61 protein-coding genes and 1 riboswitch (2 of these 62 cut by a window edge) are annotated in these 54,368 nt (G+C 68.2%); of the genes, 19 read left to right on the top strand and 42 right to left on the bottom strand.

Features of this window, described 5'->3' with window-relative positions; genetic code table 11:
• The 3 genes in view from Psi02_RS10105 to Psi02_RS10095 are tightly spaced (at most 12 nt apart) and all read left to right on the top strand, a layout consistent with a single transcriptional unit that may run on beyond the window.
• Positions 1 to 529 carry the 3' portion of an ABC-2 membrane transporter-related protein gene (locus tag Psi02_RS10105; RefSeq protein WP_203973188.1) on the top strand. The gene continues 524 nt to the left of window position 1, outside the view, so only the last 529 of its 1,053 coding nucleotides appear in the window; its start codon lies off the left edge, out of view; its stop codon occupies positions 527 to 529.
• Positions 526 to 1,947, top strand: a complete 1,422-nt coding sequence (locus Psi02_RS10100) for a S41 family peptidase (protein WP_203973187.1) — start codon at positions 526 to 528, stop codon at positions 1,945 to 1,947. The genes Psi02_RS10105 and Psi02_RS10100 overlap by 4 nt, the downstream gene beginning before the upstream one ends.
• A gap of 12 nt (positions 1,948 to 1,959) precedes the next feature.
• Positions 1,960 to 3,114, top strand: a complete 1,155-nt coding sequence (locus tag Psi02_RS10095; RefSeq protein WP_203973186.1) for an alpha/beta hydrolase family protein — start codon at positions 1,960 to 1,962, stop codon at positions 3,112 to 3,114.
• Positions 3,115 to 3,421: 307 nt separating this feature from the next.
• Here Psi02_RS10095 and Psi02_RS10090 read toward each other — a convergent pair whose 3' ends face one another.
• Complete coding sequence (locus tag Psi02_RS10090) at positions 3,422 to 3,850, bottom strand: HEPN domain-containing protein (protein ID WP_203973185.1); 429 nt, start codon at positions 3,848 to 3,850, stop codon at positions 3,422 to 3,424.
• Positions 3,851 to 3,882: 32 nt separating this feature from the next.
• Positions 3,883 to 4,479 carry a helix-turn-helix domain-containing protein gene (locus tag Psi02_RS10085; protein WP_203973184.1) on the bottom strand — a complete coding sequence of 199 codons (597 nt, stop codon included), beginning with the start codon at positions 4,477 to 4,479 and terminating at the stop codon, positions 3,883 to 3,885.
• Positions 4,480 to 4,908: 429 nt separating this feature from the next.
• Positions 4,909 to 5,067: riboswitch (cyclic di-AMP (ydaO/yuaA leader) on the top strand.
• A 251-nt stretch (positions 5,068 to 5,318) separates the two neighbouring features.
• On the opposite strand from Psi02_RS10085, the gene Psi02_RS10080 reads away from it, so the two are divergent.
• A complete protein-coding gene (locus tag Psi02_RS10080; protein ID WP_203973183.1) occupies positions 5,319 to 5,708 on the top strand; it encodes a C40 family peptidase in 390 nt (129 codons plus the stop codon).
• A 70-nt stretch (positions 5,709 to 5,778) separates the two neighbouring features.
• Here the strand turns inward: Psi02_RS10080 and kilB are convergent, their stop codons facing one another.
• The 5 genes from kilB to Psi02_RS10055 all read right to left on the bottom strand — a co-directional run bounded on the left by kilB (position 5,779) and on the right by Psi02_RS10055 (position 8,439).
• Positions 5,779 to 6,210 carry a plasmid transfer protein KilB gene (kilB, locus tag Psi02_RS10075; protein ID WP_505858746.1) on the bottom strand — a complete coding sequence of 144 codons (432 nt, stop codon included), beginning with the start codon at positions 6,208 to 6,210 and terminating at the stop codon, positions 5,779 to 5,781.
• A 221-nt stretch (positions 6,211 to 6,431) separates the two neighbouring features.
• Entirely contained in the window at positions 6,432 to 6,731 is a 300-nt protein-coding gene (locus Psi02_RS10070; protein WP_203973181.1) for a helix-turn-helix domain-containing protein, read from the bottom strand.
• A gap of 371 nt (positions 6,732 to 7,102) precedes the next feature.
• Complete coding sequence (locus Psi02_RS10065; RefSeq protein WP_203973180.1) at positions 7,103 to 7,573, bottom strand: hypothetical protein; 471 nt, start codon at positions 7,571 to 7,573, stop codon at positions 7,103 to 7,105.
• A 247-nt stretch (positions 7,574 to 7,820) separates the two neighbouring features.
• Positions 7,821 to 8,135, bottom strand: a complete 315-nt coding sequence (locus Psi02_RS10060; protein WP_239094764.1) for a type II toxin-antitoxin system VapC family toxin — start codon at positions 8,133 to 8,135, stop codon at positions 7,821 to 7,823.
• 97 nt (positions 8,136 to 8,232) lie between these two features.
• Entirely contained in the window at positions 8,233 to 8,439 is a 207-nt protein-coding gene (locus Psi02_RS10055) for a hypothetical protein (RefSeq protein WP_203973179.1), read from the bottom strand.
• A 278-nt stretch (positions 8,440 to 8,717) separates the two neighbouring features.
• Between Psi02_RS10055 and Psi02_RS10050 the strand changes: the two genes are divergently transcribed.
• Both Psi02_RS10050 and Psi02_RS10045 read left to right on the top strand, forming a co-directional pair.
• Positions 8,718 to 8,894, top strand: coding sequence for a globin family protein (locus tag Psi02_RS10050; protein WP_203973178.1), 177 nt, complete (start codon positions 8,718 to 8,720; stop codon positions 8,892 to 8,894).
• Positions 8,891 to 9,325: a type II toxin-antitoxin system VapC family toxin gene (locus tag Psi02_RS10045; RefSeq protein ID WP_203973177.1), complete on the top strand. Its 435-nt coding sequence runs from the start codon at positions 8,891 to 8,893 to the stop codon at positions 9,323 to 9,325. Before Psi02_RS10050 ends, Psi02_RS10045 begins: the two co-directional genes overlap by 4 nt.
• An 82-nt stretch (positions 9,326 to 9,407) precedes the next feature.
• Here Psi02_RS10045 and msrA read toward each other — a convergent pair whose 3' ends face one another.
• The gene (msrA, locus tag Psi02_RS10040) at positions 9,408 to 10,070 is read right to left on the bottom strand and encodes a peptide-methionine (S)-S-oxide reductase MsrA (protein ID WP_203973176.1); all 663 of its coding nucleotides are present in this window, start codon (positions 10,068 to 10,070) and stop codon (positions 9,408 to 9,410) included.
• Positions 10,071 to 10,202: 132 nt separating this feature from the next.
• On the opposite strand from msrA, the gene rarD reads away from it, so the two are divergent.
• Positions 10,203 to 11,114 (top strand): EamA family transporter RarD, encoded by a 912-nt coding sequence (gene rarD / locus Psi02_RS10035; RefSeq protein ID WP_203973175.1) that lies wholly within the window; start codon positions 10,203 to 10,205, stop codon positions 11,112 to 11,114.
• Positions 11,115 to 11,194: 80 nt separating this feature from the next.
• The gene (locus Psi02_RS10030; RefSeq protein WP_203973174.1) at positions 11,195 to 12,031 is read left to right on the top strand and encodes an LLM class flavin-dependent oxidoreductase; all 837 of its coding nucleotides are present in this window, start codon (positions 11,195 to 11,197) and stop codon (positions 12,029 to 12,031) included.
• An 18-nt stretch (positions 12,032 to 12,049) separates the two neighbouring features.
• On the opposite strand, the gene Psi02_RS10025 is transcribed toward Psi02_RS10030, so the two are convergent.
• From Psi02_RS10025 to Psi02_RS09945, 17 genes are all read right to left on the bottom strand, one after another.
• Positions 12,050 to 13,045, bottom strand: a complete 996-nt coding sequence (locus Psi02_RS10025; RefSeq protein ID WP_203973173.1) for a polyprenyl synthetase family protein — start codon at positions 13,043 to 13,045, stop codon at positions 12,050 to 12,052.
• A gap of 12 nt (positions 13,046 to 13,057) precedes the next feature.
• The gene (nuoN, locus tag Psi02_RS10020) at positions 13,058 to 14,611 is read right to left on the bottom strand and encodes an NADH-quinone oxidoreductase subunit NuoN (RefSeq protein ID WP_203973172.1); all 1,554 of its coding nucleotides are present in this window, start codon (positions 14,609 to 14,611) and stop codon (positions 13,058 to 13,060) included.
• Positions 14,608 to 16,113 (bottom strand): NADH-quinone oxidoreductase subunit M, encoded by a 1,506-nt coding sequence (locus Psi02_RS10015; protein ID WP_203973171.1) that lies wholly within the window; start codon positions 16,111 to 16,113, stop codon positions 14,608 to 14,610. Before Psi02_RS10015 ends, nuoN begins: the two co-directional genes overlap by 4 nt.
• Positions 16,113 to 17,954, bottom strand: a complete 1,842-nt coding sequence (gene nuoL, locus Psi02_RS10010; protein ID WP_203973265.1) for an NADH-quinone oxidoreductase subunit L — start codon at positions 17,952 to 17,954, stop codon at positions 16,113 to 16,115. The genes Psi02_RS10015 and nuoL overlap by 1 nt, the downstream gene beginning before the upstream one ends.
• Positions 17,955 to 18,020: 66 nt before the next feature.
• On the bottom strand, positions 18,021 to 18,317 hold the full coding sequence (gene nuoK / locus Psi02_RS10005; protein ID WP_203954635.1) for an NADH-quinone oxidoreductase subunit NuoK: 297 nt from the start codon (positions 18,315 to 18,317) through the stop codon (positions 18,021 to 18,023).
• On the bottom strand, positions 18,314 to 19,120 hold the full coding sequence (locus tag Psi02_RS10000) for an NADH-quinone oxidoreductase subunit J (protein ID WP_203954636.1): 807 nt from the start codon (positions 19,118 to 19,120) through the stop codon (positions 18,314 to 18,316). The genes nuoK and Psi02_RS10000 overlap by 4 nt, the downstream gene beginning before the upstream one ends.
• Positions 19,113 to 19,628, bottom strand: coding sequence for an NADH-quinone oxidoreductase subunit NuoI (gene nuoI, locus Psi02_RS09995; protein ID WP_203954637.1), 516 nt, complete (start codon positions 19,626 to 19,628; stop codon positions 19,113 to 19,115). Before nuoI ends, Psi02_RS10000 begins: the two co-directional genes overlap by 8 nt.
• Positions 19,615 to 20,973 (bottom strand): NADH-quinone oxidoreductase subunit NuoH, encoded by a 1,359-nt coding sequence (gene nuoH / locus Psi02_RS09990; RefSeq protein ID WP_203973170.1) that lies wholly within the window; start codon positions 20,971 to 20,973, stop codon positions 19,615 to 19,617. The genes nuoI and nuoH overlap by 14 nt, the downstream gene beginning before the upstream one ends.
• Complete coding sequence (locus Psi02_RS09985) at positions 20,970 to 23,390, bottom strand: NADH-quinone oxidoreductase subunit G (protein WP_203973169.1); 2,421 nt, start codon at positions 23,388 to 23,390, stop codon at positions 20,970 to 20,972. Before Psi02_RS09985 ends, nuoH begins: the two co-directional genes overlap by 4 nt.
• Entirely contained in the window at positions 23,387 to 24,673 is a 1,287-nt protein-coding gene (gene nuoF / locus Psi02_RS09980; RefSeq protein WP_203973168.1) for an NADH-quinone oxidoreductase subunit NuoF, read from the bottom strand. Before nuoF ends, Psi02_RS09985 begins: the two co-directional genes overlap by 4 nt.
• Positions 24,670 to 25,350 (bottom strand): NADH-quinone oxidoreductase subunit NuoE, encoded by a 681-nt coding sequence (nuoE, locus tag Psi02_RS09975; RefSeq protein ID WP_203973167.1) that lies wholly within the window; start codon positions 25,348 to 25,350, stop codon positions 24,670 to 24,672. Before nuoE ends, nuoF begins: the two co-directional genes overlap by 4 nt.
• Positions 25,347 to 26,666 carry an NADH-quinone oxidoreductase subunit D gene (locus Psi02_RS09970; protein ID WP_203973166.1) on the bottom strand — a complete coding sequence of 440 codons (1,320 nt, stop codon included), beginning with the start codon at positions 26,664 to 26,666 and terminating at the stop codon, positions 25,347 to 25,349. Before Psi02_RS09970 ends, nuoE begins: the two co-directional genes overlap by 4 nt.
• A 55-nt stretch (positions 26,667 to 26,721) precedes the next feature.
• Positions 26,722 to 27,408, bottom strand: coding sequence for an NADH-quinone oxidoreductase subunit C (locus Psi02_RS09965; protein WP_203973165.1), 687 nt, complete (start codon positions 27,406 to 27,408; stop codon positions 26,722 to 26,724).
• Positions 27,405 to 27,956, bottom strand: coding sequence for a NuoB/complex I 20 kDa subunit family protein (locus tag Psi02_RS09960; RefSeq protein WP_203954644.1), 552 nt, complete (start codon positions 27,954 to 27,956; stop codon positions 27,405 to 27,407). The genes Psi02_RS09965 and Psi02_RS09960 overlap by 4 nt, the downstream gene beginning before the upstream one ends.
• A gap of 2 nt (positions 27,957 to 27,958) precedes the next feature.
• A complete protein-coding gene (locus Psi02_RS09955) occupies positions 27,959 to 28,318 on the bottom strand; it encodes an NADH-quinone oxidoreductase subunit A (RefSeq protein ID WP_111699579.1) in 360 nt (119 codons plus the stop codon).
• A 145-nt stretch (positions 28,319 to 28,463) separates the two neighbouring features.
• The gene (locus tag Psi02_RS09950) at positions 28,464 to 29,735 is read right to left on the bottom strand and encodes a geranylgeranyl reductase family protein (protein ID WP_203973164.1); all 1,272 of its coding nucleotides are present in this window, start codon (positions 29,733 to 29,735) and stop codon (positions 28,464 to 28,466) included.
• 129 nt (positions 29,736 to 29,864) lie between these two features.
• Positions 29,865 to 30,602 carry a demethylmenaquinone methyltransferase gene (locus Psi02_RS09945; RefSeq protein ID WP_203973163.1) on the bottom strand — a complete coding sequence of 246 codons (738 nt, stop codon included), beginning with the start codon at positions 30,600 to 30,602 and terminating at the stop codon, positions 29,865 to 29,867.
• Between the two features lie 101 nt (positions 30,603 to 30,703).
• On the opposite strand from Psi02_RS09945, the gene Psi02_RS09940 reads away from it, so the two are divergent.
• On the top strand, positions 30,704 to 31,936 hold the full coding sequence (locus Psi02_RS09940) for an NHL repeat-containing protein (protein WP_203973162.1): 1,233 nt from the start codon (positions 30,704 to 30,706) through the stop codon (positions 31,934 to 31,936).
• Here Psi02_RS09940 and Psi02_RS09935 read toward each other — a convergent pair.
• The gene (locus Psi02_RS09935; RefSeq protein ID WP_203973161.1) at positions 31,933 to 32,142 is read right to left on the bottom strand and encodes a DUF4229 domain-containing protein; all 210 of its coding nucleotides are present in this window, start codon (positions 32,140 to 32,142) and stop codon (positions 31,933 to 31,935) included. The genes Psi02_RS09940 and Psi02_RS09935 overlap by 4 nt on opposite strands.
• 242 nt (positions 32,143 to 32,384) lie before the next feature.
• Here Psi02_RS09935 and Psi02_RS09930 point away from each other — a divergent pair, with 242 nt between their 5' ends.
• The gene (locus Psi02_RS09930) at positions 32,385 to 32,624 is read left to right on the top strand and encodes a BldC family transcriptional regulator (RefSeq protein ID WP_203881816.1); all 240 of its coding nucleotides are present in this window, start codon (positions 32,385 to 32,387) and stop codon (positions 32,622 to 32,624) included.
• Between the two features lie 95 nt (positions 32,625 to 32,719).
• On the opposite strand, the gene Psi02_RS09925 is transcribed toward Psi02_RS09930, so the two are convergent.
• Both Psi02_RS09925 and Psi02_RS09920 read right to left on the bottom strand, forming a co-directional pair.
• Positions 32,720 to 32,956: a hypothetical protein gene (locus tag Psi02_RS09925; RefSeq protein ID WP_203973160.1), complete on the bottom strand. Its 237-nt coding sequence runs from the start codon at positions 32,954 to 32,956 to the stop codon at positions 32,720 to 32,722.
• Between the two features lie 10 nt (positions 32,957 to 32,966).
• Positions 32,967 to 33,899, bottom strand: a complete 933-nt coding sequence (locus Psi02_RS09920; protein ID WP_203973159.1) for a hypothetical protein — start codon at positions 33,897 to 33,899, stop codon at positions 32,967 to 32,969.
• A 147-nt stretch (positions 33,900 to 34,046) separates the two neighbouring features.
• Here Psi02_RS09920 and Psi02_RS09915 point away from each other — a divergent pair, with 147 nt between their 5' ends.
• Positions 34,047 to 34,376, top strand: coding sequence for a PLDc N-terminal domain-containing protein (locus Psi02_RS09915; protein WP_203973158.1), 330 nt, complete (start codon positions 34,047 to 34,049; stop codon positions 34,374 to 34,376).
• Positions 34,377 to 34,908: 532 nt separating this feature from the next.
• Here Psi02_RS09915 and ccsB read toward each other — a convergent pair.
• The 6 genes from ccsB to Psi02_RS09885 form a co-directional block, all read right to left on the bottom strand.
• Entirely contained in the window at positions 34,909 to 35,859 is a 951-nt protein-coding gene (gene ccsB, locus Psi02_RS09910; protein ID WP_203973157.1) for a c-type cytochrome biogenesis protein CcsB, read from the bottom strand.
• 2 nt (positions 35,860 to 35,861) lie between these two features.
• On the bottom strand, positions 35,862 to 37,526 hold the full coding sequence (gene resB / locus Psi02_RS09905) for a cytochrome c biogenesis protein ResB (protein ID WP_203973156.1): 1,665 nt from the start codon (positions 37,524 to 37,526) through the stop codon (positions 35,862 to 35,864).
• Positions 37,526 to 38,257 (bottom strand): cytochrome c biogenesis CcdA family protein, encoded by a 732-nt coding sequence (locus Psi02_RS09900; protein WP_203973155.1) that lies wholly within the window; start codon positions 38,255 to 38,257, stop codon positions 37,526 to 37,528. The genes resB and Psi02_RS09900 overlap by 1 nt, the downstream gene beginning before the upstream one ends.
• A complete protein-coding gene (locus Psi02_RS09895; protein WP_203973154.1) occupies positions 38,250 to 38,813 on the bottom strand; it encodes a TlpA family protein disulfide reductase in 564 nt (187 codons plus the stop codon). The genes Psi02_RS09900 and Psi02_RS09895 overlap by 8 nt, the downstream gene beginning before the upstream one ends.
• Positions 38,814 to 38,888: 75 nt before the next feature.
• A complete protein-coding gene (locus Psi02_RS09890; RefSeq protein WP_203973153.1) occupies positions 38,889 to 39,527 on the bottom strand; it encodes a histidine phosphatase family protein in 639 nt (212 codons plus the stop codon).
• A 12-nt stretch (positions 39,528 to 39,539) separates the two neighbouring features.
• The gene (locus tag Psi02_RS09885) at positions 39,540 to 40,448 is read right to left on the bottom strand and encodes a LysR family transcriptional regulator (RefSeq protein ID WP_203973152.1); all 909 of its coding nucleotides are present in this window, start codon (positions 40,446 to 40,448) and stop codon (positions 39,540 to 39,542) included.
• A 74-nt stretch (positions 40,449 to 40,522) separates the two neighbouring features.
• On the opposite strand from Psi02_RS09885, the gene Psi02_RS40675 reads away from it, so the two are divergent.
• The 4 genes from Psi02_RS40675 (at position 40,523) to Psi02_RS09870 (ending at position 42,343) form a co-directional block, all read left to right on the top strand.
• Positions 40,523 to 40,648, top strand: coding sequence for a hypothetical protein (locus Psi02_RS40675; protein WP_275415177.1), 126 nt, complete (start codon positions 40,523 to 40,525; stop codon positions 40,646 to 40,648).
• Between the two features lie 24 nt (positions 40,649 to 40,672).
• A complete protein-coding gene (locus Psi02_RS09880; protein WP_203973151.1) occupies positions 40,673 to 41,197 on the top strand; it encodes an EamA family transporter in 525 nt (174 codons plus the stop codon).
• Positions 41,185 to 41,643, top strand: coding sequence for an EamA family transporter (locus Psi02_RS09875; protein ID WP_203973150.1), 459 nt, complete (start codon positions 41,185 to 41,187; stop codon positions 41,641 to 41,643). The genes Psi02_RS09880 and Psi02_RS09875 overlap by 13 nt, the downstream gene beginning before the upstream one ends.
• A gap of 103 nt (positions 41,644 to 41,746) precedes the next feature.
• Complete coding sequence (locus tag Psi02_RS09870; protein ID WP_239094763.1) at positions 41,747 to 42,343, top strand: Uma2 family endonuclease; 597 nt, start codon at positions 41,747 to 41,749, stop codon at positions 42,341 to 42,343.
• 3 nt (positions 42,344 to 42,346) lie between these two features.
• On the opposite strand, the gene hemL is transcribed toward Psi02_RS09870, so the two are convergent.
• The 7 genes from hemL to Psi02_RS09835 all read right to left on the bottom strand — a co-directional run bounded on the left by hemL (position 42,347) and on the right by Psi02_RS09835 (position 50,100).
• Positions 42,347 to 43,633: a glutamate-1-semialdehyde 2,1-aminomutase gene (hemL, locus tag Psi02_RS09865; RefSeq protein WP_203973148.1), complete on the bottom strand. Its 1,287-nt coding sequence runs from the start codon at positions 43,631 to 43,633 to the stop codon at positions 42,347 to 42,349.
• A 43-nt stretch (positions 43,634 to 43,676) separates the two neighbouring features.
• On the bottom strand, positions 43,677 to 44,321 hold the full coding sequence (locus Psi02_RS09860; protein ID WP_203973147.1) for a bifunctional DNA primase/polymerase: 645 nt from the start codon (positions 44,319 to 44,321) through the stop codon (positions 43,677 to 43,679).
• An 83-nt stretch (positions 44,322 to 44,404) separates the two neighbouring features.
• On the bottom strand, positions 44,405 to 45,427 hold the full coding sequence (gene hemB, locus Psi02_RS09855; protein ID WP_239094762.1) for a porphobilinogen synthase: 1,023 nt from the start codon (positions 45,425 to 45,427) through the stop codon (positions 44,405 to 44,407).
• Between the two features lie 95 nt (positions 45,428 to 45,522).
• Positions 45,523 to 47,112: a bifunctional uroporphyrinogen-III C-methyltransferase/uroporphyrinogen-III synthase gene (locus Psi02_RS09850; RefSeq protein WP_203973145.1), complete on the bottom strand. Its 1,590-nt coding sequence runs from the start codon at positions 47,110 to 47,112 to the stop codon at positions 45,523 to 45,525.
• Positions 47,109 to 48,020 carry a hydroxymethylbilane synthase gene (gene hemC / locus Psi02_RS09845; RefSeq protein WP_275415176.1) on the bottom strand — a complete coding sequence of 304 codons (912 nt, stop codon included), beginning with the start codon at positions 48,018 to 48,020 and terminating at the stop codon, positions 47,109 to 47,111. The genes Psi02_RS09850 and hemC overlap by 4 nt, the downstream gene beginning before the upstream one ends.
• Positions 48,017 to 49,375: a glutamyl-tRNA reductase gene (locus Psi02_RS09840; protein WP_203973144.1), complete on the bottom strand. Its 1,359-nt coding sequence runs from the start codon at positions 49,373 to 49,375 to the stop codon at positions 48,017 to 48,019. The genes hemC and Psi02_RS09840 overlap by 4 nt, the downstream gene beginning before the upstream one ends.
• Complete coding sequence (locus tag Psi02_RS09835) at positions 49,372 to 50,100, bottom strand: redox-sensing transcriptional repressor Rex (RefSeq protein ID WP_203954665.1); 729 nt, start codon at positions 50,098 to 50,100, stop codon at positions 49,372 to 49,374. Before Psi02_RS09835 ends, Psi02_RS09840 begins: the two co-directional genes overlap by 4 nt.
• Before the next feature lie 180 nt (positions 50,101 to 50,280).
• On the opposite strand from Psi02_RS09835, the gene Psi02_RS09830 reads away from it, so the two are divergent.
• Positions 50,281 to 50,529 (top strand): glutaredoxin family protein, encoded by a 249-nt coding sequence (locus Psi02_RS09830; protein WP_203973143.1) that lies wholly within the window; start codon positions 50,281 to 50,283, stop codon positions 50,527 to 50,529.
• A gap of 41 nt (positions 50,530 to 50,570) precedes the next feature.
• Here the strand turns inward: Psi02_RS09830 and Psi02_RS09825 are convergent, their stop codons facing one another.
• The gene (locus Psi02_RS09825; RefSeq protein ID WP_203973142.1) at positions 50,571 to 52,067 is read right to left on the bottom strand and encodes a putative quinol monooxygenase; all 1,497 of its coding nucleotides are present in this window, start codon (positions 52,065 to 52,067) and stop codon (positions 50,571 to 50,573) included.
• Positions 52,068 to 52,205: 138 nt separating this feature from the next.
• On the opposite strand from Psi02_RS09825, the gene Psi02_RS09820 reads away from it, so the two are divergent.
• From Psi02_RS09820 to Psi02_RS09810, 3 genes are all read left to right on the top strand, one after another.
• A complete protein-coding gene (locus Psi02_RS09820; RefSeq protein WP_239094761.1) occupies positions 52,206 to 52,901 on the top strand; it encodes a sigma-70 family RNA polymerase sigma factor in 696 nt (231 codons plus the stop codon).
• 84 nt (positions 52,902 to 52,985) lie between these two features.
• Entirely contained in the window at positions 52,986 to 53,669 is a 684-nt protein-coding gene (locus Psi02_RS09815) for a DUF5667 domain-containing protein (protein WP_203973141.1), read from the top strand.
• Positions 53,670 to 53,734: 65 nt separating this feature from the next.
• A protein-coding gene (locus Psi02_RS09810; RefSeq protein WP_203973140.1) for an HAD family hydrolase crosses the window boundary here: on the top strand, positions 53,735 to 54,368 show its 5' portion. The gene runs 233 nt beyond the window's last position; the window shows 634 of its 867 coding nt (coding positions 1-634); its start codon is at positions 53,735 to 53,737; its stop codon lies off the right edge, out of view.

Below are 54,368 nucleotides of genomic sequence, written 5' to 3'. Positions count from 1 at the left end.
CGTCACCGTGGGCATTCTGGTGCGCCGCACGTTGCCCGCCATGGCCATCACCCTGGTCGTCTTCGCCGCGGTCCAGTTCGCCATGCCGCAACTGGTCCGTCCCCACCTGATGCCCCCGGTCACCGCGACCTTCGAGCTCAGCCAGGTGAACATGGGCGGCATCCGCGTAGAAGGACAGGGCGGACCTGTGCGGATTTCCACGAGACTGGCGGTTCCCGGCCACGCGGGCTCCTGGGTCCTGTCCAGCGACCTCCTCGATTCGTCCGGACGTAGGATCGCCGGCGGCGGCGAAGAAGCGCCCGTCCCCGTCTCGGTGACGTCGGGCCCCTGCTCGCCGCAGGAGGCGGGACCACACGGCTTGGACGCGTGCTGGCTCGAGATCAACAGCCTCGGCTACCGCCAGCACGCGACCTACCAGCCCCTTGAGCGCTTCTGGGCCTTCCAGTGGATCGAGACCGGGATCTACGCCCTGCTCACCCTCGGGCTCACATGGTTCTCCTTCTGGTGGCTCCGGAGGCGCCTGTCATGACCATCAACAGGACTGCGGCCGCCGTACTCGCCCTCCTCCTGGCGGCGGCCTGCACGGCGCCGACGCCACCGCGCACCCAGGCGAGCACGGCGGGCGCGACAGCCTGCGCGCACCCCCAGGGACCGCTCGGGGCGGAGACGGGCACCACGATCGACGTCATCGAGCAGGCGTACTTCTGCATCCTCGGCAACTACTACAGCGGCCCGACGCTGGACGCCCGCTCGCTGCTGACCGCCGGATTCCTCGCCCTGACCCAGGAACTCAACCGCGACGGGCGCGACGTGCCCGACGCGACCATGCCGGCGCTGACCGGTGACCGGAAAGCCGACTGGGCCGCCTTCGAGACCGCCTACCGGAAGACCACCGATCAGGTCCCCGACCTGCGCGACAAGCTGGCCGTCGTCACCCTCGAGGCCATCGTGGCCGCCCTCGGCGACAACCACGCCCGCTGGACGCACGATGTCGCACGGCCGCTCGACTACTACGACGGCGACGGCTACGGCCTGGGTCTCCAGGCGAACGTCAGCAGCTCGCAGATGGACGGCAGCACCCCCCGCGTCGCCCTCGCTCCGCTGTTCGTCACCACCGTGCTCGGCGGCGCGGCGCGGGCTGCGGGACTGCGCCCGGGGGACGTCATCGAAGCGGTCAACGGCTCGGCGCCCTTCGTCGACGGCAAGGTCACCCCCGCGATCGCCGCGCTCTATCCGACGTATCCCGAGGCGCGCCCGATCGAGTTGCGGCTCCTGCGGCAGACCACCGGCCGCCGCTGGACGGTCACGCTCAAGCCCGGCCTCTACCAGCGGGACCTGGCCGCCCTGCAAGTGGTGAGGTCGAAGCTGCTGGACGACGACATCGCCTATGTACGGATGACCGGATTCGCGCCCGACTCCGCGAACCGGGTGTTCAAGGCGATCTCCAGGCTGCGCGCCAGCCGCACGCCGGTCGGCGTCGTGCTGGATCTGCGCGGCAACGGCGGCGGCAGCCCTGTCGAGGCGGCCCGCCTGGTGAGCGCGTTCGTCCACGGCAAGGTCACCGCCTACCAGTGCACCGTGGACAACAGATGTGCGACCGCGCGGACCGACGACACCGTCGAACTGCTCAACCTGCCGCTGGTCGTGCTCATCGACCACGGCTGCGCCTCGGCGTGCGAGCACTTCAGCTCGGCGGTCCAGGACCTGCACCTCGGCCAGTTGGTCGGGACCAGAACCGCCGGCGTGATCTCCGGCCCGGCGCAGTCCTACCTGCTCGCCAACAACACCGTCCTGAGCTTCCCCGCCAGGCACCACCTCGGGCCCGATCGCGAGGTCATCGACCGGATCGGCGTGCCGCCCGACCACTACGTGCCCCTCACCCCCGAGAACGCCGCCGCCGGGCGCGACCCCGCGCTGGCCGAGGGCCTGACCCTGCTGCACAAGTGAACGGACCTCTCCATGAGACAGATCCTGGCCGTCGCCCTAGGACTGGTCGTCCTGGCCGCATCCGCCTGCTCCGCCCCCGCGCCGCCCCGGTCCGACGCCCCGCGGGCCACGCCCACCGGCCCGGCCACCCTGCCCGCGCCCACCGGAGGCCATCCGGTCGGCACCACCGCCCTCTACCTCAAGGACACCTCCCGCCCCGATCCCTGGGACCCCGACGTCCAAGCCAGGGAGCTCAAGGTCACCCTGTGGTACCCGACCGAGCAGCGCGACGGGCAACGCTCGCCCTACATGACACCGAAGGAGTCGGAGCTGTTCTTGAAAGGCTCGGGGATCGCGAGCACGCCGTACGACACGCTGAGCAAGACACGAACCAACGCCGTCAAGGACGCCGCCCCCTCCGGCCGGAAGCTTCCGCTGGTGGTGCTCTCACCCGGCTTCACCAAACCGATGAGCACCCTCACATCCCTGGCCGAGGACCTGGCCAGCCGAGGGTACGTCGTGGCCGGCATCGACCACACCTACGAAAGCTACGCCACCACCCTCTCCGACGGCCGAGTCGCCGAATGCCTCGCCTGCGACAGCAGCAGCGACCCGGGCTTCGGCGCAGGACTGGTCCAGGGTCGAGCCGCCGACGTTTCCTTCGTCCTCGACCAGCTGACCTCCAAGTGGAAGCATTCCGACCTGATCGACCGCAAAAGGATCGCGATGGTAGGCCAGTCGATCGGCGGGGCCGGCACCGTGGCGGCCATGGTCAAAGACCCACGCATACGCGCCGGAATCGATATGGACGGCACCACCTACGCTCGGATCCCCCAGAGCGGCCTCTCCCGGCCGTTCATGTTCCTGGGTTCACAAGAGCATGTCCCGGGCGGCGGCGACAATTCGTGGGACCGTGACTGGAAGCTGCTGACCGGGTGGAAGCGCTGGCTCGTGCTGTCGGACGCCGAACACCAGTCCTTCACCGACATCTCGCTGGTGGCGGACGTCCTCGGCCTCCAACCTCTCCCTGGCATGCTGCCCGCGGCCCGTGGCGCAGAGCTCACCCGCACCTACGTGGCAGCCTTCCTCGACCAGCACCTGAAGTCGCTGCGACAGCCCCTCCTGGAAGGGCCGTCATCCCGCTACCCCGAGGTCAAGTTCTGCCCCGCGACCTGCGGTCACTCCTGAGCCCCTGCGCCGCCGAACGCCAACGGTGACGTCCACGGTCACTCCAGCCACCTGCTGTGCCAAATGCGTGCTGAATCTCATCGCAGGAGACCTCCGAGCAGGCCTAACCACCGCCGGGAGATCTCATCAATGCCACGGCTACTCCTCCGGCGAGGGCGACCGCCCTGTCGAGGAGCATGCCGTGAAGGGTCACATGGCTTGACGCTGGTGTCACCGAGGCCGCAGCGTCCCCCAGCATCGGCTCAGCTCAAGCGGCAGGAGCCCGTGGTGTCAGACCCTCCGCTCGCTGCAGTGGCACCCGTGCATCTCAGAAGGGCTGCATCTGGTCGAGAACGTTCGCTGCGATCTCCACGATCGTTTCGACTTTGACCATGTCTGCCCGGACATCATCGGCGCTGAAACGTGGAGATTCCAGACGCGGATACTCCGCTTCGTTCCGTCGTCGCCGCATCCGATCAAAGGGACGCAAGTTCTGGCCAAGCGGTGGATCAAGCTGTGCGCTGACCGCCTCGTATACCGCGATGTGCCCACCGCGACTGCTGGTCCGTAGACCTTGGTTCTCCAGAACGGCGCATAGCGCCTTACGCGATGCGTCATAGAGCAACTGGTAGGCGCCAATCGGATCCGACTCCATCGCAAGTCGAGCCGTCGCCATATGCTTCCGAGCCTGGTCGAGCAGCTCATCAGCCTGGGCACGGCTAGCCGCGACCCTTTCGACCTCACCACGGGCAAGCATGCCCTCAACGATGGCGCGCCCCTGTTCCCACCTCACCGACCATGCCCCCTATCAATCTTGAGCTGCACCAGTGGCCGGGACCTGACCGTGTCCAGGAAGGGATCGCCGGCCGATGCCTCCCAGGCCACACGACTCACCCGCCGCATGTTGACCTCCCGGCCAAGTTGACGCTCCGCGGCTCTAGCCACGTCATAGAGATCATCTTCATCAACGTCGCCGACGACCAGAACGTCTACGTCCCGTGGCACTCGGCCCGGCTCGCCTGAGTAGCGCGCAGCCCAGGAGCCGTAGATGTAGGCCTGCTCGACAGCGGCAACGTCGGACAGTCGCTCGCCGAGAACGGCCGAGGGCCCATACGTCAGAGCGAGCAACTCAGTGAGTGGCCGAGCCACGACCACATCGGTGTCAGCGCTGACCATCCGCAAGTTGCCCACTCTTCGTTCGACGATCAGGCCCGCCGCCGAGAGACGATCGACCTCGCGGGTGACGGTCGAAGCCGAAACGTCGAACCTCTTCGCCAACTCAATCTGGGCGTACTCCTCGCCAGGGTGCAGAAAGAGCCATGCCAGGAGCTCTCCCTGAAAGGGAGAACGCAGCAGGGGCAGCAAGACAGAAGGCGGCTGTTTCATAAACTGAAACATAGCTTGCAGCTTACGCAAGTTGCACGGTCTACGTGCGGGAACTCGCGTTCTTGGGTCGAGCCACTCGCCGATCCCGCGGTATCCGTTGGGGATCTTGAACAGATACTGCTTGGTGGCGGCGGTTCAGTTCAGGCAACAGCAGCCAGGTCTCGAGGCGAGGAAGAAGCCCTTCGAGTATGTGTGACGAGCATCACATTGCCATCCAGTAGGCCCCTGATCTGCGGTTATTCGTGTTTTGATCCTCTTTAGGCATTATTTACCGTTTCATGCCCTTTACGGCTATCTGCACCAATTGGTACGTTCCTTGCCTTACAGCGGCACCCTCAATGGCGCCGCCGTCGCGGACACGGACGGCCGGCCGTGTCCGAAACGAACATCCACTGTCACCGCCGCCATGTCCTCTCCGCCCCCCTGGGCGTCGGTGATCTGCCGAATCCGTGCCGCAAGGAGGTACGGAGCCGGGGAACCAGTCGACCTTCGATGAAGGTCTGGGGTGAATCGGCGCGCCAAGCGCCGTAGGGCAACTTCCCTGCCCGAATCCGTCAGCTAACCCGGTAGGCGCAAGCGGAAGACCCTAGGAGCCCCCCTTGCCTGCCAACCCCACCACTCTGTTCCGCATTGCCTGTGTCACGCTCAGCGGCGCCGCGCTCACTGCCTCAATAGGAGCCTTCAGTGCGGTGCCTGCGGCCGCCGATTCGGGGACATTGACAGTCACACCCCCGGCATCGACGGTCATCCCACCCGAGCCCGCCGCACGACCCGTTGCGGGGGCCGCCCCGTACACCGATGAGATTCTCGTGACGTTAAGGGCGGAAGCCTCCGCGAGCATGAAGGTCACCAAGTCCGCTCTCCAGCAGGCGAAGGCCAAGCGCGCCATTGAGATGGCGACAAATCACCTCGGCGATCCCTACGTGTGGGGCGCCACGGGCCCAGGGGCGTTCGACTGCTCGGGGCTGGTCCAGTTCGCCTGGCGCAAGGCCGGCGTCATGCTCCCGCGCACGACGTGGTCGATGCTCAGCGCCGTCAAGAAGAAGGTCTCCCTGGCGCATCTCAAGCCGGGCGACCTCATCTTCACCGACGGCGGCGGCCACGTGGGCATGTACATAGGACACGACAAGGTGATCGCCGCCCCCCATACCGGCGCGGTGGTCAGGATCGACAGTCTCAACGGTTACTGGAGCAGCAGCTTCGTCTCCGCCGTGCGCCCCGACGTCTGACCCTGGGGCACCAGGCTGGGGCTGGATGTCATGATTGTTCGCCATCACCCGGGCCGACCCGGCAGCGTGTCTACTCTCCGCCCAGGAGACGCTCAGAAGCAGCGGTGACGAACGCGGACACGGCGGACTCGAATTCAGTCTCACGGATCTTGAGTTCATCCGCGCCGGAAGCGTGACGCAGCGCGTCTATATGTGTGAACGCGGTATCGGCGAGCGGCTCCGGCCTGCCCGACAGCAGCCGCAACCGAAACCGTGCCGTCTCGGCGAGAGCACCTACGCGATCAGCGTCAGCGAGAAGTTGCTTGTGTGCGGCCGCATCCGACTGGTTCAGCCATACGGCGACGATGGCGCGCTTGAGTTCGGTCAACGCAGCAGCGAATTCGCTGTAGGCGGCTACGCGCTCCCGGCGTAGCCATTCCTGCCGGGCGCCTGCCTCGGCTCGCCTGGCAGTGCGCTGCTGGAACAGGTACGTGCTGAAGGATCCGAATAGAGTCCCGAGCACGGCGATCAAGCTTCCGAGAACAGCGCTCACCCGAACGAGTGGATCACACCCGCCGCAAGGGGCCAAGAGGCGCCGATCCATGATGGCGAGGAACCGGCGTCATCTCTGACGCCGGTTCCTCCATGGGGTAAGGAGCCCTTACGCCTCGCCGGTGGTCAGGCCGACCGGGCAGACGACGCCCGTCCCAACAAGGCCGCAATGGTCCCCGACATTGGCTCAGCTCAAGCGGCGGAAGCCCGTGGTGTCAGACGGACCTCGACATCCGCGTCCAAAACGCGTGCCAGGCGTTCCAGAACCGGCAACGTGGGGATCGTCCCGCCGACCTCGAACCGCGCCACCGCCGATTGCGTCATGCCGGCCTCGCGTGCCAGAACGTTCTGACTCCAGCCTCGCCCTTCACGCATCGCCCGAACCGTCTTGCCCAGTTCGTAGGCGAGACGCGTCGCCTCATACACCTCAGCCGCACCCGGCTCGGCCAACCGGCGATCCCTGAGCTCTCGCCAGTTCTCCTGTTCGCTCATACAGCTCACGTCTCCGGCTCATGCGTCGGTGTCTTTCGGGTGTCGCGGCGAGGCGTAGACAACCCAGACAGTACGGGCGTCGTCATCTATGACGTAGCGGACTCGCCCGCCGCTGGTTACCTCGAATTCCCATTGCTCCAGGTCATGGCCATTATGGCGATGAGTCGCAAGGTCACCGCGCAGGCGGTGTTGACGCTCGTTATCTGCCCGTGAGCGTGGATCCGCGCGCAGTGCCTCGAAACATCGACGCGTGTTGGCCAAGGCGTGACGGCACAGTTCCTCCCACCCCTTGACCGCGTCACTGGTACCGAACCGGATGTCCCATGCACCATCAGGAGGTGGAACCGTGACCCGGTCTCCACGCTTCGGACTCACGCTGAAACCTCTACCGGTCCAAAGTCGCCGCTCGTAGCCTTGCGAGCCTGGGCGTAGTCCACGGGGTCAGCCTTGATTCGGGCGGTTGCCCGCCAGCCTGCGATCACTTCCTGCGTGGTGACATCGACTTCCAGTTCGGCGGCATCGGAGAGCGCCTCCACCAGTTCGAGAGTGAAGGCACGCAGCTCATCGGAGGTCAGGTGGCGAACCCAAGGAAAGACCTCAGGCATGGCGATGACCAGCGCTCGGGCGGTCGGATCATGCTTGATGAGGGCGAGGAACAGTCGGGATGCCGTAGCGAGCGTCTGCCCGCGCTGATCCTCGCGGTCGGCGGCGGTCAGGTAGAAATCTGGGGCATCACGGTGAGTGACACGTACTCGGCCGAGGCGCGCGGCGCGTTCGGCGACAGCTCGAGGGTTCCTCGACAGGTCCGAGAAAGTGACGGCGTCGGCATTGCTGGTGCTCACAACGCCAGCATAAGTCAGAACACATTCTGATGACCGGGACTCGTAGGAGCTGTTCCTCGGCCATCGCATGCCACTCATGTTGGAGCTGCCATGAACCGGGATCAGCCCGAGTCCAAAGGTCCACACTCCCAGGAGTGATCGCGACGGTAGACACAGATCCTCCTGCCATGAGCGCCGCTAGATGGGTCACATAGCTTGACGTTGGTGCCCATCAGTACGCAATGCCCCCATCGAACGACTCGATCTTTCAGAGCTGTCCAGGAAGCAGGGTGAGCGCGTCGAGGTGGCGGGGGCGAACGACGGTGAAATGGCGGCGATCAAGGGTTGCCACCTCAGACAGGCCGAGACGCTCGGCAATGGAGATCACAGACGCATCGACCGCACCCAACGGAAGGCTGGCGTACATAGCCACGAGATCACCCATGCGGGATAGATCCTCGTCGGTCAGGTCGACCAGTACCAACCCGTTCCCGAACGAATTCAAGAAGGCGGCTTCCGCCTTGCTCCCTTGTCGTTTCTCGACCAGTTGGCAAACCTCGGTGACGACCGTCGCGGGAACCAACAGTGGGCGGGATGGGAGCGAAGCAGGTGGGCGCAGGTGGCGTGGTGGTCATCCCGGACGTTGATCGCTGCTACCAATGGCCCCGAGTCAATGACGATCACGAAGAGTGATTGTCCTCCGAGCGGAGGATCTCCTCTGACCGTTCCGCGAAATCGGGTTCTGCTTCCAGCATGCCGATGAAGGGCAGATCGCGAATCGCCGGCTCCTCGTTGAGCTGATCACGAACGAGGCGCAGGAGAGGAGCGACCTTCTCCTCGGGCAACTGATCCACCAGATGGTGGAGTTCCTCGCGCATCACGCTCATGCATCGAGTCTAGCCAGATGGCCACTGCTGACAGGAGAACCCACGACCCGGGACTTCCAGCGCAATGAGCCACTCAGCTCCTGCGAAAGATCACTCCTTCCGGGCGTCATGCCGAAGGGTCACATAGCTTGACGCTGGTGCCCCCGATCCCGCAATATCCGTTGGGGACCTTGTACAAATACCGCTGGTGGTAGCCGTTCACTCCAGGCCATAATTCCTACTCACCCGAGCTGTTGAAGAGCCGGGCCTCCTGACTGACCGGCCCTTACACTTGGAGCATGGCATTCGACGACGAGACCCCGAGCGAGTCAGAGGCACTTGACGAGGTGCAGCTTCCTCGGCACCTCGCCGCACTGGTCGGCGCGCTCCAAGGGCCGCCGGACCTCGGTGCCCGCCACGACCACTACCTCACCTATCCTCACCACGAGGAGCCCGGCGAAGCGGTCACGGCGTGATCTTGTGCGACACGGGACCCCTCGTTGCGGCATTCAACAGGGCGGATAAAGATCACGGGCGCTGTGTGCGGTTCCTGGCGCGAAACTGGACCCGGCTGGTTGTCCCCTCGCTCGCCGTGACAGAAATATGCCACCTGCTATCTGACCCGGTTCGGCGTGGCAGTTCTGCTCTTGCCGCCGAGTTCTGCGCGGCGATCGCCGACGACGAACTCCGGGTTATCGAAGTAACACCTCACGACTACCGTCGAATCTCCGAGTTACTCGCGGCATATGCGTCTCTGCGGCTCCAAGCCGTGGACGCATGCGTGATCGCTCTGGCCGAGCGCCTCGATCTTCGCGAAGTCGCAACGCTCGATCAGCGGGACTACCTGGTCGTTGCCCCTCGCCACCTACCCAAGGGGCAACGACTCACGATCTTGCCTGCTGACTGATCAGTCATCGCCGAAAACGGCTCTGGCCCTCGATCGGAGACCGGCAGGCCGGGCGATCAAGGGCCAGTGATTTTCGGAGAGGTCACGCCTCGCCGGTGGTCAGGCCGACCGGGCAGGCGACGCCCGTTCCGCCGATCCCGCAGTAGCCGTTAGGGACCTTGTACAGGTACTGCTGGTGGTAGTCCTCGGCGAAGTAGAACTCGCCGGCAGGAGTGATCTCGGTGGTGATCTGGCCGTACCCGGCCTTGGTCAGGACGTCCTGGTACGCGTCCTTGGACGCCTGGGCCACCTTCGCCTGCTGAGGACCGTGGGTGTAGATCGCCGACCGATACTGCGTGCCGATGTCGTTGCCCTGGCGCATCCCCTGGGTCGGGTCGTGCTCCTCCCAGAAGACCTTGAGGAGCTCCTCGTAGGACACCTTGTTCGGATCGAACACCACCCGGACGACCTCGGCGTGCCCGGTCATGCCGGTACAGACCTCCTCGTAGGTCGGATTCGTGGTGTATCCACCCTCGTATCCGACGGACGTGGAGACGACACCCGGCGTCTGCCAGAACTTGCGCTCCGCTCCCCAGAAGCAGCCCAGCCCGAACTCCGCGATCTCCGTGCCGTCCGCGTACGGCGCCGCCAACGGCGTGTCCAGCACCACGTGACGACCGGCCACCGCCATTGCCGCGGAACGACCCGGCAGCGCCTCCGAGGGGTCCACCATCGATGTCTTGTTCCGGCCGAAGAGCCAGCCCATCTCGAACCTCCATCCGCTCTGACTGTCCCAACCAGACGGGGGAGCGGGTTGTTCCTGACGTAAGCGGTCCTTAATATCCGGACATAGCAATACTTATTTGTATTAAATCCTAGAATCAGCAAAAATTTGGACATGCCTGAAACGCGCCGGGGGATCTTGTACGGGATCGCCGCCTACGTCATGTGGGGCCTGTTCCCGCTCTACTGGCCGCTGCTCAAGCCGTCCGGCGCTGTGGAGATTCTCGCCCATCGGATGGTCTGGTCCCTCGTCGCCGTGGTCGCGGTGCTGGCCGTCAGGCGGCACTGGTCGTGGTTCCGCACGCTGACGCGCCGCCAGTTCGTCCTGCTCACCGTGTCCGCCGTCACGATCTCGATCAACTGGGGCACCTACATCTACGCCGTCAACAGCGGCCACGTCGTGGAAGGCGCGCTCGGCTACTTCATCAACCCCCTCGTCAGCGTGCTCTTCGGCGTCGTCGTCTTCCGTGAGCGCCTGCGCCCGTGGCAGTGGGTCGCCGTGGGGCTCGGGGCGACGTCCGTGCTCATCCTCGCCCTCGACTACGGCCGCCTGCCCTGGATCGCCGTCGTCCTCGCGATGAGCTTCGGCACGTACGGCATGGTCAAGAAGTCGGCGCAGGTCGGCAGCGCGGAGAGCCTCACCGTCGAGACGCTCGTGCTGCTCGTCCCCGCGCTCGTCTACCTCACCGTCCTCGAGGTGAACGGCACCGCCACGTTCGGCCATCACGGCCTGGGGCACTCGGCGCTCCTCGTGGGCGCGGGCATCGTCACCGCGGTCCCGCTGCTCGCCTTCACCGCCTCGGCGATCCGCGTGCCGCTCACCGTCATCGGCGTCCTGCAGTACATCGCACCCGTCCTGCAGTTCCTCTGCGGCGTGCTGGTCGTCCACGAGACCATGCCCGCGAGCAGGTGGATCGGATTCACCGTCGTGTGGCTCGCGCTCGCCGTCTTCACGTGGGACGGCTTCCGCTCCGCCCGTGCCACCCGCAGGCAGGCGCGTACGGCTCCCGCGCTCGAAGCCGTCTGACGCGCTACGCCCCGGGGAGTAGGGATTCCGTCTCCCCCGGACCGACGACGGCACGGCCGCATCCCGCGAGGATCGGCGGCATGACCAAGCATTTCCGTTTCGGCGTCGTGGCGGGCTTCGCGCCGGACGCCGGGAGCTGGACGGCTCTCGCACGCCAGGCCGAGGACCGGGGGTATTCGACCCTCCTCGTGCCCGACACACTCGGCACGCTGCCGCCCCTCCTCGCCCTCACCGCGGCGGCGACCGCGACCACGACGCTGCGGCTGAGCACGTTCGTGCTGAGCGTGCCCTACCGCCGCCCGCGACAACTGGCGTGGGAACTCGCCGGGCTCGACTTCCTCTCCGGAGGCAGGCTCGATCTCGGGATCGGCACCGGACGCGCCGACGCCCGGCCTGAGGCCGAGTTCCTCGGCATGCCGTACGGCACGGCAGGCGAACGCGTCTCCCAGGTGGAGGAGCTGATCACCGAGGTCCGCACGGTGTTCGGCGGCTCCGGACGGTTCACCGGGGCCGTGCAGAAGGAGGGACCGCCGATCCTGCTCGCGGCGTCCGGGGAACGCATGCTCACCGTCGCCGCCGAGCAGGCCGACATCGTCACCTTCGCCGTCCATCCGGCGAGCACGCCCCACTCCCTCCACCGGCCGCTCGCCGTCCTCGAGGAGAAGGCGGGGGCCAGATTCGGCCAGATCGAGCTGAGCAGCAACCTCCACCTGATCGGCACCGATCCGCCGCCATGGCTGGAACGGCTGCTCCACGGCGCGGGGCCCGGCTCCCTGTCCGTGCTCGACGGGTCGCCCCGCCAGATGGCGGACACGCTCCTGCGCCGCCGGGACGAGCTGGGAATCTCCTACATCACCGTCAACGGCGTGTTCGCCGAGGCGTTCGCGCCGGTCGTCGAGATCCTCGCCGGCCGCTGACGGCCGGATCCGAGGCGATCAGCCGGAACGCTCGACCACGTAGTCGCAGAGGGCCAGCAGGGCCGCCCGCGCCGGGATGTCAGGCAAGCCGGCCAGGGCGGCCTTGGCGCGATCGGTCCACCGGATGAGCTCCTTGCGGGCCTGCTCCATGGCGGGGTTGGCGCGCAGCAGCGTCAGCGTCTCCTCGACGTCCTCCTCCGGCACCGGGCCGGACAGCAGCGCGCGCAGCCTGGCGTCATCCGGGTCCTCGGAGGCCAGCGCGTAGAGGACGGGAAGCGTGTGAACGCCCTCGCGCAGGTCGGTGCCCGGGGTCTTGCCCGAGTCGGAGGTCGGCGCCGCCACGTCGATGAGGTCGTCCCCGAGCTGCCAGGCCACGCCGATGGCCTCACAGGCGTCGGTGACCCGCTCGACGACCTCCGGCGGGGCGCCGGACAACAGGGCGCCGAACTGGCCGGAGGTGGCGATCAGCGACCCGGTCTTGTCGGTCAGCACCTGGATGTAGTGCGCGACGGCGTCGGCCCCTTCCGCGGGGCCCATGGTCTCCCTGATCTGCCCGCGGACCAGCCGCGAGAAGGTGCGGGCCTGGATCCGGATGAGCTCGGTTCCCAGGTCGGCGAGGATCTCCGACGCCTGGGCGAAGAGATAGTCGCCGGTCAAGATCGCGATGGTGTTGTCCCACCGGGCGTTGGCCGAGGGTGTGCCACGCCGTACGGGCGCCTCGTCCATCACGTCATCGTGGTACAGAGTCGCCAAGTGGGTCAGCTCGATCACGACGGCCCCCGCGACCACGCCGGGGGCATCGGGATTGCCGAACTGAGCGGCCAGGAGCATCAACGTGGCACGGAAACGCTTGCCGCCCGCCTCGAGGAGATGCTTGGACGCCTCCGTGACGAAGGCGTCCTCGCTCTCGACGGACGACCGGAGCATCTTCTCCACCGCCGCCAGCCCGTTAGCAAGGTCCACGGCCAGCTGCTCGTCGATCTGAGGGATGTCCACAACGGGCGGCGCGGCCATAGAACAAGGCTCCTAACGGATGAACAACGACTGAGCAGCGTTCTGCGCCAGGTGGAGCACAGGCTGCGGGAAGACCCCCAGGAATACGGTAGCCAATACCGCCACGCCGACCACAGCCGCGGTCCCCCGCGACGGCAGGACGACCGACGGGCCATCAGCGGCGGGGTCGCTGAAGAACATGAGCACGATGACACGGACGTAGAAGAACGCCGCCACCGCGGACGCCACCACGCCGACGATCACCAGAGGTGTCGCGCCTCCCGCCACGGCCGCCTGGAAGACGGCGTACTTCCCGAAGAAACCGCTGGTCAGCGGAATTCCGGCGAAGGCGAGCAGGAAGAAGGCGAAGATGCCCGCGAGCAACGGCGACCGCTTGCCGAGACCCGCCCAGCGGGACAGGTGCCAGGCCTCGCCACCGGCGTCACGGACCATGGTGACCACCGCGAAGGCGCCCACAGTCGTGAAGCCGTACGCCACGAGGTAGAAGAGGATCGCCGACAGGGCCTTGGAGTTCTGCCCGGCCGCCGCACCGGTCGCGACCACGCCGACCAGCAGGAATCCACCGTGAGCGATCGACGAGTAGGCCAGCATCCGCTTGATGTCGGTCTGCGTGATCGCGAGGATGGCGCCCACGACCATTGTGAGAATCGCCACAGCCCACAGGACCGGGCTCCAGTTCCAGTCGAGCCCGCCCAGGGCGACCCAGAACACCCGCAGCAGCGCGCCGAAGGCGGCGACCAGGGTGCCCGACGCCATCAGCGCCGTGATGGGAGTCGGCGCGCCCTGGTAGACGTCCGGCTTCCAGGCCTGGAACGGCGCAGCGCCGATCTTGAAGAGCAGGCCGACGCCCAGCATGGCGACGCCGATGTAGAGCAGCGTCTCCTGCCCGCCGACCACGCCCAGAGCAGCGCTGATCTTCGCGAGGTCGATCGACCCGGCGTACCCGTACAGCAGGGCCGTGCCGTACAGGAAGAAGGCGGACGAGAACGCGCCGAGCAGGAAGTACTTGACCGCGGCCTCCTGCGAGAGCAGGCGGCGACGACGCGCCAGCCCGCACAGCAGGTACAGCGGCAGGGACATGACCTCCAGGGCCACGAACATGACCAGCAGGTCGTTGGACGCCGGGAAGAGCAACATTCCGCCGACCGCGAAGAGCGCCAGCGGGTAGACCTCGGTGTGGCCGGCCCCCTCGTGCAGGGCCTGCTCCTCCTCCGCCGATCCCGGCACGGCCGCGGCCGCGGCGACGAAGTGGTCCTCGTCGTTGATCAGCAGAACGCTCACGAAGGCGAGCACCAAAATGGTGCCCCAGATGAACAACGACGGCCCGTCCACGGCGACCGCGCCCATGGCCGCGGGCTTGGTCGGGACGCCCTTGACCACTTGCCAGATGGTCAGCGCGAACGCGCCGGCCAGCGACAGCAGGGTGATCGGCACGTGGATCGCCGAGCGCAGATAACGCGGGGCGAACGCCTCCACGAGCACGCCCACGATCGCCGCGCCGAAGACGACCAGCATCGGTGCGAGCTGGGCGTACTCAAGAGTCGGCGCTTGGATGGTGCCGTTCACTGAGCCTCCTTGGCAACTTGTACGGCAGGGGCCGGATCGGTCGCCGGAACACTGGACAGGGTGTTCTTGACCGCAGGATGGATCACGTCGAGCAGGGGCTTGGGATAGAACCCGAACACCAGGAGCAACGCGATGAGGGGCGCGACGACCCACTTCTCGCGCGCGTTGAGGTCAGGCAGATGCTTGACGGACTCGGCGGTCGGGCCGTTCATCGTCCGCTGGTACATCCACAGGATGTAGATCGCGGCCAGGATGACGCCGGTCGTGGCGATGGCGGCGGGCACGAGATACTTCTCGTACGTGCCGACCAGCACCATGAACTCGCTCACGAAGGTGCTGAGGCCGGGCAGCGACAGGCTGGACAGCCCCGCCACGAGGAACGTCCCCGCGAGCACCGGCGCGACCTTCTGCACGCCTCCGTAGTCGGCGATGAACTGGGAGCCCCGGCGCTGGATCAGGAAGCCGGCGATCAGGAAGAGCGCGCCGGTCGAGAAGCCGTGGTTGACCATGTAGAGGGTCGCCCCCGCGCCCGCGTTCGTCGTCATGGCGAACACGCCCAGCGCGATGAAGCCGAAGTGCGAGACCGACGTGTAGGCGATGAGCCGCTTCATGTCGGTCTGCCCGATCGCCACGATCGCGCCGTAGACGATGCCGATCACCGACAGTGTGATCACCATCGGCGTGAAGAACTTCGACGCGTCCGGGAACAGTTCGAGGCAGAAGCGCAACATGCCGTACGTGCCGACCTTGTCCAGCACGCCGACCAGCAGCACCGCGGCGCCGGCCGGTGCCTGGGCCGCCGCGTCGGGCAGCCAGGTGTGGAACGGCCAGAGCGGCGCCTTGATCGCGAAGGCGATGAAGAACCCGAGGAACAGCCACTTCTGCGTGTTCACGTCCTGGATGGTCCCGACGAGGTCGGGGAACATGAACGTGCCCTTCCCGGCGATCGTGTAGAGCGCGATCACCGCGACCAGCATCAGGAGGCCGCCGAACAGCGAGTACAGCAGGAACTTCACGGCCGCGTAGGACCGCTGGGCGCCGCCGTACGACCCGATCATGAAGTACATCGGGATCAGCATGGCTTCGAAGAAGACGTAGAAGAGGAAGACGTCGGTTGCCGCGAAGACGCCGATCATCATGGCCTCGAGCACGAGCATCAACGAGAAGTACGTCCGGACCGACCGCTTGCCGGCCTCGGCGTCATGCCAGGAGGCCAGCACCACGATCGGCACCAGCACGACCGAGAGCAGGATCAGCACCAGGGCGATGCCGTCGACCCCCACCGCGTAGTGCACCCCGAGAGCGGGGATCCAGTCGTACTTCTCGGTGAACTGGAACTTGTCGCCGTTCGGGCTGAACTGGACGGCCATCGCGATGGCGAGAGCCAGCACGATGAGCGACACCCCGAGCGTGAACTGCTTGGCGAGCTTGTCGTTGCGGACAAGAGTCACGCCCAGCGCGCCCAGCACGGACACGCCCATCAGGATTGAGAGCCAGGGCATCACAGGTTCCCTACGACGAACCAGGCGCCGACCAGGACGGCGGCACCAACGAATATCGACAACGCGTACGACCGGACGTAACCGGTCTGGATCCTGCGCAACCGGCCGGACGAGCCGCCGATGAGGGCGGCCAGGCTGTTGACCAGCCCGTCGACCCCACGGTTGTCGAAGTAGACCGCCAGGCGGGTGAGCCACTGACCCGGCCGCATGAGCAGCGCCTCGTTGAGCGCGTCGCCGTACAGGTCACGACGGGCGAACGCGGTGAGGAACGAGCCGCGAGGGGCCACTCCGGGCACCTCGGCGGAGCCGTACCTGTACCAGGCGAACACCACGCCGACGGCGACCAGCGCGAGCGTGGCCAGCCCGGTCGTGCTGAACGGGTGGAACGAGGGCAGTTCCTCCGGCCGTCCGACCGCGGGCGACAGGAAGAGCATGAATCGGTTGCCCAGGATCAGGAACGCACCCAGGACGATCGCGCCGATCGACAAGATGATCAGCGGCCACGTCATGACGGCCGGCGACTCGTGCGGGTGGGCGTCGGCCTCCCAGCGCTTCTTGCCGAAGAAGGTCATGAAGACCAGGCGCGACATGTAGAAGCCGGTGATGCCCGCACCCAGGACGGCGAGCCAGCCCAGGATCGCGTTGTGCTCCATCGCGGTCTCGATGATGCCGTCCTTGGTGAAGTAGCCGGACAGCAGCGGGAACCCGATGATCGCCAGGTAGCCGATGAAGAACGTCACGAAGGTGATCGGCATGACCTTTCTCAGGCCGCCGTACTTCCTCATGTTCACCTCGTCGTTCATGCCGTGCATGACCGATCCGGCGCCGAGGAACATGTCGGCCTTGAAGAAGCCGTGCGTGATCAGGTGGGCGATCGCGAAGGCGTAGCCCGCCGGGCCGATGCCCGCGGCGAGCATCATGTAGCCGATCTGCGACATCGTCGAGCCGGCGAGGGCCTTCTTGATGTCGTCCTTGGCGGTACCGATGATCGCACCGGCGAGGAGCGTGGCCACGCCGACGATCGTGACGACGAGTTGCGCGGTGTCGGTGGCCTGGAAGATCGGGCCGGACCGGACCACCAGGTAGACGCCGGCGGTGACCATCGTGGCCGCGTGGATGAGGGCCGAGACCGGGGTCGGGCCCTCCATCGCGTCCAGAAGCCAGGACTGCAGCGGGAGCTGAGCCGACTTGCCGCAGGCGCCGAGCAGGAGCAGGAGGCCGATGGCCGTGGCCGGGATCGACCCGCCCTTCGCCATTCCCTCGGCCACGCCCTGGTACGACAGGGAGTGGAAGGTCGCGAAGATCGTGAAGATGCCGATCGACAGGCCGAAGTCGCCGACGCGGTTGACGATGAAGGCCTTCTTGGCCGCCGTCGCCGCCGTGGGCTTGTGCTGCCAGAACCCGATGAGCAGGTACGACGCGAGGCCCACGCCCTCCCACCCGACGTACAGGCCGAGGTAGTTGTCGGCCAGCACGAGCACGAGCATCGCCGCCACGAACAGGTTCAGGTAGGCGAAGAACCTCCGCCGCGCCGGATCGTGGGCCATGTAGCCGATCGAGTAGATGTGGATCAACGATCCGACGAACGTGATCAGCAGGCAGAACGAGATCGACAGAGGGTCGACCAGCAGTCCCACCTTGGCGATGCCGGGGATGAGGTCGTAGAGCTCGACTCCCCTGCGGCGCTCGCCGGGCGCGAAGCCCAGCAGCTGGATGAAGGCCAGTGCCGCCACGACGAACGACGCGACGGCCATGGCTACGCCGAGCAGATGACCGAACTTGTCGGTCTTCCGCCCGCCCAGCAGGAGAACGGCCGCTCCCAACAGGGGCAGAGCGATCATCAGCCAGGAGGCCCCGATCACTCCACCGGAGTGCTGGATGATCTCAGCGGGTTCCACGGCCACCTCTTAGTACTTCAGCAGGCTGGCGTCGTCGACGGACGCGGACCTGCGGGTTCGGAAGATCGTCACAATGATGGCCAGGCCGATCACGACCTCCGCGGCGGCGACGATCATCACGAAGAACGCGATGATCTGGCCGTCGAGGTTGCCGTTCTGCCGGGCGAAGGTGACGAACGCCAGGTTGCAGGCGTTGAGCATGAGCTCGACGCACATGAACACGACGATGGCGTTGCGCCGTACGAGCACGCCGACGCCGCCGATCGCGAACAGCAGCGCGGAGAGCACCAGGTAATGGGTTGTCACTTGCCGTCCTCCTCACCGAGCGGCCGGGCCACGTGCCCGTTGGCCCGCTCGCTCAGGGCCTCCTCCTGGAGGATCCGCTCGACCTCGGGAGGCAGCGTGCCCTCCGCGGCCTCGTACCGGGCGACGACGCGGTTGACCGACAGCGGCGACACCGAGCCGTCAGGCAGCAGCGCCGGCATGTCGATGGCGTTGTGCCGGGCGTAGGTGCCAGGCCCGGGCAGCGGGCCGGGGTTCCGACCCAGCTGGCCGAAGCGGACGAAGCGGGCCCGCGAAAGGTCCTTCTGCGTCTGCTTGGGCTCCGCGCGCTCCCGGTGCGCCAGCACCATCGCGCCGAGCGCGGCGGTGATCAGCAGCGCCGAGGTCACCTCGAACGCGAACACGTGCCGCGTGAAGATCAGCTCGGCCAGGGACGGCACGTTGCCCGCCCGGTTGGCGGCGGCCAGGCCCTTGGGAGGCGACAGGACCGCGTTCCCGATGCCGAGCCCGAGCAGGGCGGCGAAGGCCAGCCCGGCCAGGACGGCCCAGAACCGCTGCCCCCTGATCGTCTCGACCAGCGAGTCCGACGAGTCCACACCCACGAGCATGAGCACGAACAGGAACAACATCATGACCGCGCCGGTGTAGACGATGATCTGCACCGCGGCCAGGAACGGAGCGTCCTGCACCGCGTACAGCACCGCGAGCGAGAACATGACGACGCCGAGCATCAGGGCCGAGTAGACGGCCCTTCGGCTGAAGACGAGCCCGAGCGCGGCGATCACCGAGACGACCGCCAGCACCCAGAACGTGATGGATTCACCCATTGCTACGACCCAACCGGTAGTAGTCCTCCTCGGTCTCACCGAGGCGCATCGGGTGGGGCGGCTGCTCCATTCCCGGCCCCAGCGGAGCGAGGAGCATCTCCTTGGTGAAGATCAGCGATTCGCGGCTCGAGTCGGCCAGTTCGTACTCGTTGGTCATCGTGAGCGCCCGGGTGGGGCACGCCTCGATGCAGAGGCCGCACAAGATGCATCGCAGATAGTTGATCTGGTAGGTGCGGCCGTACCGCTCGCCGGGCGAGAACCGCTCCGCGTCGGTGTTGTCCGCGCCCTCGACAAAGATGGCGTCCGCGGGACAGGCCCACGCGCACAACTCGCAGCCGACGCACTTCTCCAGACCGTCCGGCCACCGGTTCAGCTGGTGCCGCCCGTGGAAACGCGGCGCGGTGGGCCGCTTCTCCTCCGGATAGTTGACGGTCACCGGCTTCTTGAACATGTGGTGGAAGGTGACGCCGAATCCCTTGATCGGGTTCAGCCAATCAGTTGCTCCCACTGGTCACCTCCTTGGCCTCGTGGTGAAGGCGCGCCGCCGGCACGACTCCGTGGTAGTGCGGCAGGTCGAGTGGCGGCACGGGGAATCCTCCGGCCGTCGGCTCCTCGCGAAGCTGCTCGAACTCCTCCTCGACCTCAGCGGCCTTGCGCTCTCTGCGCCGCTGGTTCGTCGTGTCGAAGCGTAGCCATATGGCGAACGCCCCGATGACGATCACCGCGCCCAGAGCCAGGATGCCCCCGCGGTCGACCTCGGGAAGACGCAGCGCCCTGAACGTGGCGGCGAGCAGGATCCAGGCGAGGTTGAGCGGGATGAGCACCTTCCAGCCGAAGGCCATCAGCTGGTCGTACCGGACGCGGGGCAGTGACGCGCGCACCCAGACGAAGAAGCAGAAGGCCAGCACGAGCTTGCCGAAGAACCAGAGCATCGGCCACCAGCCGGTGTTGGCCCCGTCCCAGATCGAGATGGGCCACGGCGCGTGCCAGCCGCCGAGGAACAGCGTGATCGCGATCGCGGAGACCGTGAACACGTTCACGTACTCGGCGAGCATGAACATGGCGAACTTCAGCGACGAGGAGTACTCGGTGTGGAAGCCGCCGACCAGTTCGCCCTCACCCTCGGGGAGGTCGAACGGCACGCGGTTGGTCTCGCCCAGCATCGTGATCGCGTAGATCAGGAACGACGGGAGCAGCGAGAAGACGTACCAGGACGGCGTCGGGATGTGCATCCCGAGGATGTCCCAGGTCCCGCCGCCCGCCTGCTTCGCGACGATCTCCGAGGTGGACAGCGTGCCCGCCTGCAGGAACACCGCGACGAACGACAGGCCCATCGCGATCTCGTAGGAGACCACCTGGGCGCTGGAGCGCAGACCGCCCAGGATGGCGTACGGCGAGCGCGACCCCCAGCCGGCGAGGACGATGCCGTAGACGCCGATCGAGGCCGTGGCCAGCACCAGCAGCACCGCGACCGGCAGGTCGGTGAGCTGCAGGGGGGTCCGGACGCCGAAGATCGAGACCATCGGCCCGAACGGCACGACCGAGAAGGCCAGGAACGCCGGGACGGCGATGATGACCGGGGCCAGGAAGTAGATGACCTTGTCCACGGTGCGTGGCATGAGGTCTTCCTTCAGGCCCATCTTCAGGCCGTCGGCCACCGACTGGAGCAGGCCGAACTTGCCCGCCCTGTTGGGGCCGTAGCGGTGCTGCATGCGCGAGATGAGCTTGCGCTCGGTCCACACGCCGAGCAGCACGCCCACCATCAGGAACACGAAGATGAAGAGGGCCTTGATGATCGACAGCCACAGTGGATCGTGACCGAAGTCGCTCAAGTTGGGCGCGGGGTTGTTCACGAGACGCTCCCGATGGTTACGACGTCGCCCGCCACGGCACGCAGGTCGCGTGTCACGGACAGGCCGGCCGAGTTCGACGGCACCCACACGACGCGATCGGGCAGGTCCGCGATGCGCACCGGCAGGATCGCCCCGTCACCGATGACGATCTTCCCGCCGTCGAACGCCCCGATCTCCGCGGCCGTGGACTCGGAGATCAGCGCCTCCGCCGTTCGCGCGGTCCCGGCCAGGTACGGCTCGCCGTCCTGGAGCCGGCCCTCGTCGAGCAGCAGGTGCCAGGTGGCCAGTACGGCCTGGCCGGCCTCGGGCTCACCGCCCGTGCGCCCGACCGGACCGCCGGTCACGCTCGGGGCGGCCGGGCGGGAGCCCCGCCACGCGCCGAGCGCGGCGAGTTCGCGCCGGGCGGCCTCGGCATCCGGCAGGCCCAGGTGGACGTCCATCTGGTCGGCGATCGAGACGATGGCCCGCAGATCGCTCATGACGCCGGTGACGGGCGTGGCCACACCGAACGAGCGGCCCCTGCCCTCCCAGTCGACGAACGTCCCGGCCTTCTCGGCCACGGCGGCGACCGGCAGGACCACGTCGGCCCTGTCGGTGACGGCGCTGGCCCGGATCTCCAGGCTGACGATGAACGGCGTGTTCTCCAGCGCGGCCAGCGCCTTGGCGGGATCGGGAAGGTCGTACGGGTCGACGCCCGCGACCACCAGTGCGTCGATCTCGTTGTTCAGCGCCGCATCGACGATCCCGGCGGTGTCCCGGCCGGGGGTGCCCGGCAGGGCCGCGACGTCCCACGCCCTGGCGACCTCGCCACGGGCGGTCTCGTCGTCGACCGGGCGGCCGATCGGCAGCAGGCCCGGCAGGGCGCCCGCCTCGAGCGCGCCGCGCTCGCCCGCCCGCCTCGGCACCCACGCGATCCTCGCGCCGGTCGCCTGCGACAGCCGTACGAGAGCGGAGAAGGCGCCTCGGGAGGTGGCCAGCCGCTCACCGGCGAGGATGATCGAACCGGCGGGCAGCCGCTCACCGGCGGAGGCGACCAGGTCGCCGAGCGCCTCGGCCTCGGCGCCGGGAGCCGTGCGGATGAGCGTCCCGTTCATCTTGGCCAGCCCCGGCGACGCGAACGGCGCGAGCGCGTGGACCTTGAGGCCGTTCTTCCGTGCGGCCTTGCGCAGGCGCAGGAAGACGATGGGCGACTCCTCCTCGGGCTCGAACCCCGCGAGGAGCACGGCCGGGGCCTTCTCCAGGTCGGCGTAGGAGACCTCGATGCCCTTGCCCGCGATGACGTGGGCCAGGAACCTCGCCTCCTCCTCGGAGTGCGGGCGGGCCCGGAAGTCGATGTCGTTGGTGTCCAGGGCGACCCTGGCGAACTTGCTGTAGGCGTAGGCGTCCTCGACCGTCAACCGGCCGCCGACGAGCACACCGGCCTTGCCGCGGGCCCTGGCCAGGCCGTCCGCCGCCACGCTCAGCGCCTCCGGCCAGGAGGCCGGGACCAGCTTGCCGGACTCGTCGCGGATCAGCGGCGTCCTGAGCCGGTCGGGCTGGGTGGCGTACTGGAAGGCCCAGCGGCCCTTGTCGCAGTTCCACTCCTCGTTCACCTGCGGGTCGTCGCCGGCCAGGCGGCGGGTGACCTTGCCGCGCCGGTGGTCGGTGCGCTGGGCGCAACCGGAGGCGCAGTGCTCGCAGGCGCTCGGCGTCGACACCAGGTCGAACGGCCGGGACTGGAACCGGTAGGCGGCGCCGGTCAGCGCGCCGACCGGGCAGATCTGCACGGTGTTGCCGGAGAAGTAGGACTCGAACGGCTCGCCGTCGGCGACGCCCACCTGCTCCTTGGCCCCGCGGTCGAAGAAGTCGATCAGCGGGTCGCCGGCGATCTGGTCGGAGAACCGGATGCACCGCGCGCACTGGATGCAGCGCTCACGGTCGAGCAGGACCTCGGTCGACAGCGCGATCGGCTTCTCGAAGGTGCGCTTCTCCTCGATGAAGCGGCTCTCGCCCTGGCCGCTCGACATCGCCTGGTTCTGCAGGGGGCACTCGCCGCCCTTGTCGCAGACCGGGCAGTCGAGCGGGTGGTTGAGCAGCAGCATCTCCATCACGCCCCGCTGCGCCTTCTCCGCGACCGGAGAGGTGAGCTGGGTCTGGATGACCATGCCCTGGGCGACCTCGATGGCACAGGACGGCTGGGGCTTGGGGAAGCCGCGGCCGTTGCCCGCGTCGGGGATGTCCACCAGGCACTGGCGGCAGTTGGCCGCCGGCTCGAGCAGCGGGTGGTCGCAGAACCGCGGGATCTGGATGCCCAGCAGTTCCGCCGCCCGGATGATCAGGGTCCCCTTCGGCACGCTGATCTGGAAACCGTCGATGGTGAGCGTCACCAGGTCGACCGGCTGCTCGACCGCCCCCGCCGAGGTTGTCTGTACTGTCATGCCTTACCCCACACAGTTGACGCGGCGGGATCGAACGGGCAGCCGCCGATCTCGAAGTGCTTGAGGTACTCCTCGCGGAAGTGCTTCACCGACGAGTGGATCGGGCTCGTCGCGCCGTCGCCCAGGGCGCAGAACGAGCGGCCCAGGATGTTGTCGGCGATGTCGGTGATCGTGGTCAGGTCGTCCTCGGTGCCCTGACCCTTCTCCAGCCGCTTGAGCACCTGCTTGAGCCAGAAGGTGCCCTCACGGCACGGCGTGCACTTGCCGCACGACTCGTGCGCGTAGAACTCGGTCCAGCGCAGCACGGCCCTGACCACGCACGTCGTGTCGTCGAAGATCTGCAACGCCCGGGTGCCGAGCATCGAGCCCTTCGCCCCGACCGACTCGAAGTCGAGGGGCACGTCGAGGTGCTCCGCTGTGAAGATCGGCGTCGAGGACCCGCCCGGCGTCCAGAACTTCAGCTCGTGACCCGCGCGGATGCCGCCCGCCATGTCGAGCAGTTCGCGCAGGGTGATGCCGAGCGGCGCCTCGTACTGGCCGGGCCTGGTCACGTGGCCGGACAGCGAGAAGATGCCGAAGCCCTTGGACTTCTCCGTGCCCATCCCGGCGAACCAGTCGGCGCCGTTGGTCACGATGCTCGGGACGCTGGCGATCGACTCGACGTTGTTGACCACGGTCGGGGAGGCGTACAGGCCGGCGACCGCGGGGAACGGCGGCTTGAGCCTCGGCTGGCCGCGGTACCCCTCCAGCGAGTCGAGCAGCGCCGTCTCCTCGCCGCAGATGTACGCGCCCGCGCCGCTGTGGACCACCACTTCGAGGTCGTAGCCCGAGCCGAAGATGTCGCTGCCGAGATAGCCCTTCTCGTACGCCTCGCGGACCGCGGCCTGGACGCGGCGGATCACGTGGAGGACCTCGCCGCGGACGTAGATGAACGCGTAGTTGGCCCTGATGGCGTAGGCGGTGATGATGACGCCCTCGACCAGCGAGTGCGGGTTGGCCATCATCAGCGGGATGTCCTTGCAGGTCCCGGGCTCCGACTCGTCCGCGTTCACCACGAGGTAGTGCGGCTTGCCGTCGTTCTGCGGGATGAATCCCCACTTCATGCCGGTCGGGAAGCCCGCTCCCCCTCGGCCGCGGAGCCCGGAGTCCTTGACCATCTGGATGATGGCGTCCGGGTCGGTGCTCAGCGCCTTCTTGGCCGCCGCGTACTCGCCGTACCCGTCCACCGTGAAGGCGTTCGGCAGGTCCCAGTTCCTCGTCAGAACCGGCGTCAGCTGTGTCATCGGTCGTTCACCGAACCCTCGTCGCCGGCGGGCGCCTCCCAGCCGTTGGCCTTGGCTATCTTCAGGCCCTCCAGCGAGGGACCCGACGCCGCCGGACCGTCACCGGCCAGACCGTCGGGGAACCCCGCCAGAACCCGGGACGCATCCTTGAACGAGCACAGCCGTCCCGGCCCGCGGGTGGGGACGACCTCCTTGCCCGCTCGCAGGTCGTCGACGAGCTGCTTGGCCGAGTCCGGCGTCTGGTTGTCGAAGAACTCCCAGTTGACCATCATCACGGGCGCGAAGTCGCAGGCGGCGTTGCACTCCAGCCGCTCCAGCGTGATCTTGCCGTCCTCGGTGGTCTCGTTGTGGCCGACGCCGGCGTGCTCGCTGAGCTCGGACCAGATCTGGTCCCCGCCCATGACGGCGCACAGGGCGTTGATGCAGACGCCGACGTTGTACTCGCCGGACGGCTTGCGCTTGTACATCGTGTAGAAGGTCGCCACGCCGACGACCTCGGCCTTGGACAGGCCCAGCATCTCCGCGCAGAACTCCTGACCGTCGTCGGAGACGTAGCCGTCCTCGCTCTGCACCAGGTGCAGCAGCGGCAGCAGCGCCGACCGCGGCTTGGGGTAGCGGCCGATGATCTCCTTGGCGTCCGTCTCCAGACGCTCGCGGACCTCAGGTGCGTAAGTCACCGGTCCACACCTCCCATGACTGGGTCGATCGAGGCGACAGCCGAGATGACGTCGGCGATCATGCCGCCCTCGCAGGTCGCGGGCACCGCCTGCAGGTTCGTGAACGACGGGTCGCGGAAGTGCACCCGGAAGGGGCGCGTACCGCCGTCGCTCACCACGTGCGCGCCGAGCTCGCCGCGGGGCGACTCGACCGATGCGTACACCTGCCCGGCCGGGACCCGGAAACCCTCGGTCACCAGCTTGAAGTGATGGATCAGAGCCTCCATCGAGCTGCCCATGATGTGGGCGATGTGGTCGGGCGAGTTGCCGAAGCCGTCCGGGCCGAGCGCGAGCTGCGCGGGCCAGCCGATCTTCTTGTCCTCGATCATCACCGGGCCGTTCTTCAACGGGCCCTGCAGCCGGTCGAGCGCCTGCTCGATGATCTTGAGGGACTCCTCCATCTCGGCCACGCGGACGAGATAGCGGCCGTACACGTCGCAGCTGGTCTCCGTCGGCACGTCGAACTCGTAGGTCTCGTAGCCCGAGTACGGCTGGGACTTGCGCATGTCCCAGGGCAGGCCCGCCGCCCGCAACATGGGCCCGGTGATCCCGAGCGCCATGCAGCCGGTCAGGTCGAGGTAGGCCACGTCCTTGGTCCTGCGGGTGTAGACCGGGTTGGCGTCGAGGAGCTTGCGCATCTCCTTAATCCGCGACGGCATCACCTTGAGGAACTCGCCGATCTTGTCCACCGCGCCCGCGGGCAGGTCGACGCTCACGCCGCCCGGCCGTACGTAGGCCATGTTCATGCGGAGGCCGGTGATGTACTCAAACAGGTCGAGGACCATCTCGCGCTCGCGGAAGCCGAAGAGCATCGGCGTGGTCGCACCCAACTCCAGGCCGAACGTGGCGATGGCCACGAGGTGCGAGGAGATCCGGTTGAGCTCCATCATCATGACCCGGATGGCCTGCGCCCGGTCCGGGATCCTGTCGGTGATCCCGAGGAGCTTCTCCACACCCATGCAGTACGCCGTCTCGTTGAAGATCGGCGACAGGTAGTCCATGCGAGTGACGAACGTGACCCCCTGGGTCCACGTGCGGAACTCCATGTTCTTCTCGATGCCGGTGTGCAGGTAACCGATCACCGTGCGGGCCTCGGTCACCGTCTCGCCGTCGAGCGTCAGCACGAGGCGGAGCACGCCGTGGGTCGAGGGGTGCTGCGGCCCCATGTTGATGACCAGGCGCTCCTCGGACGAGTCCGTGACGGTCTCGACCAGCTCGTCCCAGTCCTGACCGGCGACGTCGTAGATCCGGCCTTCGGTCTCAGTGGTGCTCGTCACGACGCTCTCCTCGCTGCGATCGCCGGCTCCTGACAGGCGGCAGTGATGTGCTCCCTCACGAGTACGACCTCCTCTGGTCCGGCGCGGGGATCTCGGCGCCGCGGTATTCGACCGGGATTCCGCCGAGGGGGTAGTCCTTGCGCTGGGGGTGACCCTCCCAGTCGTCCGGCATCTCGATCCTGGTCAGCCCCGGGTGCCCGTCGAAGATGATTCCGAAGAAGTCGTACGTCTCGCGCTCGTGCCAGTCGTGCGTCGGGTAGACCGGAACGGTGGAAGGAATGTGCCGGTCGTCGTCGGGGCAGGCGGCTTCGACCCTGACCCGCCGGTTGTGCGTGATGGAGCAGAGGTGGTAGACCGCGTGCAACTCGCTGCCGGTCTCCTCCGGGTAGTGGACACCGGAGACGCCGAGGGACAGCTCGAACCGCAGCGCGGGGTCGTCGCGGAGATGCCGCAGCACCTCCACCAGGCGCTCGCGGGCCACGTGGAAGGTGACCTCGTCACGATCCACGACCACGCGCTCGATCGCTTCACCGAAGACGGGCTCCAGCGCGTCGGCCACCTCGTCGAAGTACGACCCGTACGGCCGGGACGAGAAGACCTTCGGGGGACGTCGGACGACCAGGCGGCCGTATCCGGAGGTGTCTCCGCTGCCGCTGGCGCCGAACATGCCCGTGCGGGCGACCGGGCGAGGCTCTTCCCCCGCCCCGCCAGCCGGCACGCCAGGGAGGTTGTCGGTGCTCACTTGTTCGCCCCCTGGTCGATCAGCGGCAGCGTCCGCAGCGCCTGGAGCTCGAGCTCGTCGATCTGCTTGGCCCGGTGCGCGCCGAACTTCATGTTCTGAATCTTGTCGTGCAGCTTCACGATGGCGTCCATCAGCATCTCCGGCCGCGGCGGGCAGCCGGGCAGGTAGATGTCGACGGGCACGACGTGGTCCACGCCCTGCACGATGGCGTAGTTGTTGAACATGCCGCCACTGGACGCGCAGACGCCCATCGCGATGACCCACTTGGGCTCGGCCATCTGGTCATAGATCTGGCGGAGCACGGGCGCCATCTTCTGCGACAGCCGGCCGGCCACGATCATCAGGTCGGCCTGGCGGGGCGACGCCGAGGCGCGCTCCATGCCGAACCGCGCCAGGTCGTGCGTGGGCCCACCCGTCGCCATCAACTCGATCGCGCAGCACGCGAGGCCGAAGGTCGCCGGCCAGACGGAGTTCTTCCGGGCCCAGCCCGCCACCTGTTCGACGGTGGTCAGGACGAACCCGCTCGGAAGTTTCTCTTCAAGACCCATGGCTAATCCCAATCGAGGCCGCGACGGCGCCACACGTAGGCGTACGCCACGAGGACGGTGACGATGAACAGCACCATCTCGACCAGCCCGAACACGCCGAGCCTGTCGAAGGCCACCGCCCACGGATAAAGGAAGATGATCTCGATGTCGAACACGATGAACAGCATCGCCGTGATCATGTACTTCAGGGGGAAACGCCCACCGCCGACCGGCTGAGGAGTGGGCTCGATGCCGCACTCATAGGCGTCCAGCTTGGCGCGGTTCCAGCGTTTCGGCCCGGTGAAAGGCGCGATACCCACGGAGAACACGGCGAATCCCGCCGCGAGGACCGCGAGCACCAGAATCGGCACATACAGCTCCATGGCTACATGTCCTCGCTTGGTCGGTGGAATGGGACTGTCACGACGAGCCCAGGCACAGGCCCCTGGCCCGGCATGAGAACACCGGATGTGGCAGCGGTCTCACGAGTCGGCACGAGATCGCCGGAGAGTGCTGCTGTGACGGAGTTCATGCGGGCGGAGCCACCTTGGACAGGGCGTTGATGATGCGGTCGGAGGCATCGCCCCGACGATCTGTGAGATTACCGAGGAGTTTCAGAGCGAATCTCATCAGGGTCGGGTGTGGAAGCCCGTGCCGCGTGACGAACTTCATCACCCCGGGCTTGCCGATCGCCTCAACGAAGAGCCGCCCAAGAGTGAAGTATCCGCCATAGACGTCTTTGAGGATACGCGGGTATTCCCGCAGCACACGCTCACGCTGGGCCGGAGTGGTGCGGGACAGCGCCTGGACGATCACGTCGGCCGCCGTACGACCGGTCTCCATGGCGTACGCGATGCCCTCGCCGTTGAAGGGGTTGATCGAACCGCCGGCGTCGCCGACGAGCACGAGACCGCGGGTGTAGTGGGGCTGCCGGTTGAAGGCCATCGGCAGGGCCGCGCCCCTGATCTGCCCGACCATGTTCTCTTCGGCGTAGCCCCACTCGGAGGGCATGCCCTTCACCCAGCGCTTGAGCAGGTCGCGGTAGTCGATGTTCTTGAAGGCCGCACTGGTGTTCAGCAGGCCGAGCCCCACGTTGGACGTGCCGTCGCCGACGGGGAAGATCCAGCCGTAGCCCGGCAGCAGACGGTCGCCGTCCCAGAGTTCCAGCCACGTCTCGAGGTAGTCGTCGTCGTGCCGGGGGCTCGTGTAGTAGGTCCGCACGGCGACGCCCATCGGGCGGTCCTCACGCTTGTGCAGGCCCATGGCCAGGGACAGCCGCGACGAGTTGCCGTCGGCGGCGACCACCAGCAGGGCCCCGTAGGTGACGTCCTCGCCGTCCTTGCGGGCGGTCACGCCGACGATGTGGCCGCTGCGCTCGTCGATCACCGGCCCGGTGACGTTGACCTCCTGGATGAGGGTGACGCCGTTCCTCTGCGCGTGTTCCGCCAGAATCTGGTCGAAGTCCATCCGGGTGCGGACGAGCCCGAAGTCGGGAAAGCTGTGCAGGTCCGGCCAGTCGAGCTCCAGGCGCATGCCGCCGCCGACGACCCGCAGGCCCTTGTTCCTGATCCAGCCGGGGCCGTCGATGTCGACGCCCATCCCGATGAGTTCCTTGACGGCCCGGGGCGTCAGCCCGTCGCCGCACACCTTCTCGCGGGGGAACCGGGTCTTCTCCAGAAGCAGGACGTCCAACCCGGCCTTGGCGAGGTAGAAGGCGGCCGTCGCCCCCGAGGGGCCGGCACCGACGACGATGACGTCGGCTTCCGCTGTTCTCCGCTGTGCGCGGACCTGCTCGCTCACGGGGACCTGTCCTGTCAGAGGAAGGAAGGTCCGAGGGTTTGGGACCTTCGTGCCTTTGTGAACCACTTCACAAACTTGTCGCGCCGAAGTCTAACCCTTATCCCCCGGACAATGTCAGAGGGGGTGAGGCTAAGGATTGACGGCGTCCGGCTTGACCGCGCGATGGAGCGCGACGATGCCGAAGGAAAGGTTGCGCCAGGCGACTCTCTCCCACCCCGCCTTCTGGATGATGGCCGCCAGCGTCGCCTGATCGGGCCAGGCCCGGATCGACTCCGCCAGGTACTCGTAGGAGTCCGGATTCGAGCTGACCGCCCGGGCCACGGGCGGCAGCAGCTTCATCAGGTACTGCGAGTACACGAGGTCGAACGACTTGATCGGCGGCCGGGAGAACTCACAGATCACCAGGCGCCCGCCGGGCCGGACGACCCTGAGCATCTCGCGCAGCGCCTGCGTCGTGTCGGCCACGTTCCGCAGCCCGAAGGAGATGGTCGCGGCGTCGAACACGTCATTGGCGAAGGGCAGGTGCAGGGCGTCGCCGGCGACGAAGCTGACCCCCCTCACCCCTCCGCCGTACATGCCGGAACCGCCGCGCCTGGCGACCCCGGTCCTCAGCATGCCGAGCGAGAAGTCGCAGGCGATCGCCCGCGCGCCCAGCATCGTGAAGGCGTCCGTCGACGTGCCGGTGCCCGCCGCGAGGTCGAGCACCAGCTCACCGGGCCCCGCGTCGATCGCGTCGGCGGTCGCCTTACGCCACAGGCGGTCCTGGCCCAGCGAGAGAACGTCGTTGACCAGGTCGTACCGCCGGGCCGTGCGATCGAACATCGCGGCGACCTCGTGCGGCTGCTTGTCCAGCGATGCGCGCGTCATGCACGCAAGCCTAGGCGGCGCGCCGGGAGGGCCCTCACCACCATTGCGCGGTGAGCGGAACGTAGTTCATTGATTACGCTGCGTCTGCTAGAACTTTGGGAATGTTCGCCAGAACCACACTGATCGCGGCGGCGGCGCTCGTCGTCCTGTCCGCGGTCCCCGCCCAGGCCGGCATGCGGCAGCCCCATGTGGTGTCGGCGAACCCCGTCGACACGACCCCGCACGTGCTCGACGGCATCGTCAACGCCTTCGCCGTCGTCGGGAACACGGTGGTCGTCGGAGGCGACTTCAGCGCCGTGCAAGAGGCCCGCGGCACGGAGGAGATCCCCCGGGCCAACATCTTCGCCTTCGACCTCGACTCCGGCCGGGTCTCGGGCGGCTTCGCCCCCGATCTCGACGGGCCCGTGACCTCATTGGCCGCCGGCCCCGACGGCAGCGTCTTCGTCGGCGGCTCGTTCAGCGGCCCCCAGCCCGCACTCGTCCGGCTGCGGGTGGCCGACGGCTCACCGGTGGAGACCTTCTACGCACCCGTCTACGGCGGCGGCGTCTCCAGCCTCGTGCGGCAGGGTTCGAAGCTCTACGTCGGCGGCGCCTTCATCAAGATCGGGTGGAGTCTCCGTACGGCCCTGGCCCGGATCGACGTGGAGACCGGGGCCGTCGACCCCTCCTTCACCGTCACGCCGGAGGGCGGTCCCGGCGGCCCGAGGATCTACGCCATGGCGGCCACCCGTGACCGCCTCGTGGTCGACGGGTCCTTCGCGGCCCTCGACGGCCTGCGCCGGCCCCAGCTCGGCGTGATCGACCTCACGACCGGCAAGGTCGCCAACTGGCACACCGAGGTGTACGCCCAGGCGTGCAAGCCGAACTTCCCCTCCTACGTCCGCGGGCTGGACGTCTCACCCGACGGGCAGTACTTCGTGGTCGTCACGACCGGTGGCCCCTTCCCCGGCACCACGAAACTGTGCGACTCGGCCGCCCGGTTCGAGACGTACGCCAAAGGCGATCAGGTGCGCCCGACCTGGGTGAACCTGACCGGAGGCGACTCCCTCTACGCGGTGGCGGTCAGCGGCTCGGCCGTGTACGTCGGCGGCCACCAGCGCTGGCTCGACAACCCCCGGGGCGCCGACACCGCCGGGCCCGGCTCGGTCAGCCGGGAGGGCATCGGAGCGATCAACCCGGTGACCGGCAAGGCGCAAAGTTGGAACCCCACGCGAGAAAGGGGAATCGGGGTAAAGGCGTTCCTGACAGTAAAGAAGGGTCTTTTGGTGGGAAGCGACACGACCACCCTTGGACATGAGTACCATGCCCGGATCGGCATGTTCCCGACGACCTAGTTCTCCTCGACCCCTCCGCGTTTCCTGGTGATCCGCTCACTGAGGGCATCACGCTGTTTCGACAGCAGCACGTAGCTGATGACGCCGCTGACCAGAAAAGCCACGGCGAGCAGCAGGTACGTGCGGAGCCCGACGAGATACAGGACGGCGAGGGCGGCGGCGAACAAGCCGATGCGCGAAAGGGTGTAAACGAGTACCGGATGCACAGCGTCGAGGTTACGTCACCTTCCCGAGATGTAGGTCTCTCTTCGCATCGGGCGCGAGCACTGCTAGTGTTCACAACAAGGCGCTTTTGTAAAGAAACACCCATGAGCGTCCCAAAGAGGCTCTATCATATAACAATCGGGCACTGAGCCGGTAACAACCCGTGATCTTCTACGAAAACCACGGATAAATCAGGCTTCGCTCGGCACACTGGTTACCTGTCCGCCCCGCTGCAGGACGCGGGATGCGAGGGGGAGAGATTGTGGAGAGTAGCAGCGAGCGACTGCTGACCCCTGGAGAGGTTGCCGCCCTCTTCCGGGTCGACCCGAAGACCGTGACACGCTGGGCCGCGGCGGGACGAATCAGCAGCATCCGTACGCCCGGTGGGCACAGGCGGTTCCGCGAGTCGGAAGTGCACGCCCTCCTTCGCGGGGAGGACGTCCTCACGGCCGATCGGCCGAATGGCGAATCACCGCGGATCTGACGCAAGTACCAGCACCGGGTGATCCTGCGCGCTACCCGGATAGCGCAGGATCACCGAGTCAGCCCGGCCTGTCCTGCCCCGGGCGCGCATCGGACTCAGTCCTGCTCGGCCTTGAAGGCCAGGAACTCCTGTTCCAACTGATCGTTCTCCTCCTGCCAGCGGCGGCGCCGTTCGGCCTCCTCCGCTTCGGTGATCGACTCGGCCGCCCATCGGTCGTAGTCGGGCTCCCCCGGAGCGATCTCGACGTACGCGTTGCCGATCAGGCGCCCGTCATCGCTGGTCAGTGATTGGGGCACACGCAGTGTCCCGTCACCGAGCCGGATCACGTACATCCCGTTTCACCTAGATTCCGTAGCGCCTGTTGAAGAACAGCATGACGTTGAGCGCTGTCCGGGTGTCGCCGCCGAGCATGTCCACCAGAGCCGGACGCTGCCGCGACGCGATCGCCGCGAACGCGTCGGCGAAGAACTCCTTGCGGCCGAGACCGCCGGGCTGCCGGTGGAACGCCGAGGCGAACATCGGCATGCAGTCGTCGTAGAGCGCGGCGAACTCCGGAGAGTCCGAGACCCACTGTCCCGGACTCGCGTCCACGTCGTCCAGTGCATGCCCGACTTCGTGCATCATCACGTCAGGCGTCGGCGACGGCCGATCGCCGACGACGATCTTGCGGTCGCCGTACGCGCCGGCGCAGATGTCCCAGGTGGCCCGTCCGGACGGAAGCGGCGCCCCGCGCAGGTACCCCATGTCGTCGAGGTCGGGGACGCCCCCGCGGCCGATGTAGATGCCGTCGAGCCCGATCGCCAGCTTCGCCTTGAGGCCCTCAGGGAGGCGCGCGAGGCCGTCCACCGCCCTGACGGCGTCGGCGGACGGCGGCCCGTCCATGGCGTCCCACTGACGGAACAGGACGCGCTCCAGGGGGCCGCAGTGGCGCCGGCCGTCCCTCAGGTCGGGCGCGTCCGGCCGGTGCGGCTCGGCGCGCGCGGGCTGGTCGTCCAGTTCGAAGTCGCGCCACGTGTACTGCGGCCTGTCGTCCACGACGGGAGCGGTCACCGCGTGGACCTTCTCGATGGAACGCTCGATGAATCGCCCCGGCACGTCGACGTCATGGGACTCCCGCGCTTCCCGAGTCTCACGGGTTTCCCGAGTCTCACGGGCTTCCCGGACCTCGCGGGTCTCCCGGGTCTCGCGGGCCTCCCGGTGCGACGACACGTACGGCCCGCGCTGCCACCACCGCGGTCCCCGCCGGTGGCGTCCCCTGTCGCCCGGCTCCGACATCGCACCTCTCATGTGTCACGTCGCTGTCGCGCGCTCGCCTTTCTACCGGTCCACCGTACGTTGCCGTCCTGGCCACGTCACCCGGAATGATGTACGGCTATCGGCCCGCAAACACGATCACATGGCGACATGGCTTAACGTGTGGACATGCCTAGCGTGATTATCGGTCTAGCGCTGCTGGCCTTCTGGCTCTACTGCCTTTTCGACGTGATCACGAGTCCGGAGCAGGATGTCCGGAGACTGCCGAAGATCCTCTGGGTCATCATCGTGGTGCTGCTCGCCGCGCTGGGCGGCCTGCTCTGGGTGCTGCTCGGGCGGCCCAGGGTCGGCGACACGGTCCCGGGAGTGGGTGGCCTCTATGGAGCGCCGCCCTCCACGATGCCTCCGCCGGCCCCCCGTCCCGAGGCCCCGAGAGGTCCCGACGACGACCCCGAGTTCCTCCGCCACCTAGAACGCCGCCTCCGCGACGAAGACTGACCCCCCGCGCCCCCCTGCCCGTGACCCCCTTGCCCGTGACCCCTTGCCGTGATCATGCACAAGTTCGTGATCATTACCTTTGACGTGCACATACATCACGCGTGATCATGCACAGATTCTGTGAAACCCCCACCGACCTGCCCTGTCACCATTCGTGATCATGCACGCATTCGGCGATACCCCTGCCGACCTCGTCGTCCATCGCACGTGATCATGCGCACTTTCGGTGATTGTGCCGCCGAACTGCGGAAACCTCGTTCGTGATCATGCATTTCCCCGCTTGCCTGCCGTACGGCGCAGCGGTGTGAACCGGCAAGCAAAGGCACGGGACGGCCCTGCGCATGATCACGACGATCCTTGGCGCACGTCAGCGGGCATATCCGCGAACTTGTGCATGATCACGATATGCGTTTGCACACCTCAGGCACCCCGCGACCGAACCTGTGCATGATCACGCGCAATTGAGGCGCACGTTGGAGCCCATGATCACGAATCTGTGCATGATCACGGCGGAGAGGCGGCGGGGGAGGGGTTAGCTGGGGACGTCGGCGTAGGAGTGGAGGCCGCTGAAGAAGATGTTCACGCCGATCAGGTTGAAGAGCAGGCAGGCGAAGGCGATCAGCGACACGATGATCGCGGCCTTGCCCCGCCATCCGGCCGTCGCGCGGGCGTGCAGGTAGGCGGCGTACGCCACCCAGGTGATGAATGCCCAGACCTCCTTGGGGTCCCAGCCCCAGTAACGGCCCCAGGCCCGGTCGGCCCACATCGCTCCGGCGATGACGGCGAACGTCCAGATCGGGAAGGAGATCACGATCGCGCGATGCGTGATGCGCTCCAGGTCCTTACGGCTGGGCAGGACCGACGCCCGGTCGTCGCGCCGGATCAGGTAGAGGATGGCGCAGACGCCGGCGAGGATGAACAGGCCGCTGGCGACGATGGCGGCCGTGACGTGGATGGCGATCCAGTAGGAGTGCAGCGCCGGCATCACCGGGCCCGCCTGGACGTGCAGGAAGAGCACCGCGAACCCGAGCCCGAGCGCCGCCGTCACGGTGACGAACGCACCGAGGAACCGGATCGGCTGACGGGTCATGAGCACCAGGAAGGCCGTCACGGCGGCGAAGCAGATGGCCACCACGAACTCGTACATGTTGGCCCAGGGCCAGCGGTCCACGGCGATGCCGCGGGTGAGGATGCCGGCGAGGTTTCCCGCCCATGCGATCCACGTGAGGACGACCGCGATGCCGCCCGCTCTGACCGCCCACGCCTCGGGCTCCGGCTCGCGCGGAGTCTCGGCCGACGGCAGGACGTCGGCCGAGGCCGCGCCCACGGCCACCGGCTGGCGCTTCTCGGCGGTGACCGTGCGCACCCGGCCGAAGGCCAGTTCCAGGGCATAGCCGATCATGGCGGCGAGATAGAGGAGGACGGTCGCCAGGATGAGCTGATCGCTCAGGGTGGCGAGTCCCGTGTTGACCTGGGACGACATCTCTACTCCTCGTCGGGGCCTGTGCTCGGCTCAACTGGTGCGGCGGCGGGCCGGTCCCCGGCCTGAGGAGCCTGAGAGTCCGGAGAATCCTGAGAGTCACGGAGAAGGGAGACGAGTTCGGCGAACTCCTCGGAGAATGCGCCGCTATCGCCTTCCGTGCGGGTCAATCCTCCCACTGTGACTTTTCGGTCCGTCATCCGGACCCAGACCCTGCGCCGGCGGATCATGAGGGAGAGCACGAGGCCGAGCACCGCGGCCGCGGCGGCGCCCAGGGCGGGGATGCGGCCGGGGTCGCGAGTGGTCTGAAGGGTGATCCATTCCTTGACGCCGGTGAACTGGATCTTCCCGGCGCCGTCGGGCAGGTCACGCGTCTCGCCGAGGGCGAGCGGCGCCGCCGGCTGCGCGGACATCTTGCCCAGGGGCTTCAGCTTGTCGGAGTCGAGCACGTAGACCGACTGCGGCTGGCCCGAGTCGAGGCCGAGGTCACCCTTGAAGGAGCCGATGATCTGCACCGTGGGATTGACCGCGGCGGGGAAGACCGACACCCAGGCGTTCCCGTTCGGCACCGTGCTCGGCAGGAAGCGCGCCACGAACCCGAGTTGGGTCGGCTGCGCGTCGGGCACCTTGATGGTGCATTCGGAGGTGTAGGTCGCCTGGTCGTCGACGAGGCACGGCACGGGCCCGTCGAAGGCCACCTGGCCCTTCCCATCCGTCACCTTGAACGTGGGAGCGTAGCCGTGCCCGATGAGATAGGTCAGCGTGCCGTTGACGTCGAGCGGGTCGTTGACCTTCAGGTCGACGTCACGCGGGGCGGACGACGGCGTGTCCTGCACGGAGAGCTTCGCGCTGTAGTCCAGCGGCTGGCCCATCTTCTCCCCGGACCCGACGTAAGAGGCCTGGAAGTCCTTGAGGGTGAAGGAGAACGGCGTCAGCGACTCGGCCGACACCCGCTGCCCCGGCATGAACCGGTCGTAGGCCGCGACCGTGTTGGCGAAGCCGTCGCCCTCGACCACCAGCACGTTGCCGCGATAGCCGTACAGGCCTCCGGCGCCGACGGCGAAAAGCAGCGCGAGCAGCGCGACGTGGAACAGGAGGTTGCCGGTCTCGCGCAGGTAGCCCTTCTCCGCCGCGACCCAGTCCGGGCCCGTGACGACGCGGAAGCGCTTCCTGCGCAGTTTCGCGGCGGCCTCCTCGACGGTCAGCCCGCCCTCGAAGGCCTCGCCGTACGGCAGGCGCAGGAGGTTGCGCGGCGCGGCCGGCGGCTTGCGGCGGATCTCCTTGACGTGGGACAGCGCGCGGGGAAGCACGCACCCGGCGAGCGAGACGAACAGCAGTAGGTAGACGGCGGCGTACCACGGCGCGGTGAACACGTCGAACAGCTGGAACCGGTCCAGCCACTTCGCCTCGGTGGGCGAGTTCGCGAAGTACTGCGCCACCTTGTCCGGGTCGACGCCACGCTGGGGGAAGATCGAGCCAGGCACGGAGCCGAGCGCGAACAGGAACAGCAGGATGAGCGCCGTGCGCATCGAGGTGAGCGTCCGCCAGCCCCAGCGGAGCCAGCCGATCACCCCCAGGCCCACGGGCCGCGCGGGCTCCTTGGGGGCGGACTCGATCGTGACGGACGCCTCGGGGGTTCCGGTCGTCTCGGTGTCGGGTGGAACAGTCATCAGATCACCGGTTCGAATCCGCCGACCCAGCCCTGCAGGCCGGCGATGAGGTCGCCCCAGAGCCCGGTCACGAGGAGCAGGCCCACGCAGACCAGCATGGCCCCGCCCACCCGCGTGATGACCACGGTGTGGCGGCGCACGGCCGCGAACGCGTGCAGGGCCTTGCGGTAGGCGAGGCCGGCCAGCACGAAGGGCAGTCCGAGTCCGAGGGCGTAGACGAAGGCGAGGGCGGCGCCTCTGGCGGCGCTGCCCTGGTCGACGGAGAGGGTGAGGACCACGGCCAGCGTGGGCCCGATGCACGGCGTCCAGCCGAGCCCGAACACCACACCGAGCAGCGGAGCCCCGGCGAGGCCCGCCGCGGGGAAGCGGCGGATCCGCACCTCGCGCTCCAGACCGGGGATGAGGCCGATGAAGGCGAGGCCGAGGACGATGGTCAGCACACCCAGCACGCGGGTGATCACTTGGGAGTTCCCCAGCAGGACCCCGCCGACGCCGCCGAACAGAGCCCCGCCGAGCACGAACACGGCCGCGAAACCGAGCACGAACAGGGCGCTGCCGAGAACCATCCTGCTCCGCTTCGGGTCGCCGCTCATGCCCGTCACGTACGACAGGTAGCCGGGAACCAGCGGGAGCACGCACGGGGACACGAACGACACCAGGCCGGCCAGCAGCGCGATCGGGAGGGCCAGCACCAGCGAACCCGTCGCGACGGTGCTGCCGAGATCACTCATCGCTCACCTTGGTGATCGCGCTGAGCAGTTCGTTGTACTTGACCGCGCCGAGCGCGCGACCGGCGATGCGGCCCTGGCTGTCGATGATCAGCGTGGAGGGGATGGCCGCCGGCGGCACGGTGCCCTGGAACGACAGCAGCACCTTGCCCGTCTTGTCGAAGATGCTGGGATAGCCGGGCTGGACCCTGCGGTCGTAGGCCTGGGCGGAGGCTTGCAGGTCCTTGAAGTTGATCCCGACGAACTGCACGCCCGCGGCCTTCGTCTTGGCCGCGATGTCCTTGAGCACCGGCGCCTCGGCCCGGCAGGGGGCGCACCACGACGCCCAGAAGTTCAGGACGTAGACCTTGCCCGTGGCGAGCTTCTCCGTCGTGCCGTCGATCGTCGCGCCCTCGATCGCGGGGGCCTGGTGCCGTTCGGCGGCGGAGAACACCTGGACCTTGCCGTCGCCCGCGACGAAACGCGTGCCACCGGGGTCGGAGGACGACTGACCGCCCGCGCAGCCTGCGAGGGCTGTCACGGCCAGAGCGGCGATCACGGGCAGGCTCTTGGCGGTCACGGGAGGCGATCTCCTTGCACTACAGCCGGTAGAGCTGTCACTCTACCGACCACACCGGTCGCTGGGACCGTCGGGTCAGGCTCCCGGAACGGGATTGCCCTTGAGCAGCGAACCCGCGGGCTCGCTGTAGCCGACACTGATGAGACGGCCGTTCTCGAAGGTGAAACTCGTGAGGCTGGCCAGCGCGCACTGGCGGCGGCGCGGGTCGTGCCACAGCCGCCGGCCCTCGGCCGCGAGGCGTGTCACCCAGATGGGCAACTGGTGGCTGACGAGCAGCGCCTCGTGCCCCCTCGCCTGCTCGCGCACGTCGTCGATGACCGCCTTCATGCGGGCGACGACCTCGCCGTACGGCTCGCCCCATGAGGGCTTGAACGGGTTTCTGAAGTGGCGGTAGTAGCGCGGGTCGCGGAAGACGCCGTCGCCACCCGCCACCCGCATGCCCTCGAAGACGTTGGACGCCTCGATCAGGCGATCATCGATCTTGACCGTGAGGTCCAGCGCCTCGGCCGACGGGGCCGCGGTCTCCTGGGCCCGCTCCATCGGCGAGCTGCGGATCTCCACGATGTCCCTGCCGCCGACCGCCTTGGCGACCAATTCGGCCATCTGCCTGCCGTTGGCCGACAGCGGATAACCCGGCAACCTGCCGTACAGGACGCCCGCGGGGTTGTGGACTTCACCGTGGCGCAGGAGGTGAACGATCGTGCTCTCAGTCATGGCGAAGACAGACTACCCGGCATCGAGATCGGCGCACGATGCACGCAGGGCCTCGACCGCGGCGCGGATGGCGGGGCGACGGGCCGCGTCGGTGCGCCAGACCGCGTAGAGCCGCCGGACCGGCCGGGGCTGGATCGCCACCACGCCGACGTTCTCGGGCAGCGGGCCGCGCCCGAGGCGCGGGATCAGCGCGCATCCGTGCCCTTCGGCCACCAGGGCGATCTGGGTGGGGTACTCGTCCGCCATGCAGACGATCTCCGGCTCCCTCTCGACCGAGCGGAGCAGGAAGCTCAGGAAGTCGTGACACACCGTGCCCGGGGAGGAGCTGATCCAGCTGTCACCGGGGAGGTCGGCGAGTTGCGCCTCGCGCCTGCCGGCCAGCGGGTGATCGGCCGGGACGATGACGTCCGCGATGTCGTCCATCAGCGCCGCGCGTGACAGGCCGTCGGGCATCGCCATCGGCCGGTTGAGCCAGTCCTGGACGACGGCGAGATCGATCTCTCCGCGCGAGACGTCCCGGAGTTGCCGCTCGGGCTCCCGCTCGTGGACCAGCAGGGCGAGGTCGGGATGGTCCTTCTTCAGCCGGGTGAGGGCACGCGGAAGGATGCCGCGGGCTGCTGTGGGAAAGGCCGCCATCGTCAGCTTTCCCACCACGGAGCCGCGCAGGGCCTCGAAGTCGGCCTCCGCGGTCTCGACCAGAGCGAGGATCCTCTCGGCGTGGTCCGCCAGCAGCCCCGCCGCGTCCGTCAGCTTCACGCCTCGCCCGTTGCGCTCCACGAGGACCGTGCCGGTCTCCCGCTCCAGCTTGGCGAGCTGCTGGGAGATGGCCGAGGGCGTGACCATCAGAGCGTCGGCGGCGGCTCCCACGGAACCGTAGACGGCCACCGCGTGCAGGGCCTTCAGCCGATTGAGATCCAACATGTAAGCCAGTCTAAAGCATCCGCCTTAGAAAATCTTGCTTGTGCTCAACTATTAAGCACTGCGAAGATATTGCCATGAGAATCCTCAACAAGCTCTTCACTAAGCCGACCCGTCCGTCCCACTCCGAGGTGTCGTATCTGGAGGCGCTGGCGACCAACGCGCGGCACAGCCGGACCGGTCGCCCCACCACCGCCCGCTGACGCCCCGCATCCCCCCACCAGCGCATGCGCGCTCGTCACGTAGCCCTGGCGGTCGGCCTCGCGGCCGTCTGGGGCTTCAACTTCGTCGTCATGGACGCGGGACTCAGGCACTATCCGCCGCTCATGTACGCGGCACTCCGCTTCCTTCTGGCCGCCTTCCCCGCGGTGCTGTTCGTCGGAAAGCCGCGGACTCCCTGGCGCTGGGTGCTCGCGACGGGAGCCACCCTCGGGGTCGCCCAGTACGGCCTGCTCCTGCTGGGCATGCGCGCCGGAATGCCCCCAGGATTGGCGTCCCTGGTGATCCAGGTTCAGGCGATCTTCACCGCGGCCTTCGCGGTGCCGCTGCTCGGTGAGCGGCCCGGGATCCGCCGCGTGTACGGCACGGCGATCGCCTTCGGCGGCCTAGCCCTGCTCACGATCGAACTGACCGGCGCCGTCCCCCTCGGCGCGTTCCTGCTCTGTGTGGGCGCCGCCGTGGCGTGGGGCCTCGGCAACGTGTTCATGCGGAAGGCGTCTCCCCGGACTCGCTCCGGTTCATGGTCTGGGTGAGCGCCGTCTCCTCGGTGCCGCTGCTCGTGCTGGCCGTGCTGGTCGAGGGGCCCTCCTCACTTGGCGTCGTCACCGCCGAGGGCGTGGGCGCCGTGCTGTACACCGCTCTCATCTCGACCCTGGGCGGGTTCGGCGTGTGGGGCCTGCTCCTCGCCCGGTACGACGCCTCGGTGGTCGCGCCGTACGCGCTGCTCGTCCCGATCTTCGGCCTGTCGTCGGCCGCGTTGTTCACCGGCGAGCCGATCTCTCCCGTCACCGTCGCGGCGGGCGTGCTGATCGTGGCCGGCCTGCTCTACGCCGGCAGGCGACCGGCACCGGCCGTCGCACCCGGCACCGATTACCTGCGCACACTCGTCGTCCGCGCCTGGGCCCGCCGCGCCGCCTCCAGGCCCGACACGGTGCTGCTGCCACCCTCAGCCGAGCCGAGCGACCGCCTCACCCCGTGACTCAGCCGCCCCTTTCTCCCTCGACAAGGAGAGATGGACGAAGAACACGGAGGCGATTGGAATGACCACGTTCAGTAACAGTGACGATGCTACGTTCGGCGACATGAGCAGCGGACTCGAGTACTGGCCGGCGCCGCCTCCCTGGGGCTGGACCGCTGACGATCTCGATTGCCCGCCGTCTGAAGGCCCGAACGGCGAGCCTGACTTCTTCAAGCGCGTCGAGCTGATCGATGGAGCCCTTGTCTTCAGGTCACCCCAGCGACGGTTCCACCAGCGCCTGATCCGCGGGCTGACGGAGCGACTCGACGCCCAGGCCCCCGACCGGCTCGCGACCGTCGACCAGATGGATGTGAAGCTCGGGCCTCGGATGCGCCCGTGCCCCGACGTTCTCGTGGTCACCGCGGAGGCGGCGGCCGACGATGAGCGGACGTTCTACAACCCCTCGGAAGTCCGTCTGGTCGTCGAGGTCGTCTCTCCTGACTCCGTCGACCGTGATCGCAAGACCAAGCCCCAGCGGTACGGCGAGGCGGGCATCCCGCATTTCTGGCGGGTCGAGGAGGACGACGGACGGCCGGTCGTGTACGTCTACGAGATCGATCCGGCCACCGGCCACTACGGCCTGACCGGCATCCATCACGAACGGCTGGCCGTGTCCGTGCCCTTCCCCATCGACATCGATCTCGCCGCGCTGGTCAAATGACGCTCAGGCCTGCGCGGCCGCCTTGGCGGCGATCGGAAGGGCCTCCGCGACGCGGGTGAGCGCCTCGTCGTCGTGGGCGGCCGACAGGAACCACGCCTCGTAGGCCGACGGAGGCAGGTAGACCCCCTGGTCGAGCATGCTGTGGAAGAAGGCCCGATAGGCGTCGGTGTTCTGCTCCCGGGCCGAATCGAAGTCCGTGACGGGCCGGTCGGTGAAGAAGATCGAGAACAGGTTGCCCGCCCGCTGGAGCCGGTGGGGGACGCCCGCCGCGGCCAGCGCGTCGGACGCGGCCCGGCCGATCACCAGGGCGGAGGCGTCCACCCGGTCGTACACGTCCTCGTCACAGGCCTGCAGCGTGGCCAGCCCGGCGGCGCAGGCGAGCGGATTGCCCGACAACGTCCCGGCCTGGTAGACGGGCCCCTCGGGCGCGAGAGCGGCCATCACGTCGGCCCGGCCGCCGAAGGCCGCCGCGGGCAGACCGCCGCCCATCACCTTCCCGAAGGTCATCAGGTCGGCCTCGACGGGGTCGATGCCGTACCAGCCCTCCGCGGAGACCCGGAACCCCGTCAGGACCTCGTCCATGATGAGCAGGGCGCCGTTCTCTGTGCACAACTCGCGCAGGCGCCGGTTGAACCCCTCCGCCGGCGGTACCACGCCCATGTTCGCCGGGCAGGCCTCGGTGATCACACAGGCGATCTCGAATGCCCGGAACGCCTCCTCCACGGCCTCCACCGAGTTGTACGGCAGGACGATCGTGTCGGCCGCCGACGCTCCGGTCACTCCCGGGGTGTCGGGCAGGCCGAAGGTGACCACTCCGGAGCCCGCCGAGGCGAGCAGCGCGTCCACGTGCCCGTGGTAGCAGCCGGCGAACTTGATGATCTTCGATCGTCCGGTGAAGCCCCGCGCGAGCCGTACGGCCGACATCGTGGCCTCGGTGCCCGAGCTGACCAGGCGGACCTTCTCCACCGGCTCGATCCTGGAGACGATCTCCTCGGCCAGCAGGACCTCGCCCTCGGTGGCGGTGCCGTAGGAGAACCCCCGCGACAACGCCTCCTCCACGGCCTCCACGACGGCGGGATGCCGGTGCCCGAGGATCATCGGGCCCCAGGAGCACACGAGGTCGACATAGCGGTTGCCGTCCACGTCGGTGATGTACGGTCCCTGACCTGCGGCCATGAACCGGGGAGTGCCGCCGACGGCGCCGAAGGCGCGCACCGGCGAGTTCACGCCGCCGGGGACGACCTCACGCGCGCGGGCGAACAGGGCCTCGGAGGATTGCGTTCGAGTCACGTCCCCCAGATTAGGGGCCGGGGCCGCCGGCGGCCGTACCGGATCACTCGAGAGCGTCGGCCAGCAGGTCGAGGACGCGGAGCGGATCGGGCAGCGGCCGCCCGTCAGGAGGCCTGATCCAGGTCACCGCCTCTCCGGTGGGCAACGTCGACGACGGCGCGAGGACGTAGCTGTCACGACAGTGCCAGCGCAGGCCCGGCGTGTTGTCGATGGTCTCAGGATCGGCGTCGAGGTGGCAGGACCACCATTCGTCCTCGTCGTCGGGGGCGCCACGGGTGGCGACGAAAAAAAGAACCCGGTCGCCGTTGGCGGCGACCGGGCCGGTCTCGAAGCCTGCTGCGTCCATCGCGGCGAGGGCGGGCAGGCCTGCCGCCGCCGGTACGTCGAAGACGTCGAACACCCTGCCTGTGGGAAGAATCACGTTGGTTTGGGGTTCCAGCTCCCACCACCGGGTCAGGAGCGCGGTGTCCGTCGTGGCCTGCATCTGCCAGGCAGGCGACAGCGGGTGCATGCCTGGCTCGGGACATCCGATGCGGTCGCAGGAACAGGCACGGCCGCCCTCGTCGAGCGGATAGGCGCCCATGCAAACGGGCCAGCCGAGTTGGGCGTATTCGAGCACCGATGTGATCTTCCGCGGCGCTCGGTGCGCACGCCGTTTCGTGCGACGAGCCAGCGGTACCCCCACCATGGTGCCCCTCCCCACAAGGAACGTGCTCCCGATAATGCCCTGTCGCCCCACACCGGTGTAGGGCGACCCCCCGTGATGGACGGTCAGGATAGTGTGCGGGCGACTTCTGTGGCCCAGTAGGTCAAGATCAGGTCGGCTCCGGCCCGCCGGATGGCGATGAGCGACTCCATGATGATCCGTTCCCGGTCGATCCAGCCGTTGGCGGCCGCCGCCTCGACCATGGCGTACTCGCCGCTCACCTGGTAGGCCGCGACCGGCACCTCCACCATCGCGCGCACCTGGCTCAGGATGTCCAGGTAGGCCAGGGCCGGCTTGACCATCACGGCGTCCGCGCCCTCGGCGAGGTCGAGCCGCACCTCTCGCAACGCCTCGCCGATCGGCCCGGCCGGGTCCTGCTGGTAGGCGTTGCGGTCGCCGAACTGCGGCGCGCACTCGGCGGCGTCGCGGAAGGGCCCGTAGAAACCGGAGGCGTACTTCGCGGAGTAGGCCAGGATCGGGATCTCGGCGAAGCCCTCGGCGTCCAGCGCCGCGCGGATGGCTCCGACCTGCCCGTCCATCATGCCGCTCGGCGCGATCACCTGCGATCCGGCGGCCGCCTGCGCGACCGCGGCCGAGGCGTACCGCTCCAGGGTGGCGTCGTTGTCCACCTCGCCCGCCGCGGTGAGCAGGCCACAGTGGCCGTGGTCGGTGTACTCGTCCAGGCAGGTGTCGGTCATCAGGACCAGTTGGTCGCCCATGTCCGCCGCGAGATCGCGCAGCGCGACCTGGACGATGCCCTCGGGATCGTCCGCGGCCGAGCCTCTGGCGTCCTTGTGGACCGGCACGCCGAACAGGATGACGCCGCCCACCCCGGCCTCCGCCGCCTCGTGGACGGCCTTGCGGAGCGAGTCGCGGGTGTGCTGGAACACACCTGGCATCGACCTCACGGGCTGCGGCTCGTCGATGCCCTCCTTGACGAACAACGGCAGGATCAGCTCGGCCGGATCCAGCCGCGTCCCCGCGACCATTCGGCGGAGCGGTGCCGTACGGCGCAGCCGGCGTGGCCGGGCCACCGGGAACTGAGCCAGGTCAGTCGCCGGCGGGAGATTACGGGAACGCGCGTTCACTGTGGACTCTCCGCTCGGGTTCGGAAGGCCCCACGACGACGTCGAGGCCCTCATGCGGTTCAACGCATCCGATCCGGGCGCGTCATCCCGCTCACTCACTTCACACGACGCCGGGCGCCCCTGCGAGTCTGGGAGGGCCTGCGAGGCACCTCGCCCGCGGAGATCGCCGCGTGCCGCTGCTTGGCACCATAGTCCGCGAGGGCGGCCGCCAGAGCGGAAGCCGATGGTTTGTCCGCCATCACGTCCACGCGCAGGCCGAACTCCTCGGCCGTCTTGGCGGTCTGCGGGCCGATCACGGCGATGACCGTGACGTTGTGCGGCTTGCCCGCGATGCCCACCAGGTTCCGCACCGTCGAGGACGAGGTGAACAGCACCGCGTCGAAACCGCCGCCCTTGATCGCCTCACGGATGGGCGCGGGCGGGGGCGCGGCGCGGACCGTCCGGTACGCCGTGACGTCGTCGCACTCCCAGCCGAGCTCGGTGAGCCCGGCGACCAGCGTCTCGGTCGCGATGTCGGCCCTGGGCAGCAGGACGCGGTTGATCGGGTCCAGCATCGAGTCGTACGGAGGCCACTCCGCCAGCAGCCCCTCCGACGACTGCTCGCCCGTGGGCATGAGGTCGGGTTTCACGCCGAACTCCACGAGGGCCTGGGCGGTGGGGTCGCCCACGGCGGCGACCTTCAGCCCGGCGAAGGCCCGGGCGTCCAGGCCGTACTCCTCGAACTTCTCCCGGACGGCCTTGACCGCGTTCGCGCTGGTGAAGGCCACCCACTCGTAGCGGCCCGTGACCAGGCCCTTGATCGCCCGGTCCATCTGCTGCGGGGTGCGCGGCGGCTCCACCGAGATGGTCGGGACCTCCTCCGGCACCGCGCCGTACGACCGCAGTTGCTCCGAGAGGCCCTCCGCCTGCTCCTTGGTACGCGGGACGAGCACCCGCCAGCCGAAGAGCGCCTTGGTCTCGAACCACGACAACTTGTCGCGCGCGGCGACGACGTCACCCACGACGATCACCGCCGGCTCGGTCATGCCCGCGTGCTTGAGATCAGGGCCGAGGCGGCCGAGCGACGACACGACCGTGTACTGCTCGGTCGTCGTTCCGTCGCTGGTGACCGCGACCGGGGTCGAGTCCGGCTTTCCTCCCGCGATCAGGGCCTTGCCGATCGGTACGGCGTCCGTGACCCCGTTGTAGATGACCAGGGTGCCCGTGCAGGCGGCGTGCGGCGCCCAGTCGTCGACCTGTGCCGCGTCCACGACGCGGAACTCGGGAACACCCGGCGCCGGCGGGATGCCCGCGTAGGTCAGCACCGCCGTGGCGGGCGGCACGCCTGGAACGATCTCGAACTCGATGTCCGCCTTGGCGCACGCCGCGACCTCGTCACCGACCGAGGAGAAGAACGACGGGTCTCCCGGGCACAGCCGGACCACGGTCCGCCCTGCCTTCGCGTGCTGGATCGTCCTCAGCGAGACCGAGTTCTCCGCGGCGTCCGGGGAGATGTCCATGACCTCCACGCCCGCGCGGCAATGGCGCAGCAGCGAGCCGTACGCCTCCTGATCGAGAACGACGACGTCGGCCCTGCCCAGCAGGTCGGCGCCGCGCAATGTGAGCAGGTTCGCGTCACCCGGTCCGGCGCCCACGAAGGCGACGAACCCGGAACGGGCCTGCGGACTGCGGTTCGCGGAGCTCAATGGGTCTGCTCCCCCATCAACGTATCGGCCCCTTCAGCGATCATGGCGGCCGCGAGATCACGGCCGAGGTCCATGGCCGCCGGAGGAGGTCCGGAGGCGGACTTGCGCACCGACCGCGCGCCGTCGGCGGCGACGACGACTGCGGTCAGATTGAGAATGTGCCCGTCACCGGACGCGAAAGCACCTACTGGTGCCGCGCAACCGGCCTCGAGGGCTGCGAGGACCGAGCGCTCGGCCGTCACGGCGGCCCGCGTACGCGGGTCGTCGAGGGCGCCGAGCAACTCGATCAGGTCTGTGCGGGAGGCCAGGCACTCGACGGCGAGGGCGCCCTGCCCGGGGGCCGGGACCATGGCATCGACATCGAAGATCTCCGAGATCTCCCTGTCGCGCCCGATCCTTTCCAGGCCGGCGGCGGCGAGCACGACACCGTCGAACTCACCCGAGGCTATCTTCCCGATGCGCGTGTCCGCGTTGCCGCGAATGGGCTGGTAGTCGAGGTCCGGCCGGAGCGAGCGGAGCTGGGCCACGCGACGCGGCGAACCGGTGCCGATCCGCGCCCCCGGCGGCAGGTCCGCCAGCTTGGCGTTGCTGACCAGCGCGTCACGCGGGTCGTCGCGGGGCAGGATGGCCGCGATCACGATCTGCTCGTCGGGCGTCGTGGGGAGATCCTTCAGCGAGTGGACCGCGAAGTCGATCGCACCCTCGGCCAGCTTGGCACGCAACTCGCTGACGAAGACGCCGGTGCCGCCGAGCTGGGTCAGCTGGGCCTTGGTGACGTCCCCGAAGGTGGTGATGCCGACCAGTTCCACCTCCCGGCCCGTCAGGCCGGTCAGCCGGTCGGCGACGGACTGCGACTGCGTGGTCGCCATCAGGCTCTTGCGCGTCCCGAGACGCAGGGCGGCGCTCACTGCTCGGCTCCCCTGCCATCGGATTCGCGGCGGTCGGCCTCGAGAGTGGCGAGCTCGATGCCGGAGACGGCGTCGGGCGCCTTCGGATCGAGGTCGAACAGCTCGCGGAGCGCCTCGGCGTAGTGATCGCCCCCAGGCGAGGTGGCCAGCTGCTTCACCCGCACCGTGGGCTCGTGGAGCAGCTTGTCGACGACCCTCCTGACGGTCTGGGTGACCTCGTCGCGCATTCGCGCGTCCAAGGTCGGCAGCCGCGACATCAGCCGGCCGATCTCCGCCTCGACCACCTGCGCGGCCTTGCTCCGCAGCGCGACCACCGTCGGGGTCACCTTGGCGGCCCGCTCGGAGTCGAGGTAGGCCGTGACCTCCTCGGCGATGATCCGCTTGACCGCGGTGATCGCCTCGGCATGACCGCCGTCACCGGTGCCCTCTCCCAGACCGGCCTGCTGCATCGACTCCAGGTCGACGAGCGTCACGCCGGGGATGGCGCGCACGCCCGGGTCGATGTCGTGCGGGAGCGCGAGGTCGAGGAGGAAGAGCCCGCCGGGCTCGCGTGTCTCCATCGCGGCCATGACCATCTCCGCCGTGACCGCGCGGGAGCCGGCCCCGACACAGGAGATCACCAGATCGGCCTGGGCGAGCTCCGCGGGAAGATCCGCCAGGTGGGCGGCCCTCCCGCCGACCGTCTCAGCCAGCCGTACGGCACGGGCGTGCGTGCGGTTGGCGATGACGATGTCCGTCACGCCGGCGCGGGACAGCGTTGCGGCGGACAGGGCGCTCATCGAACCGGCGCCGACGACCAGGGCCCGCCTGCCGGCGATCGGGCCGATCACCCGCTCGGCCAGGGTCAGGCCGACTCCCACCAGCGACGCGCCGGCCCGGTCGATGTCGGTGTCGGTGTGCGCGCGCTTGCCGACGCGCAGAGCGTGCTGCGCGAGCTCGTTGAGCGAGGACCCCGCCGTGCCCTGGTTCTGCGCGAGCCGCAGGGCGGAGCGGAACTGCCCGAGGATCTGCCCCTCGCCGACCACCATCGAGTCGAGCCCGCAGGTCACGTTGAACAGATGCTGGACCGCCCGGTCCTCGTAGTGCACGTAGAGGTGCCTGCCGAGCTGCTCCTGAGGCATGCCGGAGTGCGCGCTCAGCAGATCGCTGATGGCGGTCACACCACCGTGGAATCGATCGACGTCGGCGTAGACCTCGACCCGGTTGCAGGTGGAGACCACCAGGGCCTCGGCCACGTGCTCGCTCTGGCTGACGCCGTGCAGGAGCTTTTCGAGCGCATCGCCGCTGACCGTGACGCGCTCAAGAAGCGCCACGGGAGCGGACCGATGGCTCAGCCCGACGACGAGGAGGCTCATGAGCTCGCTCCGATCGATCGCTCATTCACTTGTTCAACCCCGCCTGGCCACTCCTCGGCCATGATGGGCCCTCCATTGGCCTTGCGCTGCTCGTGGAACGCAAGGATCTGCAGCTCGATAGATAAATCGACTTTACGGACATCTACGCCCTCAGGCACATTCAGCACGACAGGCGCGAAGTTCAAAATACTCGTGACACCCGCCTCCGTGACCCGATCGCAGACATGTTGCGCCGCGGTCGCCGGCGTGGCGATCACCACGATCGACACCGCGCGGCCGGCGATCACGGACTCCAGTTCGTCGGTGTGCTCCACGACGAGACCGGCGATCCGGTCGCCGACCACTGCGGGATCGGCGTCCAGGAGGCCCGCGATGCGAAATCCCCTGGATGCGAACCCGCCGTAGTTGGCGAGGGCCCGACCGAGGTTACCGACTCCGACGATGGCGACGGCCCAATCCTGGGTGAGACCAAGCTCACGTGAGATCTGGTAGATCAAGTATTGGACGTCGTAACCGACGCCACGCGTGCCGTACGAGCCGAGGTGGGACAGGTCCTTGCGGAGCTTCGCGGAGTTCACCCCCGCGGCCATCGCCAGGTCCTCCGAACTCACCGTCGGAGTTCCGCGCTCGGACAGCCCGTTGAGGGCACGCAGATAGAGCGGCAGTCTCGCGACGGTCGCGTCGGGAATGCCACGATCGCGTGCTTGCGGAATACGGCGTGTCACGTGCCGGTGCTCCAGGGGGACGGACGGCCGGTGCGTCCCCGGCCGCACGAGCGGATGCGACGGATGAACATCACATTAGTGCCTTTGTGAAGCTACGCACAAAGTGAGCGTCCGTTAACTGTCCCAGGACAGCGGCCCGGTAGCGAATCCGACCCGCGTGGACCGGCATATCCTGGGGCCATGTCCCCTCAGGATCACCGGATCACCCTGCTCGGCAAACCCGGCTGCCACCTGTGCGACGACGCCCGCGCGGTCGTGGAACGAGTGGCGCGTGATCTCAGTGTGGAATGGGAGGAGAGGGACATCACCGCGTCCCCCGAGGACCTGGCGGAATACGGGGAGATGATCCCGGTCGTCCTCGTCGACGGCGTCCAGCATGATTACTGGCGCGTGAACGAGACCCGCCTCCGCGCCGCCTTGCACGTTTAGCTTTGCCTCGCCTCCGGCGAGGCAAAGCGGAGCGAGCGCGATCAGACGCGGTAGGCGGCGGGGAGGGGCACCACCTTGGCGGCGTTCACAGTGAGCTCGATGACGTTGGTCGCCAGGACAAGCGGCTGCCGCTCGGTGGCGAAGCGCTCCATGTGCGGCTGGCGCTGGTGCTCGGAGAAGCCCACCTCGTCGCGGTAGAGCTCGTAGACGATGCGCTGGAGCGGCGCCGACTTGACGGCGTGGCAGATGAAGATCAGCGTGTCGGGCTCGTTCCGCAGGACGGCCTCGACGGTCTCCTCCGCCAGCTTGTCGAAGGCCTCGCCTGAGCCGTCCATCAGGGTGAACACGGTGAGGATGCCGTAGATGCCGGCCGCGGGCTTGACCGAGCCGTCCTGGCGCGACGCGGACACGCCTTGACCGGACGCCGCGCCGAAGGCCGAGCCGAATGCCGCCGCGGCGGCCGCAGGGAACGCCGGGCTGTCCACGACGGGCAACATGATGCCGGTGGCGGGCATGTCGTGGGGATCGACCGGCGGGGCGCCGGGAGCCGGGACACCGAAGTCGGCCTGGCGGGGCTGGCCGTACGGGTCGGGCATGATGAGCTGCCCGGTCGCCGGGCCCGCGAAGTCGTCCGGCCGCGCGCGGGGGCCGAAGCCGTCCGCCGATTGCATGCGGTTCGCGAAGTCGAGCTCGGCCTCCTCCTTCGCCTGGTACTCGGCGACGAGATCGCCGAGACCCGATCGCCGGGGCGCCGGCGGAAGAGGCGGGACAGGCGACGGGGCGGCGACCTGAGGCTCGCGACGGTCGGCGGCGCGCCGGGAGCGCCCCGTCCACTCGTCGGGCTCGTCGTCCTCGTCCTCGTCGTCGTCCTCGTACGGCGCGAGCGGCCTGGCCACGGCGTACCACATGCCTCCGGCGGTGACCGCCATGAGGACCACCACGAGGATGGCGGGCAGGCCCAGCTCCAGCGCCGCCGACAGCAGCAGGCCCGCGGGGGCCAGCACGACTGTGGCCTGCATGTTGTCGATGTCGAAGTCGTCACCGTCACGCCAGCTCAGCAGCGAGACGGCCAGGGAGATCACCAACATGACGATCACGAGGCCGTGGACTCCGTGGAGCAGATACTCCGGCCAGATGTCCCAGTGCGCTCCGGCGTCGGGAAGCTCCTTGGAGAAGGCTCCCGATATCGGGTCGAGCAGCATGATGACCGCGCCGACGACCGTCAGCGCCGAGCCGATCAACCACCCGCCGAAGCGGGAGGACCCCTTGTCCGCCAGGAGCTGCAACACGCCGACCGCCAGCCAGAGCGGAGCCAGTAAGGACCCCGTGATCTGCGATATCCGGAAGGTCCCGGCCCCGAAGCCCGCGAGATGGCCGATCCCGATGGTCCCGAGTGACAGGGTCAGCGCGCCCGCGGCGACGCTCCAGGCGATCAGCCAACCCGTCGGCTCCTCGCGGAGGCGCCCGATCAGGACAGCTGTGGTCATCCCGGCGGTCAGGGCGCCGGCGAGGGCTAAGAAAGCGACAAGGACTCCCATGGTGGAACCCATGCTGCCGGACATTGCCGCCTGACGGGTAGCCGGATCCCCACAAACACCCCCGGACCACCCCGATCAGGGAACAAGTTCCGTCACGTATGGTGACTGCGGCGCTCAGACGGATTGTGTTATTTGCCGATGATTTCTAGAGTGTTCGAGCACGCGGACTCCCCTTCCCCCAAGGGACACCGGATGCCGAACACGTGGCCGTTGGCCGGGCTGGCCCCTCCAGCCGCCCGCGGAGCATCGCCTCCTGCGCGCTCCATCGACCCCGCCGCAGGCGAGGACGAGGAGATGCGAGAGCTGGTCCTGCGCGCCAAAACCGGGGACACCGAGGCGTTCGGCGTGCTCTACGACCGTTACCTGGAGTTGGTGTACCGCTACATCTACTTCCGGGTCGGCACGCACGCGCAGACGGAGGATCTCACCAGCGAGACGTTCCTGCGCGCCCTGCGGAGCATCTCGGACTTCACCTGGCAGGGCAGGGACTTCGGTGCGTGGCTGGTCACCATCGCCCGCAACCTCGTGGCCGACCATTTCAAGTCGGGCCGCAACCGCCTCGAGGTCACCACCGCCGAGGTCTTCGACCGGCCGCTGGACGGACCGCACATCCCGGAGAACGCCGTCGTCACGAACATGGTGAACGAGCGGGTGATGCAGGCGATCAAGCAACTCGTGCCCGAGCAGCAGGCCTGTGTGATCTTTCGCTTCCTCCATGGGATGTCACTGGCCGAGACGGCTGTGGCGATGGGCAAGAAGAGCGGTGCGATCAAGGCCCTGCAATTTCGGGCGATCAAGGCGCTCGCCCGGTCACTACCGAAGGATCTCGGTTAGCGCACCTGCCGTAACCTGCGCCCCGTCCCGTCGTTGGGCATGTGGCAGGGGTGGATCAAACGGGGGATGGCGGGAGCATTACTCATGAGCTGCTGGCGAGCCTCGCGCCGGCTGCGCGGACGGACGACACGCGGCGGCCAGGTCGTCGCGCGCCTCTCGGAGCTCAGCGGCTTCCTCAGCGGCCCGAGCCCCGAGTTCCGCGCCGGCCTGCGCGACGAGCTCCTGCGGACCCACGCCGCGGAACGGGTGCCCGCATCGGAACCGCCCGCGGAACGGCCGAAGGTGCGCCGCCGATCGCTGTTCGCGCGGTTCCGCCCGGCCCTCGTGTTCGCGGTGCTGCTGATCGGCATGTACGGCACGGGCATCCGGACCTACCACTCCGTCCCCGGCGAGCCGCTCTACCCGCTCAAGCGGGCCGCGGAGTCGACGCTGCTGTCCATGGCGTCCGGCGAGGAGCGGGCCCATCGGGAGATGGGCGCCGCGCGCCTCAGGGCGGCCGAGACCGCGTCCCTGGCGGCCTACTCGACACCGGACCCGAGCCGGGACGAGCTCATCGAACGGACCCTTGAGGACATGGAGTCCACGACCAGGGCCGCGCTGGGCCGGGTCGAACGGCACGGGAAGGCCGCGAGCACCGAGGCAGGGCGCTTCGCGAGAGAGCAGCGCGAAGCCGTCGAGTCACTACTTCCGAAGCTCGATGCCGCAAATCGCAAGAAAGCGAATAAGTATCTGAAATATATTGACATGTTCACGGTTCCCGGCCGTTGACACGTCATGTGCCGTCCGCGGCTGCTCCCATTCGGGGCAACCCGGGACGGTTAAGCTGATGTGCCATGAGGCGGCTATTGCGACGGCGGGAAGCGGCAGAGATCGCGGGTGAAGTGGCGGCGGCCGCGGCGGTCTCGGCGCCGGCGGTGATCCCGGATCCCACCGCGGCGGCCTTCTTCGACGTCGACAACACGATGATGCGCGGCGCCTCGATCTACCACTTCGCGCGGGGCCTGGCCTCGCGCGGCCTGTTCACCACGAGCGACCTCATGAGATTCGCCGCCGGCCAGGCCTGGTTCCGCGTCAGAGGCAACGAGAACCCCGAGCACATCGCCCGGGCCAAGGAGATGGCCCTGGCCTTCGTGGCCGGCCTCAAGGTCGACGACGTCGTACGGCTCGGCGAGGAGATCTACGACGAGGTCATGGCCGACCGCGTGTGGGCGGGCACCCGGGCACTGGCCCAGGCCCACCTGGACGCGGGCCAGCGGGTGTGGCTGGTCACCGCGACGCCGGTCGAGCTGGCCCGGGTGATCGCGCAGCGTCTGGGGTTGACCGGAGCGCTCGGGACGGTCGCGGAGACCGCGGAGGGCGCCTACACCGGCAGGCTCGTCGGCGACCTCCTCCACGGGCCTGCCAAGGCCGAGGCCGTCCGGGCGCTGGCCCGGCGCGAGGGGCTCGACCTGTCACGCTGCTCGGCCT

Origin of the sequence: Planotetraspora silvatica, assembly GCF_016863315.1 — a bacterium.
Lineage (GTDB): Bacteria > Actinomycetota > Actinomycetes > Streptosporangiales > Streptosporangiaceae > Planotetraspora > Planotetraspora silvatica.
Note: the sequence above shows the minus strand (reverse complement) of the source record. Positions and strands in the feature narration are given on the sequence as shown.

What these genes read in the sequence shown, in the direction of transcription:
- Psi02_RS10100 (WP_203973187.1), top strand. Translation starts at nt 526, where the DNA reads ATGACCATCAACAGGACTGCGGCCGCCGTACTCGCCCTCCTCCTGGCG.
- Psi02_RS10095 (WP_203973186.1), top strand. Translation starts at nt 1,960, where the DNA reads ATGAGACAGATCCTGGCCGTCGCCCTAGGACTGGTCGTCCTGGCCGCA.
- Psi02_RS10090 (WP_203973185.1), bottom strand. Translation starts at nt 3,850, where the DNA reads ATGCTTGCCCGTGGTGAGGTCGAAAGGGTCGCGGCTAGCCGTGCCCAG.
- Psi02_RS10085 (WP_203973184.1), bottom strand. Translation starts at nt 4,479, where the DNA reads ATGAAACAGCCGCCTTCTGTCTTGCTGCCCCTGCTGCGTTCTCCCTTT.
- Psi02_RS10080 (WP_203973183.1), top strand. Translation starts at nt 5,319, where the DNA reads ATGAAGGTCACCAAGTCCGCTCTCCAGCAGGCGAAGGCCAAGCGCGCC.
- Psi02_RS10070 (WP_203973181.1), bottom strand. Translation starts at nt 6,731, where the DNA reads ATGAGCGAACAGGAGAACTGGCGAGAGCTCAGGGATCGCCGGTTGGCC.
- Psi02_RS10055 (WP_203973179.1), bottom strand. Translation starts at nt 8,439, where the DNA reads ATGAGCGTGATGCGCGAGGAACTCCACCATCTGGTGGATCAGTTGCCC.
- Psi02_RS10050 (WP_203973178.1), top strand. Translation starts at nt 8,718, where the DNA reads ATGGCATTCGACGACGAGACCCCGAGCGAGTCAGAGGCACTTGACGAG.
- msrA (WP_203973176.1), bottom strand. Translation starts at nt 10,070, where the DNA reads ATGGGCTGGCTCTTCGGCCGGAACAAGACATCGATGGTGGACCCCTCG.
- rarD (WP_203973175.1), top strand. Translation starts at nt 10,203, where the DNA reads ATGCCTGAAACGCGCCGGGGGATCTTGTACGGGATCGCCGCCTACGTC.
- Psi02_RS10030 (WP_203973174.1), top strand. Translation starts at nt 11,195, where the DNA reads ATGACCAAGCATTTCCGTTTCGGCGTCGTGGCGGGCTTCGCGCCGGAC.
- Psi02_RS10025 (WP_203973173.1), bottom strand. Translation starts at nt 13,045, where the DNA reads ATGGCCGCGCCGCCCGTTGTGGACATCCCTCAGATCGACGAGCAGCTG.
- Psi02_RS10015 (WP_203973171.1), bottom strand. Translation starts at nt 16,113, where the DNA reads ATGCCCTGGCTCTCAATCCTGATGGGCGTGTCCGTGCTGGGCGCGCTG.
- nuoL (WP_203973265.1), bottom strand. Translation starts at nt 17,954, where the DNA reads ATGATCGCTCTGCCCCTGTTGGGAGCGGCCGTTCTCCTGCTGGGCGGG.
- Psi02_RS10000 (WP_203954636.1), bottom strand. Translation starts at nt 19,120, where the DNA reads ATGGGTGAATCCATCACGTTCTGGGTGCTGGCGGTCGTCTCGGTGATC.
- Psi02_RS09985 (WP_203973169.1), bottom strand. Translation starts at nt 23,390, where the DNA reads ATGACAGTACAGACAACCTCGGCGGGGGCGGTCGAGCAGCCGGTCGAC.
- nuoF (WP_203973168.1), bottom strand. Translation starts at nt 24,673, where the DNA reads ATGACACAGCTGACGCCGGTTCTGACGAGGAACTGGGACCTGCCGAAC.
- Psi02_RS09960 (WP_203954644.1), bottom strand. Translation starts at nt 27,956, where the DNA reads ATGGGTCTTGAAGAGAAACTTCCGAGCGGGTTCGTCCTGACCACCGTC.
- Psi02_RS09955 (WP_111699579.1), bottom strand. Translation starts at nt 28,318, where the DNA reads ATGGAGCTGTATGTGCCGATTCTGGTGCTCGCGGTCCTCGCGGCGGGA.
- Psi02_RS09945 (WP_203973163.1), bottom strand. Translation starts at nt 30,602, where the DNA reads ATGACGCGCGCATCGCTGGACAAGCAGCCGCACGAGGTCGCCGCGATG.
- Psi02_RS09940 (WP_203973162.1), top strand. Translation starts at nt 30,704, where the DNA reads ATGTTCGCCAGAACCACACTGATCGCGGCGGCGGCGCTCGTCGTCCTG.
- Psi02_RS09930 (WP_203881816.1), top strand. Translation starts at nt 32,385, where the DNA reads ATGCGAGGGGGAGAGATTGTGGAGAGTAGCAGCGAGCGACTGCTGACC.
- Psi02_RS09925 (WP_203973160.1), bottom strand. Translation starts at nt 32,956, where the DNA reads ATGTACGTGATCCGGCTCGGTGACGGGACACTGCGTGTGCCCCAATCA.
- Psi02_RS09920 (WP_203973159.1), bottom strand. Translation starts at nt 33,899, where the DNA reads ATGTCGGAGCCGGGCGACAGGGGACGCCACCGGCGGGGACCGCGGTGG.
- Psi02_RS09915 (WP_203973158.1), top strand. Translation starts at nt 34,047, where the DNA reads ATGCCTAGCGTGATTATCGGTCTAGCGCTGCTGGCCTTCTGGCTCTAC.
- ccsB (WP_203973157.1), bottom strand. Translation starts at nt 35,859, where the DNA reads ATGTCGTCCCAGGTCAACACGGGACTCGCCACCCTGAGCGATCAGCTC.
- resB (WP_203973156.1), bottom strand. Translation starts at nt 37,526, where the DNA reads ATGACTGTTCCACCCGACACCGAGACGACCGGAACCCCCGAGGCGTCC.
- Psi02_RS09900 (WP_203973155.1), bottom strand. Translation starts at nt 38,257, where the DNA reads ATGAGTGATCTCGGCAGCACCGTCGCGACGGGTTCGCTGGTGCTGGCC.
- Psi02_RS09890 (WP_203973153.1), bottom strand. Translation starts at nt 39,527, where the DNA reads ATGACTGAGAGCACGATCGTTCACCTCCTGCGCCACGGTGAAGTCCAC.
- Psi02_RS09885 (WP_203973152.1), bottom strand. Translation starts at nt 40,448, where the DNA reads ATGTTGGATCTCAATCGGCTGAAGGCCCTGCACGCGGTGGCCGTCTAC.
- Psi02_RS40675 (WP_275415177.1), top strand. Translation starts at nt 40,523, where the DNA reads ATGAGAATCCTCAACAAGCTCTTCACTAAGCCGACCCGTCCGTCCCAC.
- Psi02_RS09880 (WP_203973151.1), top strand. Translation starts at nt 40,673, where the DNA reads ATGCGCGCTCGTCACGTAGCCCTGGCGGTCGGCCTCGCGGCCGTCTGG.
- Psi02_RS09875 (WP_203973150.1), top strand. Translation starts at nt 41,185, where the DNA reads ATGGTCTGGGTGAGCGCCGTCTCCTCGGTGCCGCTGCTCGTGCTGGCC.
- Psi02_RS09870 (WP_239094763.1), top strand. Translation starts at nt 41,747, where the DNA reads ATGAGCAGCGGACTCGAGTACTGGCCGGCGCCGCCTCCCTGGGGCTGG.
- Psi02_RS09860 (WP_203973147.1), bottom strand. Translation starts at nt 44,321, where the DNA reads ATGGTGGGGGTACCGCTGGCTCGTCGCACGAAACGGCGTGCGCACCGA.
- Psi02_RS09840 (WP_203973144.1), bottom strand. Translation starts at nt 49,375, where the DNA reads ATGAGCCTCCTCGTCGTCGGGCTGAGCCATCGGTCCGCTCCCGTGGCG.
- Psi02_RS09830 (WP_203973143.1), top strand. Translation starts at nt 50,281, where the DNA reads ATGTCCCCTCAGGATCACCGGATCACCCTGCTCGGCAAACCCGGCTGC.
- Psi02_RS09825 (WP_203973142.1), bottom strand. Translation starts at nt 52,067, where the DNA reads ATGGGAGTCCTTGTCGCTTTCTTAGCCCTCGCCGGCGCCCTGACCGCC.
- Psi02_RS09820 (WP_239094761.1), top strand. Translation starts at nt 52,206, where the DNA reads ATGATTTCTAGAGTGTTCGAGCACGCGGACTCCCCTTCCCCCAAGGGA.
- Psi02_RS09815 (WP_203973141.1), top strand. Translation starts at nt 52,986, where the DNA reads ATGAGCTGCTGGCGAGCCTCGCGCCGGCTGCGCGGACGGACGACACGC.